The organism is Pseudomonas sp. JV245A, assembly GCF_032424515.1.
Classification (GTDB): Bacteria; Pseudomonadota; Gammaproteobacteria; order Pseudomonadales; family Pseudomonadaceae; genus Aquipseudomonas; species Aquipseudomonas protegens.
Genome location: NZ_VYKE01000042.1, coordinates 1 through 44,581, shown reverse-complemented (window position 1 = coordinate 44,581; position 44,581 = coordinate 1). Strand labels below are relative to the sequence as shown.

The 44,581-nt window shown below is 64.1% G+C and carries 42 protein-coding genes; 28 read left to right on the top strand and 14 right to left on the bottom strand.

Going from position 1 to position 44,581, the window contains the following annotated elements; translation table 11 throughout:
* Nucleotides 1-218: 218 nt before the first annotated feature.
* Complete coding sequence (locus F6S12_RS14365) at nucleotides 219-1,325, top strand: NADH:flavin oxidoreductase/NADH oxidase (protein WP_011059469.1); 1,107 nt, start codon at nucleotides 219-221, stop codon at nucleotides 1,323-1,325.
* Between the two features lie 159 nt (nucleotides 1,326-1,484).
* Here F6S12_RS14365 and F6S12_RS14360 read toward each other — a convergent pair whose 3' ends face one another.
* Complete coding sequence (locus tag F6S12_RS14360) at nucleotides 1,485-3,104, bottom strand: glucan biosynthesis protein D (RefSeq protein ID WP_011059470.1); 1,620 nt, start codon at nucleotides 3,102-3,104, stop codon at nucleotides 1,485-1,487.
* A gap of 200 nt (nucleotides 3,105-3,304) precedes the next feature.
* On the opposite strand from F6S12_RS14360, the gene F6S12_RS14355 reads away from it, so the two are divergent.
* Nucleotides 3,305-3,838, top strand: coding sequence for a GNAT family N-acetyltransferase (locus F6S12_RS14355; protein WP_041116160.1), 534 nt, complete (start codon nucleotides 3,305-3,307; stop codon nucleotides 3,836-3,838).
* Here F6S12_RS14355 and F6S12_RS14350 read toward each other — a convergent pair.
* The 4 genes from F6S12_RS14350 to F6S12_RS14335 form a co-directional block, all read right to left on the bottom strand.
* Nucleotides 3,835-5,028 (bottom strand): DUF418 domain-containing protein, encoded by a 1,194-nt coding sequence (locus F6S12_RS14350; RefSeq protein ID WP_053149219.1) that lies wholly within the window; start codon nucleotides 5,026-5,028, stop codon nucleotides 3,835-3,837. The genes F6S12_RS14355 and F6S12_RS14350 overlap by 4 nt on opposite strands.
* Before the next feature lie 147 nt (nucleotides 5,029-5,175).
* Nucleotides 5,176-6,198 (bottom strand): hypothetical protein, encoded by a 1,023-nt coding sequence (locus F6S12_RS14345; RefSeq protein ID WP_227454104.1) that lies wholly within the window; start codon nucleotides 6,196-6,198, stop codon nucleotides 5,176-5,178.
* A 50-nt stretch (nucleotides 6,199-6,248) separates the two neighbouring features.
* Nucleotides 6,249-6,692: a hypothetical protein gene (locus F6S12_RS14340; protein WP_315869012.1), complete on the bottom strand. Its 444-nt coding sequence runs from the start codon at nucleotides 6,690-6,692 to the stop codon at nucleotides 6,249-6,251.
* Nucleotides 6,682-7,092: a hypothetical protein gene (locus F6S12_RS14335; RefSeq protein ID WP_053149228.1), complete on the bottom strand. Its 411-nt coding sequence runs from the start codon at nucleotides 7,090-7,092 to the stop codon at nucleotides 6,682-6,684. Before F6S12_RS14335 ends, F6S12_RS14340 begins: the two co-directional genes overlap by 11 nt.
* Nucleotides 7,093-7,364: 272 nt before the next feature.
* On the opposite strand from F6S12_RS14335, the gene F6S12_RS14330 reads away from it, so the two are divergent.
* From F6S12_RS14330 to F6S12_RS14295, 8 genes are all read left to right on the top strand, one after another.
* Entirely contained in the window at nucleotides 7,365-8,090 is a 726-nt protein-coding gene (locus F6S12_RS14330; protein ID WP_011059476.1) for a tellurite resistance TerB family protein, read from the top strand.
* A 216-nt stretch (nucleotides 8,091-8,306) separates the two neighbouring features.
* Entirely contained in the window at nucleotides 8,307-9,929 is a 1,623-nt protein-coding gene (locus tag F6S12_RS14325) for a methyl-accepting chemotaxis protein (RefSeq protein ID WP_065364560.1), read from the top strand.
* A complete protein-coding gene (locus tag F6S12_RS14320) occupies nucleotides 9,929-10,465 on the top strand; it encodes a chemotaxis protein CheW (protein WP_161466247.1) in 537 nt (178 codons plus the stop codon). The genes F6S12_RS14325 and F6S12_RS14320 overlap by 1 nt, the downstream gene beginning before the upstream one ends.
* The gene (locus tag F6S12_RS14315) at nucleotides 10,462-11,736 is read left to right on the top strand and encodes a CheR family methyltransferase (protein WP_123430115.1); all 1,275 of its coding nucleotides are present in this window, start codon (nucleotides 10,462-10,464) and stop codon (nucleotides 11,734-11,736) included. Before F6S12_RS14320 ends, F6S12_RS14315 begins: the two co-directional genes overlap by 4 nt.
* Nucleotides 11,733-12,419, top strand: a complete 687-nt coding sequence (locus tag F6S12_RS14310) for a chemotaxis protein CheW (RefSeq protein WP_015634305.1) — start codon at nucleotides 11,733-11,735, stop codon at nucleotides 12,417-12,419. Before F6S12_RS14315 ends, F6S12_RS14310 begins: the two co-directional genes overlap by 4 nt.
* Entirely contained in the window at nucleotides 12,416-14,746 is a 2,331-nt protein-coding gene (locus tag F6S12_RS14305) for a hybrid sensor histidine kinase/response regulator (protein ID WP_161466248.1), read from the top strand. Before F6S12_RS14310 ends, F6S12_RS14305 begins: the two co-directional genes overlap by 4 nt.
* Nucleotides 14,743-15,753 carry a chemotaxis response regulator protein-glutamate methylesterase gene (locus tag F6S12_RS14300; RefSeq protein ID WP_011059482.1) on the top strand — a complete coding sequence of 337 codons (1,011 nt, stop codon included), beginning with the start codon at nucleotides 14,743-14,745 and terminating at the stop codon, nucleotides 15,751-15,753. The genes F6S12_RS14305 and F6S12_RS14300 overlap by 4 nt, the downstream gene beginning before the upstream one ends.
* Before the next feature lie 48 nt (nucleotides 15,754-15,801).
* On the top strand, nucleotides 15,802-16,803 hold the full coding sequence (locus tag F6S12_RS14295) for a PleD family two-component system response regulator (protein ID WP_161466249.1): 1,002 nt from the start codon (nucleotides 15,802-15,804) through the stop codon (nucleotides 16,801-16,803).
* A gap of 5 nt (nucleotides 16,804-16,808) precedes the next feature.
* Here the strand turns inward: F6S12_RS14295 and F6S12_RS14290 are convergent, their stop codons facing one another.
* Nucleotides 16,809-17,324 carry a hypothetical protein gene (locus tag F6S12_RS14290; protein WP_161466250.1) on the bottom strand — a complete coding sequence of 172 codons (516 nt, stop codon included), beginning with the start codon at nucleotides 17,322-17,324 and terminating at the stop codon, nucleotides 16,809-16,811.
* 188 nt (nucleotides 17,325-17,512) lie between these two features.
* Between F6S12_RS14290 and prfB the strand changes: the two genes are divergently transcribed.
* From prfB to F6S12_RS14255, 7 genes are all read left to right on the top strand, one after another.
* A protein-coding gene (prfB, locus tag F6S12_RS14285) for a peptide chain release factor 2 (RefSeq protein ID WP_100255254.1) occupies nucleotides 17,513-18,608 on the top strand; the annotation gives its coding sequence in 2 pieces (ribosomal slippage) (nucleotides 17,513-17,584 and nucleotides 17,586-18,608; 1,095 coding nt in all).
* Nucleotides 18,609-18,720: 112 nt separating this feature from the next.
* Nucleotides 18,721-20,223, top strand: coding sequence for a lysine--tRNA ligase (gene lysS / locus F6S12_RS14280; protein WP_011059486.1), 1,503 nt, complete (start codon nucleotides 18,721-18,723; stop codon nucleotides 20,221-20,223).
* Nucleotides 20,224-20,328: 105 nt separating this feature from the next.
* Nucleotides 20,329-21,045 (top strand): TetR/AcrR family transcriptional regulator, encoded by a 717-nt coding sequence (locus F6S12_RS14275; RefSeq protein WP_065364558.1) that lies wholly within the window; start codon nucleotides 20,329-20,331, stop codon nucleotides 21,043-21,045.
* An 88-nt stretch (nucleotides 21,046-21,133) separates the two neighbouring features.
* The gene (locus F6S12_RS14270; protein ID WP_011059488.1) at nucleotides 21,134-21,679 is read left to right on the top strand and encodes a hypothetical protein; all 546 of its coding nucleotides are present in this window, start codon (nucleotides 21,134-21,136) and stop codon (nucleotides 21,677-21,679) included.
* 35 nt (nucleotides 21,680-21,714) lie between these two features.
* Nucleotides 21,715-22,992, top strand: coding sequence for a flavohemoglobin expression-modulating QEGLA motif protein (locus tag F6S12_RS14265; protein WP_011059489.1), 1,278 nt, complete (start codon nucleotides 21,715-21,717; stop codon nucleotides 22,990-22,992).
* A gap of 117 nt (nucleotides 22,993-23,109) precedes the next feature.
* On the top strand, nucleotides 23,110-24,036 hold the full coding sequence (locus tag F6S12_RS14260) for an alpha/beta hydrolase (RefSeq protein WP_019093912.1): 927 nt from the start codon (nucleotides 23,110-23,112) through the stop codon (nucleotides 24,034-24,036).
* A complete protein-coding gene (locus tag F6S12_RS14255; protein WP_011059491.1) occupies nucleotides 24,033-24,359 on the top strand; it encodes a hypothetical protein in 327 nt (108 codons plus the stop codon). Before F6S12_RS14260 ends, F6S12_RS14255 begins: the two co-directional genes overlap by 4 nt.
* Nucleotides 24,360-24,471: 112 nt before the next feature.
* Here the strand turns inward: F6S12_RS14255 and F6S12_RS14250 are convergent, their stop codons facing one another.
* The 3 genes from F6S12_RS14250 to F6S12_RS14240 form a co-directional block, all read right to left on the bottom strand.
* Complete coding sequence (locus F6S12_RS14250) at nucleotides 24,472-25,260, bottom strand: OmpA family protein (protein WP_011059492.1); 789 nt, start codon at nucleotides 25,258-25,260, stop codon at nucleotides 24,472-24,474.
* A gap of 53 nt (nucleotides 25,261-25,313) precedes the next feature.
* Nucleotides 25,314-25,727 (bottom strand): DUF4398 domain-containing protein, encoded by a 414-nt coding sequence (locus F6S12_RS14245; RefSeq protein WP_011059493.1) that lies wholly within the window; start codon nucleotides 25,725-25,727, stop codon nucleotides 25,314-25,316.
* Nucleotides 25,728-26,015: 288 nt separating this feature from the next.
* Nucleotides 26,016-26,360: a hypothetical protein gene (locus F6S12_RS14240; protein WP_015634311.1), complete on the bottom strand. Its 345-nt coding sequence runs from the start codon at nucleotides 26,358-26,360 to the stop codon at nucleotides 26,016-26,018.
* A gap of 204 nt (nucleotides 26,361-26,564) precedes the next feature.
* Between F6S12_RS14240 and ppc the strand changes: the two genes are divergently transcribed.
* The 7 genes from ppc to F6S12_RS14205 all read left to right on the top strand — a co-directional run bounded on the left by ppc (nucleotide 26,565) and on the right by F6S12_RS14205 (nucleotide 33,819).
* Nucleotides 26,565-29,195 carry a phosphoenolpyruvate carboxylase gene (gene ppc / locus F6S12_RS14235; protein WP_011059495.1) on the top strand — a complete coding sequence of 877 codons (2,631 nt, stop codon included), beginning with the start codon at nucleotides 26,565-26,567 and terminating at the stop codon, nucleotides 29,193-29,195.
* Nucleotides 29,196-29,484: 289 nt separating this feature from the next.
* On the top strand, nucleotides 29,485-30,132 hold the full coding sequence (adk, locus tag F6S12_RS14230) for an adenylate kinase (protein ID WP_015634313.1): 648 nt from the start codon (nucleotides 29,485-29,487) through the stop codon (nucleotides 30,130-30,132).
* A gap of 90 nt (nucleotides 30,133-30,222) precedes the next feature.
* On the top strand, nucleotides 30,223-30,897 hold the full coding sequence (gene tsaB / locus F6S12_RS14225) for a tRNA (adenosine(37)-N6)-threonylcarbamoyltransferase complex dimerization subunit type 1 TsaB (RefSeq protein ID WP_152685980.1): 675 nt from the start codon (nucleotides 30,223-30,225) through the stop codon (nucleotides 30,895-30,897).
* Nucleotides 30,898-31,083: 186 nt separating this feature from the next.
* A complete protein-coding gene (locus F6S12_RS14220) occupies nucleotides 31,084-31,386 on the top strand; it encodes a hypothetical protein (RefSeq protein WP_015634315.1) in 303 nt (100 codons plus the stop codon).
* Nucleotides 31,383-32,243: a DUF72 domain-containing protein gene (locus F6S12_RS14215; RefSeq protein WP_026020060.1), complete on the top strand. Its 861-nt coding sequence runs from the start codon at nucleotides 31,383-31,385 to the stop codon at nucleotides 32,241-32,243. Before F6S12_RS14220 ends, F6S12_RS14215 begins: the two co-directional genes overlap by 4 nt.
* 33 nt (nucleotides 32,244-32,276) lie before the next feature.
* Nucleotides 32,277-33,107, top strand: coding sequence for an oxaloacetate decarboxylase (locus tag F6S12_RS14210; RefSeq protein ID WP_015634316.1), 831 nt, complete (start codon nucleotides 32,277-32,279; stop codon nucleotides 33,105-33,107).
* A gap of 13 nt (nucleotides 33,108-33,120) precedes the next feature.
* The gene (locus F6S12_RS14205; RefSeq protein WP_015634317.1) at nucleotides 33,121-33,819 is read left to right on the top strand and encodes an extensin family protein; all 699 of its coding nucleotides are present in this window, start codon (nucleotides 33,121-33,123) and stop codon (nucleotides 33,817-33,819) included.
* Between the two features lie 8 nt (nucleotides 33,820-33,827).
* Here F6S12_RS14205 and F6S12_RS14200 read toward each other — a convergent pair whose 3' ends face one another.
* Nucleotides 33,828-34,445 (bottom strand): energy transducer TonB, encoded by a 618-nt coding sequence (locus F6S12_RS14200; protein ID WP_169892728.1) that lies wholly within the window; start codon nucleotides 34,443-34,445, stop codon nucleotides 33,828-33,830.
* Nucleotides 34,446-34,539: 94 nt separating this feature from the next.
* Between F6S12_RS14200 and F6S12_RS14195 the strand changes: the two genes are divergently transcribed.
* Entirely contained in the window at nucleotides 34,540-35,322 is a 783-nt protein-coding gene (locus F6S12_RS14195; protein WP_011059503.1) for a class I SAM-dependent methyltransferase, read from the top strand.
* 98 nt (nucleotides 35,323-35,420) lie between these two features.
* Here the strand turns inward: F6S12_RS14195 and F6S12_RS14190 are convergent, their stop codons facing one another.
* Nucleotides 35,421-36,056, bottom strand: coding sequence for a TetR/AcrR family transcriptional regulator (locus F6S12_RS14190; protein ID WP_011059504.1), 636 nt, complete (start codon nucleotides 36,054-36,056; stop codon nucleotides 35,421-35,423).
* A gap of 94 nt (nucleotides 36,057-36,150) precedes the next feature.
* Here F6S12_RS14190 and F6S12_RS14185 point away from each other — a divergent pair, with 94 nt between their 5' ends.
* Both F6S12_RS14185 and F6S12_RS14180 read left to right on the top strand, forming a co-directional pair.
* Entirely contained in the window at nucleotides 36,151-37,239 is a 1,089-nt protein-coding gene (locus F6S12_RS14185) for an efflux RND transporter periplasmic adaptor subunit (RefSeq protein ID WP_011059505.1), read from the top strand.
* A gap of 6 nt (nucleotides 37,240-37,245) precedes the next feature.
* Entirely contained in the window at nucleotides 37,246-40,302 is a 3,057-nt protein-coding gene (locus tag F6S12_RS14180; RefSeq protein ID WP_011059506.1) for an efflux RND transporter permease subunit, read from the top strand.
* 122 nt (nucleotides 40,303-40,424) lie between these two features.
* Here F6S12_RS14180 and F6S12_RS14175 read toward each other — a convergent pair whose 3' ends face one another.
* From F6S12_RS14175 to plsB, 3 genes are read right to left on the bottom strand one after another with little or no spacing between them, the layout of a single operon-like run.
* Nucleotides 40,425-41,114 (bottom strand): DUF4197 domain-containing protein, encoded by a 690-nt coding sequence (locus F6S12_RS14175; protein WP_011059507.1) that lies wholly within the window; start codon nucleotides 41,112-41,114, stop codon nucleotides 40,425-40,427.
* Nucleotides 41,115-41,138: 24 nt separating this feature from the next.
* Nucleotides 41,139-41,537 (bottom strand): YbaY family lipoprotein, encoded by a 399-nt coding sequence (locus tag F6S12_RS14170; RefSeq protein WP_011059508.1) that lies wholly within the window; start codon nucleotides 41,535-41,537, stop codon nucleotides 41,139-41,141.
* A 51-nt stretch (nucleotides 41,538-41,588) separates the two neighbouring features.
* Entirely contained in the window at nucleotides 41,589-44,093 is a 2,505-nt protein-coding gene (plsB, locus tag F6S12_RS14165) for a glycerol-3-phosphate 1-O-acyltransferase PlsB (protein ID WP_011059509.1), read from the bottom strand.
* Nucleotides 44,094-44,340: 247 nt separating this feature from the next.
* Here plsB and F6S12_RS14160 point away from each other — a divergent pair, with 247 nt between their 5' ends.
* Nucleotides 44,341-44,550 carry a cold-shock protein gene (locus F6S12_RS14160; RefSeq protein WP_011059510.1) on the top strand — a complete coding sequence of 70 codons (210 nt, stop codon included), beginning with the start codon at nucleotides 44,341-44,343 and terminating at the stop codon, nucleotides 44,548-44,550.
* The last annotated feature ends 31 nt before the right edge of the window (nucleotides 44,551-44,581 follow it).

The window sequence follows — 44,581 nt, the reverse complement described above, 5'->3', positions numbered from 1 at the left end:
CGGCAGCGGCTACAAGGGGAGCAGCGCCTTTTTTGCCCGGGCACGCATCAGGAACCCTGCCGGCGACAGTGTTGTCGACTAGTCTCTAAGCACTGTCTGATTGGCCTTGTGACCTTTTGTCATTCTTCTACCCGCGGGGGCGGGCGCTTCACTTCGCAGTCACTCGTCGACCGTTCAAACAGAACCCTGGAGCCTGACCATTGACCGAGAGGTGCCCCATGAGTCTGCTGCTTGAACCCTATACCCTGCGTCAACTGACCCTTCTCAACCGCATCGCCGTGTCGCCCATGTGCCAGTACTCGTCGGTGGACGGGTTGGCCAACGACTGGCACCTGGTGCACCTGGGCAGCCGCGCCGTCGGCGGCGCCGGGTTGATCTTCACCGAGGCCACGGCGGTTACCGCCGAAGGCCGGATCACCGCCCAGGACCTGGGCCTGTGGAACGACGCGCAGATCGAACCCTTGCAGCGCATCACCCGTTTCATCACCGCCCAGGGCGCGGTGGCGGGTATCCAGCTGGCCCATGCCGGGCGTAAGGCCAGTACTCATCGGCCCTGGCTCGGCAAGTCCGGCAGCGTCAAGCCCGAGGACGGCGGCTGGGTGCCGGTGGGGCCCTCGCGGATTGCCTTCGACCCGCAGCACACACCGCCGACCCAGCTCGATGAAGGGCAGATCGGCGAAGTCATCCAGGCCTTCGTCGCGGCCGCCAAACGCGCGCTGGAGGCCGGTTTCAAGGTGGTGGAAGTGCATGCTGCCCATGGCTACCTGCTGCATCAGTTCCTCTCGCCCCTGAGCAACCAGCGGCAGGACCAATACGGCGGTTCGTTCGAGAACCGCATTCGCCTGGTGCTGCAGGTGACCGAAGCGGTACGCGCGGTGTGGCCCGAGGAGCTGCCGCTGTTCGTGCGGGTGTCGGCCACCGATTGGGTGGAAGACGGCTGGAACCCGGACGAGACCGTGGAGCTGGCGCGGCGCCTCAAGGACCTGGGGGTGGATTTGATCGATGTGTCGTCCGGAGGCACCGCGGCCAATGCCGAGATTCCTACCGGGCCGGGTTATCAGACGCGCTTTGCCGAGCGAGTGCGCAAGGAGTCGGGGATTGCCACCGGGACCGTGGGGATGATCACCGAACCGGCCCAGGCGGAGCATATTTTGCGCACCTGTCAGGCGGACATCATCTTCCTGGCCCGGGAGCTGTTGCGTGATCCTTACTGGCCGCTGCATGCCGATGACGACCTGGGCGGGCGCAAGGCGATCTGGCCGGCGCAGTACCAGCGGGCGACCCACAGGGACCAGCCTATTCATGAGTCGGATTTGCGCGATTAGGCTTTTGCCGATGTAAAAAACGGCCCGTGTGGGCCGTTTTTTTGTGCCTGGCTTCAGGCTGCCTTCGCTGGCAAGCCAGCTCCTACGGAGGCGGTGCGATCTGTAGGAGCCGGCTTGCCGGCGAAGAGGCCCGTAGGGCGGGCCGGGGCTGGCAGCGGGTCACGGGTATTTGCGTTTGTCCGGCGCCGGCGGGAAGTACTGGTACAGCCAGGTCTCGCTCAGGGTTCGGTCGTTGGTGCGGATGAACAGCCGCAGTTCCACCGGTTCGACGCTGTCGTTGGTGGGGAACCAGTCGAAGGTGATGCGGTAGCCCTTGATCTCGTCCAGCACCAGTACGTTGAAGTCCTTGACCTCGCCGTTAGACGCGGTGACCACCGGCTCGATGCCAGTGCCCGCTGGCAGGCGATCCAGGCCGCCGCCGGTGAAGTCCACGGCAAAGCGCCGCGCCCAGACTTCCGGGTAATGCTCGCCCGGGGCCCAGCCTTCGACGAAACCGCCCATGCCGGAGCGGGTGGCGTGTACTCGCGCCAGGGGCGTGCCCACGGGCGGCAGGGCGCTCCAGTAGAGTTTGTAGCCGTAGTTCAGCGAGTCCCCGGCGGCCACCGGTTTTTTCGGGGTCCAGAAGGCCACGATGTTGTCCAGGGTTTCGCCGGTGGTGGGGATTTCCAGCAGGTCGATGCTGCCTTCGCCCCAGGCAGTGGTGGGCTCGACCCACAGGCTCGGGCGGCGGCTGTACCAGTCCACGGTGTCCTGGTAGCTGGCGAACTCGTGGTCGGTCTGCACCAGGCCGAAGCCTTTCGGGTCCTTGTCGGCGAAAGCGTTGAATTGCAGGTTCGCCGGGTTGTTCAGCGGGCGGCAGATCCACTCGCCGTTGCCGCGCCACATGGCCAGGCGGTCGGAGTCGTGGATCTGTGGGTGGATGGTGTCGCACATGCGCCGCTCATGGGTGCCGCAGCTGAACATGCTGGTCATGGGTGCAATGCCCAGTTGCTCGATGGCGGTGCGGGCATTGATGTGGGCGTCGACGTCCATCACCACGCGTTCGGCCTGGCAGTCGATGTCGAAACGGTAGGCACCGGTAGCGCTCGGCGAGTCCAGCAGGGCGTAGACCACGAAGCGGGTGCTGTCCTTGTCCGGGGTCTCGAACCAGAACTGGGTGAAGTCGGGGAACTCCTCGCGGCGCTTGGCGTAGGTGTCGATGGCCAGGCCACGGGCCGAGAGGCCGTACTGGCCGGTGGCGTCCACTGCGCGGAAGTAGCTGGCACCAAGGAAGGACACCACGTCGTGCTTGTCCAGTTCCGGGGCCTTGAACAGCTTGAACCCGGCAAAGCCCAGGTCGCCCTTGAGCTGGGCGGTGTCGACGCTGGTGTTCTGGTAGTTGAACAGTGGCGGGCGGAAGTGCACCTCCCGCGCCTGGCGGGTCTTGGGGTCGACACTGTGCATGCGCACCGGCTGCTTGAAGCCCATCCCGACGTGGAAGAACTGCACGTCCAACTGCCCGTTCAACTCGTTCCACAGCGAGTGCTTGCTGTCGTACTGGATGGCGTTGAAGTTCTGCGGGGTCATCTTCGCCAGGGTGGGCGGCAACACCTGCTTGGTGTCCACGTACTGGCTGGCGGCAAGTTGCTTGGCCTGGGCCTTGAGCTGCTCGAAATCGAACGCCTGGGCCTGGCCATCAGCGGCGCCGGCCCAGGCGCGGGCGGCCAGCAGGCCGCTGGCCGAGAGGCCGGTATAGGCCGCCAGGGCCATGGAGGCTTTGAGGAGATTCCTGCGGTGCATGGTTGAACCTTGATCAGAGAAAGATCCCAAGCCGTTCCTGGCTGCGTGGGGGGATCGCGAGGGGTGGTTCGGTCATGCCATCGGCCAAACGCAACGGACTATAAACAGACGCCGGATAGAATAAACGGTTCGCCAGGGGCAGAAAAATGATTAGCTTGTGTCCATTGGTAACCGCCCGATCCCCTTCAGGAACTGCTTCCATGCTGCACCCGCGCTTGCTCGGCGAAGACGATATCCCCTTGCTCAAATGGATCGACCGCGCCGAGGTCATCGATGAGTTCTACCGCCTGTGCAATGGGCAATTGAGCTGCTACGCCCAGCATGAAGTGGTGCAGGGCTGGCCGGAGGGCGAGGCCGAGCATGATGCGCTGATCTTGCAGCAGTGTTACCGGCGTGGCGGTTGGCTGTACGGGGTCTTCGACGGCCCGGCGCTGGTGGCCGCGGTGGTGGTGGATTGCCTGCCGATCGCCTGTGCCGGGCTGGATCTGCGGCAATTGAAGTTCCTCCATGTGAGCCAGGCCTATCGCGGCCTTGGCCTGGGCCGGCAGTTGTTTGCGCTGGCCCGGGAGCAGGCCCTGGTCCTGGGGGGGCAGGGCTTGTATGTGTCGGCCACGCCGTCGCGGCATACGGTGGATTTCTACAGGAGCCTGGGCTGCGAACTGCTGGCCACGCCCGACCCGGAACTGCTGCGCATCGAGCCCGAGGACATCCACCTGTACCTGCGCCTGGCCTAGGCCGCCAGGCGCTTGCGCCAGCTTGGCCAGGCCGCGATGGTCACGGCCCGCAGCAGCCACTCGCAGGGGCCGTACTGGTGGCTGCGCAACCACAGGGTGCTGAGCTGCATCTGCAGCAGGTAGATGGCAACCACCAGCAGCACAATCCACAGCGGCGGCAACTGGTTGACCAGCCCCAGCCCGTAGCCGGTGAACAGCAGCCCCAGAATCAGCGATTGCAGCAGGTAGTTGCTCAGGGACATGCGCCCCAGAGGCGCCAGCCGTCGGCACAGGCGTTGGCCCGGGGCCGAGCCGAAGGCCTTGAGCAGCAGCATGGCGTAGCTGGCCGAGAGCAGTGGTGCGGTCAGTTGGCTGATGCCGTAGCCGAGCACTTCCAGGCCGCCGCCAGGCGCATAGGCCGCCCAGTAGCCGTAGAGCAGGGCGCCACCCAGGCCCAGCGGCAGGCTGATCCTCAGCAGCCGTGCCAGGTGCGGTTCGAAGGCGTAGGGCGCCACCAGCAGCTTGTTGCGCCCCGCCACATAGCCCAGCAGGAACATTGCCAGGGTGCAGGGGCCCTGCAGCAGCCACAGCGCCGAGGCAGTTTCCAGCAGGTGCGAGGCGTTGTAGGCCAGGGTTTGCAGGGCGCTGCCGCTCAGGGCCAGGTCCTTGAGTACCGGCCCGCCATCGGCGGCGCCGGTGTAGAGGCCGGCCTCCAGCAGGGTGATGCCGAACAGCAGGAACAGCGCCGCCGTGCCGCTGATCAACAGTGCGGCCAGGGCCGCCGCCCAGCGGACCGACAAGCCGCGCAGCATCAGCAGGACCAGCCCCAGCACGGCGTACAGCGAGAGAATTTCGCCATAGAACAGCAGGGCGCCGTGGATCAGGCCGATCACCAGCAAGGCCAGTTGCCGGCGCAACATGCGCGGTACGAAGCGCTCCCCCGAGCGTTCGGCGGAGGTCATCTGCAAGGTGAAGCTATAGCCGAACAGGAACGAGAACAGCAGGTAGAACTTGGTCTCGAAGAACACCGACACCAGCCAGCGAACCAGGTGGTCAAGGCTACTGGCGTAGCCCGGGTTGCTCACCGACGAGGCGTAGTACGGATCGGCGAAGGACCAGATATTCACCGCCAGGATGCCCAGCAGGGCGAAACCGCGCAGGGCGTCCACCTGCTCCAGGCGCGCTGCTTGCGTCGCTCCGGAGGCCGTCATCTGCGGGTTACCGGCAACAGCGGTGGTGAAAGCGGGATACAGCGCATGGAACGGACCTCCGGGGTTGATCGAGCCAGAGGCTCAATTAACCCGATCAGGCCGGGGCGCAGCTATGGGGATTTTGTTAAAAAGCGTCAAGATGCGGGCTCAGCTTCCCGCCTGGGCGGGCGCTGAAGGTTCCAGGCACTGGGCGCCGCCGGCCGGCATCTCATTCTTTTTGCTCCACCAGGTCAGCGGCCAGAGGCTATGCAGGTCACCGCGCTTGAGTGCTTCCTGGTGACAGGCCAGGGCCCTGGGTCTGTCGGTGACGCCCCACTGGCCATCGGCATAGCCACTGCCCAGGTAGTAGAAGGCGCTGCCTGAATCCAGTTCCCTGGCGGTGCGCAGCACCAGCTCTTCGGACTTGCGCGGCTGCTGGCATTGGGTGATCGAGCCATCGCCGACTGGGTCGCAGTAGTACATGGACAGCATCAGCGCCGCCTCGGCATCGGTCTTGGCGTAGGGCAGCAGCAGTTCTTCCGGCTCCCCCGGCTTGAGCGCCGGGGCCATGCCCGAGTAGCCGAGGCTGACCGCCTGCACCGCGGCCTTGGGTGAGCCGTGGCGGGCGGCATCGAGCAGGATGCGTTGCCCGAGCTCGAAGAAGTACGCGGTCAGCGGGTACTGCTCGCGTCCGCCGTAGCCCAGGAACAGGTCAGCCTTGCGCATCTGTCGCTGCAGGGCGCTTTCGCCTGCGGGGGCGTTGTGTGTGAGCAATTCGTCCATGGACCATTGCTCGACGCGCACCAGTTGCCAGCAGGCACCCTGTTCAAAGACGAAGGCTTGCACCACATCGCCCAGGGGATCGTTGACCACCAGGGTATTGCCCTCCCAGAAGGTCTGCAGGCCAGCTTCGGCCTGGGCCTTGGGGGCGAGCCGGGTCAGCAGGTGGTGGGTGTCGCCCGTGAGCTTGTAGCGCGCGGTGACTTCCCGGCCGCGCTCGTCAGTGATCGGCCGTTGCTCGACCAGTGGCACGGCAGTGAATGCCTGCTGCAGTTCCGGGCTGCTGGCAAAGGCCTGGGCAAAGACCTTCAGGTCGCTGGACGGGCAGGCAGGTGCGGCGGCGGCCTGGGCGGCGGCACCGAGCATCAGGCTCAGGGCGATCAGGTGCAAACAGCGACGGGGGGTGGGCATCGGCAGGGTCATCCGGGGGCGATACAGAACAGGCATGTGGGCAAGCAGGCTCATTGGCTTTGCGGGTCGCAATACAGCACCGAGCTGCCGGGAGTATGGCGGTCTTCGGTGAGCAGCGGGCGTTCCCGGCCATCACCGAAGAAGGCGGTTCCCAGGTGCTGGCGCACGCTGTCGACACTGTCCTTGAGATACAGGGCGTGGACCGAGAACGGCCCGCGATAGGGAATCATCACCGCGCTGACTGCCAGGCCGTGGTACTGGTCGTCGACGCAATAGCGGGCGGCTTCGTCCAGCCCGCAGGGCTGCAGTTGGCGTTCGCTGAAGTACGCGCCCCGGGGCTGGTGGTCGCTGGCGTCCAGGTAGACGTTTTCCATGGAGCAGTCGGCAAGCCCGGCGAACTGCTGCTCCAGGCTCATGGCCAGGCAGGGGCGGCCAATGATCAGCAGTACAAGCGCCAGCCAGAAGCGCGCAATTGGGGTGTTTCTACTGGGCATGCAACTGCTCCCTGGGCAGGCACAGCCGGCACAGACCCTGCGCCAGCCAGATCGCCAGCAATGGCGGCACGGTCATCAGGAAGCAATAGACGTAGCCGCGTATCGGATGGTCGGGAAACATTGCCCAGGCGGTGAACAGCGCCAGGGTGCCAATCAGGACCAGCTTGACCTTGAGCTGGGGCACCAGGACCAGCAGGAAACTGACGACGATCAGCAGTTGCAGCAGCAGTTCCACCATCATCCCCAGACCGAAGCCCTTGGCGAGAGCGCCGAAGTGGCTGCGGTACACCGGTATGCCCCAGACATGGGCGTAGTAGAACAGCAGCGGTGGCAGGCAATGGGGCACTAGGCCGGTGAGGATTCGCGTCACCTGATAACGGCTGGCAGCGTCCAGGCTCATGGGCGGCACTCGCAGACTGTGGTGGGGTTGTCACGGGGCATGGGAGCATCCTTGCTGCCGGAAGGTATGGGGTGAGCCCGGGCAGTGGCGCCGGTGCTTTTCAGGAGGCGGATAGTGCCGTAACTCGGGGCGCCAATCCAGTGGGGCGACGCCGGTGTTCCAGGCCGGGCAAAGCAACATTCAGAAGCACTATCGCCGCATCGACCCGGGCACTTCTCTCTAGGCTTACAGCCTTATGTGTCGACATGACACCTATTTTCCGGAGGCAGCAGATGAACACCCGTGGATTGCTCGATCAATTACTCAGGTCCGGCCAGGAAATGCTGCAGAACAAGGCAGGCGCAGCGCCGGCGGAGCACGGCAAGGGCTCGCAGGGCGGCCTCGGCGGCTTGCTCGGTGGCCAGTCCGGCGGCCTCGGTGGGCTGCTTTCCGGCGCCGGTGGCGGTGCCTTGGCAGCCGGGGCCATGGGCCTGCTGCTGGGCAACAAGAAGGCCCGCAAGTACGGCGGCAAGGCCCTGACCTACGGCGGTCTCGCGGCCCTCGGCGTGCTGGCCTACAAAGCCTACGGCAACTGGCAGGCGCAGCAGGGCGCCGCCCCGCGCAGCGAACCCCAGACCCTGGACCGCCTGCCGGCGCAGCAGGTGGAATTGCACAGCCAGGCGATCCTCAAGGCGCTGGTGGCGGCGGCCAAGGCCGACGGCCATGTGGACGAGCGCGAGCGGGCGCTGATCGAGGGCGAGTTCCGCAAACTGGACAACGACCCGCAATTGCAGCAGTGGCTGCACAGCGAGCTGAACAAGCCCCTGGACCCGGCGGACGTCGCCCGGGCCGCGAGCACGCCGGAAATGGCCGCGGAAATGTACCTGGCCAGCGTGATGCTGGTGGATGAAGAACACTTCATGGAAAAAGCCTACCTGGACGAGCTGGCGCGCCAGTTGCAACTGGCGCCGGGGCTCAAGGCCGAACTGGAGAACCAGGTGCGCCAGAACAACCTCTGAAGCGGTGTTGGGAGTGCCGTTCGCCACGGATGGCGGTTCTGCCGGGTGGATTTGCCGAATTGCCTTGGCTGGGGTGATAAAACCGCCGCTGAGCCGCCATCCAGAGCGGGTGCACAAATTTATCGAAAGTGCCAACCGTGGTGCTAAACCACCCATAAAACCTGCATCGTCCTCGGCTATACTCCCCACATTTTTGAATGGCCTCGAGGACTGACTGTGAAGAACTGGACGTTGCGCCAACGCATTTTGGCGAGCTTTGCGGTGATTATCGCCATCATGCTGTTGATGGTCGTCGTCTCGTACTCGCGGCTGTTGAAGATCGAATCCGGTGAAGAACGCATGCGCAATGACGCGGTGCCCGGGGTCTATTTCAGTTCGATGATCCGCAGCGCCTGGGTCGACACCTACCTGCAGACCCAGGAAATCATCGGCCTCAAGCAGAATCAGGACATCAGCGCCGAGGACAAGGCGGACTTCAAGGCCTTCGAAGAACGCCTGCAGACCCAGATGACCAATTACAAGCAGACTATCAACAGCCGCGAGGACCAGAGCGAGTTCGATGCCTTCGAGAAGGACCACCAGGAGTTCAACCGCATCCAGGCCGCCGTGCTCGATCTGCACCAGCGTCGCCAGGAAGCCGAGGCAATCCGCCTGTTCAATGAGCAACTGACCCCGGCCTGGACCGCCGGGCGGATGAAACTCAACGACATCATCAGCGAAAACAAGGCCGTGGCCGACTCCGCCACCGCCGCCATCGACGATGCAGTGGCCGCGGCCAAGGTCAGCATGGGCGTGTCGTTGCTGCTGGCGGTACTGGCTGCCGGGCTCTGCGGCCTGCTGCTGATGCGCGCAATCATGGCGCCGATGAACCGCATCGTGAGCATTCTGGAAATCATGCGCACCGGTGACCTGAGCGGCCGCCTGAACCTGGACCGCAAGGACGAGTTCGGCGCCGTGGAAACCGGCTTCAACGACATGATGACCGAGCTCACCGCCCTGGTGTCCCAGGCCCAGCGCTCCTCGGTGCAGGTCACCACCTCGGTGACCGAGATCGCCGCCACCTCCAAGCAGCAACAGGCCACCGCCACCGAGACGGCCGCCACCACCACGGAAATCGGCGCCACCTCGCGGGAGATCGCCGCGACCTCCCGGGACCTGGTGCGCACCATGACCGAAGTGTCCAGCGCCGCCGACCAGGCCTCGGTGCTTGCCGGCTCCGGCCAGCAGGGCCTGGCGCGCATGGAAGACACCATGCACTCGGTGATGGGCGCGGCAGACCTGGTGAACGCCAAGCTGGCGATCCTCAACGAGAAGGCCGGCAACATCAACCAGGTGGTGGTGACCATCGTCAAGGTCGCCGACCAGACCAACCTGCTGTCGCTCAACGCCGCCATCGAGGCCGAGAAGGCCGGCGAGTACGGCCGCGGTTTTGCCGTGGTCGCCACTGAGGTGCGGCGCCTGGCGGATCAGACCGCAGTGGCCACCTATGACATCGAGCAGATGGTCCGTGAGATCCAGTCGGCGGTGTCGGCGGGGGTCATGGGCATGGACAAGTTTTCCGAGGAAGTGCGCCGCGGCATGGCCGAGGTGCAGCAGGTGGGTGAACAGCTGTCGCAGATCATCCATCAGGTCCAGGCCTTGGCTCCGCGGGTGTTGATGGTCAATGAGGGCATGCAGGCCCAGGCCACGGGTGCCGAGCAGATCAACCATGCCCTGGTGCAACTGGGGGATGCCAGCAGCCAGACCGTCGAGTCCCTGCGCCAGGCCAGCTTTGCCATTGACGAGCTGAGCCAGGTGGCGGTGGGGCTGCGCAGCGGCGTTTCGCGTTTCAAAGTCTGATGGATGAGCTCGCGCACAAGCGCAACGGCGCAACTGGTGCCAGGAATGCTCTGTTCCTGGTGTTCCGCATCGGCCAGGAGCGCTATGCGCTGCAGGCCGTGGATGTGGTGGAGGTGTTGCCGCGCCTGCAGCTCAAGCCCATTGCCCAGGCGCCGTCCTGGGTGGCCGGGGTGTTTGCCTATCGCGGCGTGGTGGTGCCAGTCATCGACCTGTGCGAGCTGACCTTCGGCCGCCCGGCGCAGTTGCGCACCAGTACCCGGCTGGTGCTGGTGCACTACCGTGGCGATGTCGGGCAGCCGGCGCGGATTCTCGGGCTGTTGCTGGAGCAGGCCAACGACACCCTGCGCTGCGACCCGGCGCAGTTCCAGCCCTATGGCCTGGACAACCGCCAGGCGCCATACCTGGGGCCGGTGCGCGAAGACGCCCAGGGCCTGCTGCAATGGGTGCGGGTCGACGACCTGCTGCCCCTCAAGGTGCGTGAGCTGCTGTTTCCCGCCGTGCCCCTGGATCCGGCATCGCTTGAGGAGCCTCGATGAGCGAGGAGCAACGATTTTTCGATTTCCTCAAGGAACGTATCGGCCTGGATGTCGCCTCCGTGGGGCCGGCGATCATCGAGCGCGCGGTACGCCAGCGCTGCAATGCCCTGTATGCCCGCAGCAGCGATGAGTACTGGCAGAAACTGCAAGGCTCGCGGGATGAGCAGCAGGCCCTGATCGAAGCGGTGATCGTTCCTGAAACCTGGTTTTTCCGCTATCCGGAATCCTTCGCTACCCTGGTCAAGCTGGCCAAGGCGCGGCTGGCGCAGATCAAGGGCATGCGGGCCCTGCGCCTGTTGAGCCTGCCGTGCTCCACCGGCGAGGAGCCCTATTCCATCGCCATGGCCCTGCTCGATGGCGGCCTGGCGCCGCATCAGTTCAAGGTCGACGGCCTGGACGTCAGCCCGTTGTCGGTGGAGCGGGCCAAGGCTGCGCTGTACGGCAAGAATTCCTTTCGTGGCCAGCCCATCGAGTTTCGCGAGCGGCATTTCAACCCTGAAGAAGGCGAGCGTTATCGCCTGAGCGAGCGGGTTCGTGAGCAGGTGCGGTTGCAGGTGGGCAATGTCCTGGATCCGGGCTTGCTGGCCAGTGAACCGGCCTTCGATTTCGTGTTCTGCCGCAACCTGCTGATCTATTTTGATCAGCCGACCCAGCGCCAGGTGTTCGAGGTGCTCAAGCGCCTGACCCATGAAGAGGGCGTGCTGTTCATCGGCCCCGCCGAAGGCAGCCTCCTGGGCCGCCTGGGCATGCGCTCCATCGGCATCCCGCAGTCCTTCGCCTTCAGCCGCCACCATGAGCCCGAGCCGGCCCCGGTGGTGGTGCCGCAACCCTTGCCGCTGCCGGTTCCCGTGCGCAGCGTGGTGCCCCCGGCGCCGCGCCCACGGCCGTTCGCCAGGCGCCCGGTAGCGGCGCCGTTGAGCGACGGCGCGCTGATGGAAAGCGATGCCGCCAGCCTGCTGGCCACCATTGCCGCCCTGGCCAACGAGGGCAAGAGCGCCGAGGCGCGTGCCGCCTGCGAGCGTTATTTGCAGCAGCACGAGCCGGTGGCCCAGGTGTTCTACTGGCTGGGCCTGCTCAGCGATGTGGCCGGCAACGCCATGGAAGCCCAGGGTTACTACCGCAAGGCCCTGTACCTGGCGCCCCAGCACCCCGAAGCCCTGGCGCACTTGGGCGCGCTGCTGGCTTCCCAGGGTGATGTGGCCGGGGCCCAACGATTGCAGGAGCGCGCGGCCCGCAGCGTTCGCTCTGCCGACAGTGAGTTGAAACGATGAGCCATCCCTATTCATTGGACGTCACCCGTGAAGATGCGCAGGCCATTGATGATTGCTGGAACCGCATCGGTATCCATGGCGACAAGTCCTGCCCGTTGCTGGCCGAGCACATTCATTGCCGCAACTGCTCGGTGTATTCGGCCGCCGCCACCCGCCTGCTGGACCGCTATTCGTTGCGCCAGGAGGACCGCGAGCATTCGGTGGTGCTGGAGGCCGACAGCGATGTGGTCACTCGCTCGCTGCTGATGTTCCGCCTCGGCGAAGAGTGGCTGGGCCTGCCGACCCGCTGCCTGCTGGAAGTGGCACCGCAGCAGGCGATTCATTCCTTGCCGCACCAGCGTTCGCGCGCCCTGCTGGGGGTGGCCAATGTCCGCGGGGCGCTGGTGGCCTGCCTGTCGCTGACCGAGCTTCTGGGGCTGGATCCTTCCCCGGCCGCGCCGGCGGGAGGACGGGTGATGCCGCGCATGCTGATCATCGGCGCCGCCGGAGGCCCGGTGGTGGTGCCGGTGGACGAAGTGCACGGCATCCACGCCATCGACGAGCGCATCCTCAACGGCGCCTCGGCCTCCGGCGAGCAGGCCAATGCCAAGTACACCCGTGGCGTGTTGCAATGGCAGGGGCGCAGCCTGCGCCTGCTGGACGAAGAGCAATTGCTCGCGGCCGTGACCCGGAGCCTGACATGACCCCCGATCAGATGCGCGACGCCTCGCTGCTGGAGCTGTTCAGCCTGGAAGCCGAAGCCCAGACCCAGGTGCTCAGCACCGGGCTGCTGGCCCTGGAGCGCAACCCGACCCAGGCCGACCAGTTGGAAGCCTGCATGCGCGCAGCCCATTCCCTCAAGGGCGCGGCGCGGATTGTCGGGGTCGATGCCGGGGTCAGCGTTGCCCACGTGATGGAAGACTGCCTGGTGAGCGCCCAGGAAGGGCGGCTGTACCTGCAGCCCGAGCATATCGACGCCCTGCTGCAGGGCACCGACCTGCTGATGCGCATCGCCACCCCGGGCGGTGCGGAGCTGGTCGCCGCGGACATCCCGTTGTACGTGGCCCTCATGGAGCGCCTGTTGAACCCAGGGGCCGCGATGCCGGCGGCGCAAGTGCCGGAACCGCCAGTGCCGGAGTTGCCAATCGCACAACCGCAAGCCCCGGTGCAAGCCCATGGAGCGTTCCTGGGCGAGCCCGAGGCCGAGGCCGAGCCCGTGCTGCTGGCTGCCAGCGAACCCGCCCATGAGCCCGCTCGCCCGGGCAAGCGCATGACCGAAGGCGGCGAGCGGGTGCTGCGGGTCACGGCCGAACGTCTCAACAGCCTGCTGGACCTGTCGAGCAAATCCCTGGTGGAAACCCAGCGGCTCAAGCCCTACCTGGCCACCTTGCAGCGCCTGCGGCGGATCCAGAGCAACAGCCTGACCGCCCTGGAAAACCTCAACCTGCACCTCAAGGAACATGCCTTGAGCCTGGAGGCTCAGGAGGCCCTGGCGGATGCGCGGCGCCTGCTGGCCGAATCCCAGCAGTTGCTGGCGGAGAAAACCGCCGAGCTCGACGAATTTGGCTGGCAGGCCAGCCAGCGTGCCCAGGTGCTCTACGACACCGCGCTGGCCTGCCGCATGCGGCCCTTTGCCGACGTACTTACCGGCCAGGTGCGCATGGTTCGCGACCTGGGTCGCAGCCTGGGCAAGCAGGTACGCCTGGAGATCGAGGGGGAGAAGACCCAGGTCGACCGCGATGTGCTGGAAAAACTCGAAGCGCCGCTGACCCACTTGCTGCGCAACGCCGTCGATCACGGCATCGAACTGCCGGAGCAGCGCCTGCTGGCGGGCAAGCCGGCGGAAGGGGTGATTCGCCTGCGGGCATCCCACCAGGCCGGTCTGCTGGTGCTGGAACTCAGTGACGACGGCAATGGGGTCGATCTGGAGCGTTTGCGCCAGAGCATTGTCGAGCGCCAGTTGTCGCCGGCGCAGACCGCGGCCCAGCTCAGTGAGGAAGAGTTGCTGACCTTCCTGTTCCTGCCGGGCTTCAGCCTGCGGGACAAGGTCACCGAGGTCTCCGGTCGCGGCGTCGGCCTGGATGCGGTGCAGCACATGGTGCGTCAGCTGCGCGGGGCGGTGGTGCTGGAACAGGACACTGGCCAGGGCAGCCGTTTCCACCTGGAGGTGCCGCTGACCCTGTCGGTGGTACGCAGCCTGGTGGTGGAGGTCGGCGACGAGGCCTACGCCTTCCCGCTGGCCCATATCGAACGCATGTGCGACCTGGAGCCCGAGGCCATCGTCCAGGTGGAAGGGCGCCAGCATTTCTGGCACGAAGGCCGGCATGTCGGCCTGGTCGCCGCCAGCCAGTTGCTGCAGCGGCCGGCAACCCAGGAAAGCGCGCCAACTCTGAAAGTGGTGGTGATCCGCGAGCGCGATGCGGTGTACGGGATCGCCGTGGAGCGTTTCATCGGCGAGCGCACCCTGGTAGTGCTGCCGCTGGACGACCGCCTGGGCAAGATTCAGGACATCTCCGCCGGAGCCCTGCTCGATGACGGCCGGGTGGCGCTGATCGTGGATGTCGAGGACATGCTGCGCTCGGTGGACAAACTGCTCAATACCGGGCGTCTGGAGCGCATTGCGCGCAACCATCAGCAGCACGCACAGGCCGCGCGCAAGCGTATTCTGGTGGTGGACGATTCGCTGACGGTGCGTGAATTGCAACGCAAGCTGCTGATCAACCGCGGTTACGACGTGGCGGTGGCAGTGGATGGCATGGATGGCTGGAATGCCTTGCGTTCGGAAAGCTTCGACCTGTTGATCACCGACATCGACATGCCGCGAATGGATGGAATTGAATTGGTCACACTCTTGCGTCGTGACAATCGCCTGCAGTCCCTGCCGGTGATGGTGGTGTCCTACAAGGACCGTGAGGAAGACCGGCGCCGTGGACTGGATGCCGGTGCCGACTATTATCTAGCCAAAGCCAGTTTCCATGACGACGCCCTGCTGGATGCAGTGGTGGAACTGATTGGAGGAGCGCGGGCATGAAGATAGCGATAGTCAATGACATGCCCATGGCCGTGGAGGCCCTGCGCCGTGCGCTGGCCTTCGACCCCAGCCACGAGGTGGTGTGGGTCGCCACCAATGGTGCGGAAGCGGTGAAGTACTGTGCCGAACTGACCCCGGACCTGATTCTCATGGACCTGATCATGCCGGTGATGGATGGCGTCGAGGCCACGCGGCGGATCATGGCCGAGTCGCCGTGCGCCATCGTGATCGTCACCGTCGATCGCCAGCAGAATGTGCACCGGGTGTTCGAAGCCATGGGCCACGGCGCGCTGGATGTGGTGGACACTCCGGCCCTGGGCGCGGGCAATGCCCAGGAAGCGGCGGCGCCACTGTTGCGCAAGATCCTCAATATCGGTTGGCTGATCGGCCAGCGCGGCAGCCGGGTGCGTTCCGCGCCCCAGCCACTGCGCAGCGGTGCGCCACGCCAGAGCCTGGTGGCCATTGGCTCCTCCGCGGGTGGGCCGGCGGCTCTGGAAGTGTTGCTCAAGGGCTTGCCAAAGGACTTTGCCGCCGCCATCGTGCTGGTCCAGCACGTTGATCAGGTGTTTGCCGCAGGCATGGCCGAATGGCTCAGCAGTGCCTCCGGCCTGGAGGTGCGCCTGGCCCGGGAAGGCGAGCCGCCGCAAAGCGGCAAGGTCCTGCTGGCGGGCACCAACCATCATATCCGTCTGTTGAAGAACGGCACCCTGGCCTATACCGCCGAGCCGGTGAACGAGATCTACCGGCCCTCCATCGATGTGTTTTTCGAGAGCGTTGCCAGTTTCTGGAATGGCGATGCGGTGGGGGTGCTGCTGACCGGCATGGGCCGTGACGGCGCCCAGGGCTTGAAGCTGATGCGTGATCAGGGTTATCTGACCATCGCCCAGGACCAGAACAGCAGTGCGGTGTATGGCATGCCCAAGGCGGCCGCTGCCATCGGCGCCGCCTCAGAGATTCGCCCGCTGGACAAGATCGCTCCACGTTTGCTGGAGATATTTGCCAAATGACTGATAAACGCAGCTGTCCTGGCCAGGTAGCAATTCAGGTGACAACCCATGAATGATTTACAGCTCGACGAATTCAAGACCGACGAAAATGCCGCCATGGTGTTGCTGGTGGACGACCAGGCCATGATCGGCGAAGCGGTGCGGCGTGGGTTGGCGAACGAGGAAAACATCGATTTCCACTTCTGCGCCGATCCGCACCAGGCCATTGCCCAGGCGATCCGCATCAAGCCCACGGTGATTCTCCAGGACCTGGTGATGCCGGGCCTGGACGGCCTGACCCTGGTGCGCGAGTACCGCAACCACCCGGCGACCCAGAACATCCCGATCATCGTTCTCTCCACCAAGGAAGACCCGCTGATCAAGAGCGCGGCCTTTGCCGCCGGGGCCAACGACTACCTGGTCAAGCTGCCGGACAACATCGAGCTGGTGGCGCGCATTCGCTATCACTCCCGTTCCTACATGACCCTGTTGCAGCGTGATGCGGCCTACCGCGCCCTGCGGGTCAGCCAGCAGCAACTGCTGGACACCAACCTGGTGCTGCAACGGCTGATGAACTCCGACGGCCTGACCGGGCTGTCCAACCGCCGGCATTTCGATGAGTACCTGGAGCTGGAGTGGCGGCGGGCGATGCGTGAACAGGGCCAGCTGTCGCTGTTGATGATCGACGTCGACTACTTCAAGACCTACAACGACACCTTCGGCCACCTGGAGGGCGACGAAGCCCTGCGCAAGGTGGCCACGGCGATTCGCGAGGCCAGCAGCCGGCCTTCCGACCTGCCGGCCCGCTACGGCGGCGAAGAGTTCGTGCTGGTGCTGCCCAATACCTCGCCGGGCGGGGCGCGACTGGTGGCCGAGAAGCTGCGCCAGACGGTGGAAGCCTTGAAAATCCCCCATATCGCGCCGGTGGAGGGCGCGAGCCTGACCATCAGCATCGGTCTTTCCACCGTAACGCCGCAGCCCAACAGCCATTGCCGGCAGTTGATTTCGGCGGCGGACAAGGGGCTGTACCTGGCCAAGAACAACGGTCGCAACCAGGTCGGGATCGAGTAACCGCCTCAGCTTCCAGGCTGCTCGTCGGTCGCCGGGGCCCGAGGGACGGGCACCAGGGTGTCGCCGAACAGGTAGTAGCTGTGGCTTGCGGTTCGCGAGCAGGTGAGAAGGGCGGCTTCGACCCTGTATCGGGTGTGCAGGTCGAGCCTTTTCTCGTTGAAGAGGTTGTTCAGCCGGCAGCAGGCGGCGATGGGGTAGTCACCGAAGCTGTAGCTGAAGTGGCCATTTCTGTGGCTGGAGACCCAGGTGGCGCTGAATTGACCTTGCAGCCACTGGGTCCGGGCTGCCACCTCGCTTTGCTGGCCTTTCAGGCGATGCAAGACCCACCACCACAGGAAGATCGCCCACGGCACCAGCAGGGCGCAGGCCAGCTGTGGGGAGATCAACAGCCAGACCCCTTGCAGCAGGATCAGCACGAACAGGCTCAGGAACAGCCATATGAATGCCTGTGCTCCCCTGAGATTGCGACGCTCGCGGGCCTTGATGTAGCGGATTTGCGAGTCGCTGAGGGTTCTCTCCATGGCGGGCTGTTTCCTGGTTCTGCTGGCAATCGAGTGCGAGAAGTAGCATTCACGCTCGGATTGTATAGGTCCTGGCGCTTAAATTAGCGGGTCTAATTGCGCTTAAAGCCGCTAAGCGGGCTGCCGTGAATCAGTGATTCCGTTATAATCTCCGGCTTTCAAAAGTTCGCCAACGAGTGCCGCCCCCCATGGAAATCAACCCGATCCTGAACACCATCAAGGACCTGTCCGAGCGCTCCGAAACTATTCGGGGGTATCTTTGACTACGATCAAAAGCATGAGCGTCTGACCGAGGTCAATCGCGAGCTTGAAGATCCGAGTGTCTGGAACAAACCCGAATACGCCCAGGAACTGGGCCGCGAGCGCGCAGCGCTGGCACAGATCGTCGAGACCCTGGACGAACTGAACGGCGGCCTGGCCGATTGCCGCGATCTGCTGGACATGGCGGTCGAGGAAGAGGACGAAGGCGCGGTAGGCGATGTCGTCGCCGAGCTGGCCCGTCTCGAGGAAAACCTCGCCAAGCTCGAATTCCGCCGCATGTTCAGCCACGAAATGGACCCGAACAACGCCTACCTGGACATCCAGGCCGGCTCCGGCGGCACCGAGGCCCAGGACTGGGCCAACATCCTGCTGCGCATGTACCTGCGCTGGGCCGACAAACGCGGTTTCGACGCGACCATCATGGAACTGTCGGCCGGTGAAGTCGCCGGTATCAAAGGTGCGACCGTGCACATCAAGGGCGAATACGCCTTTGGCTGGCTGCGCACCGAGATCGGCGTGCACCGTCTGGTGCGCAAGAGCCCGTTCGACTCCGGCAACCGTCGCCACACCTCGTTTTCCGCCGTTTTCGTCTCGCCCGAGATCGACGACAAGGTGGAAATCGAAATCAACCCGGCAGACCTGCGGATCGACACCTATCGTTCCTCCGGTGCCGGTGGTCAGCACGTAAACACCACCGACTCGGCCGTACGTATCACCCACGTACCGACCAACACCGTGGTCAGCTGCCAGAACGAACGTTCCCAGCACGCCAACAAGGACACCGCCATGAAAATGCTGCGGGCCAAGTTGTACGAGCAGGAAATGCAGAAGCGCAACGCCGCGTCGCAAGCGCTGGAAGACACCAAGTCGGACATCGGCTGGGGTCACCAGATCCGCTCCTACGTGCTCGATGCGTCGCGGATCAAGGATCTGCGCACCAACATCGAACGCAGCGACTGCGACAAGGTACTCGACGGCGACATCGACGAATACCTGGAAGCCAGCCTGAAATCGGGCTTGTAATACTGCAATACGGGATCGGCTGACACGGTGCGATCCCGTAGGAGCCGGCTTGCCGGCGATCTCCAGGCCGAAGGCCTGGGGGCAATGAACCTGTGATGGAATTTCAAAAGACATGAGCGACCAACAACTCGACCCGCAAGCCCTGCAACAGGAAGAAAACTCCCTGATCGCCCTGCGCAAGGAAAAGCTTGCTGCCGAGCGCGCCAAGGGCAATGCCTTCCCGAACGACTTCCGCCGCGAAAACTACTGCGAAGATCTGCAGAAGAAATACGCGGACAAGACCAAGGAAGAGCTCGCAGAGGCTGCAATCCCGGTCAAGGTTGCCGGTCGCATCATGCTCAACCGTGGCTCGTTCATGGTGATCCAGGACATGACCGGTCGCATTCAGGTCTACGTCAACCGTAAAACCCTGTCCGAAGAAACCCTGGCCTCCGTCAAGACCTGGGACATGGGCGACATCATCGCTGCCGAAGGCACTCTGGCCCGTTCCGGCAAGGGTGACCTGTACGTTGAAATGACCAATGTGCGCCTGCTGACCAAGTCGCTGCGCCCGCTGCCGGACAAGCACCACGGCCTGACCGACACCGAGCAGCGCTACCGTCAGCGCTACGTCGACCTGATCGTCAACGAAGAAGTACGCCAGACTTTCCGCGTGCGTTCGCAAGTGATCGCCCACATCCGCAGCTTCCTGATGAAGCGCGACTTCCTCGAAGTCGAAACGCCGATGCTGCAGACCATCCCTGGCGGCGCGGCGGCCAAGCCGTTCGAAACCCACCACAACGCGCTGGACATGGAAATGTTCCTGCGTATCGCCCCTGAGCTGTATCTGAAGCGCCTGGTGGTTGGCGGTTTCGAGAAAGTGTTCGAGATCAACCGCAACTTCCGTAACGAAGGCGTTTCGACCCGTCACAACCCTGAATTCACCATGTTGGAGTTCTACCAGGCTTACGCCGACTACGAAGACAACATGGACCTGACCGAAGAACTGTTCCGCGAACTGGCGCAGCTTGTGTTGGGATCTACCGACGTGCCGTACGGCGACAAGGTGTTCCACTTCGGCGAGCCGTTCGCGCGCCTGTCGGTGTTCGACTCGATCCTCAAGTACAACCCCGAGCTGACCGCTGATGACCTGAACGACATCGACAAGGCTCGCGCCATCGCCAAGAAGGCCGGTGCCAAGGTGCTGGGCTTCGAAGGCCTGGGCAAGTTGCAGGTGATGATTTTCGAGGAACTGGTGGAGCACAAGCTGGAGCAGCCGCACTTCATTACCCAGTACCCGTTCGAAGTGTCGCCGCTGGCCCGTCGCAACGACGATAACCCCAACGTCACCGACCGTTTCGAGCTGTTCATTGGTGGTCGCGAAATCGCCAACGCCTACTCCGAGTTGAACGACGCGGAAGACCAGGCAGAGCGCTTCATGGCACAGGTGGCGGACAAGGACGCCGGTGATGACGAAGCCATGCACTACGACGCCGACTTCGTCCGTGCCCTGGAATACGGCATGCCGCCCACCGCCGGCGAGGGCATCGGTATCGACCGCCTGGTGATGTTGCTGACCAACTCGCCGTCGATTCGCGACGTGATCCTGTTCCCGCACATGCGGCCGCAAGCTTAAGTGCTCTGAATAATCAGCCGCCTTCATCAGGCGGCTTTTTATTGTCTGGTTGGAACTGACGTACCGCTTCTAATTCTGTGTGATTTTTAAGAGGGAATACCTGTCGTGAACCGCGCAATTGCTCAAGAAGGTGCAGCTGGCATCGCCACTGCGGTGGCTGAAAGTGTTCAGTACCAGGGCCGCAAGGCCAGCCGCCAAGGCAGTGAGCAGCGTAGACAGGACATTCTCGATGCCGCCATGCGCATTGTCGTGCGTGACGGCGTGCGGGCCGTGCGCCATCGTGCGGTGGCCGCCGAAGCCGGTGTGCCCTTGTCGGCCACCACCTATTACTTCAAGGATATCGATGACCTGCTCACCGATACCTTCGCCCAGTACGTGGAGCGCAGCGCGGCGTTCATGGCCAAGCTGTGGGCCAGCAACGAGGGGCTGCTGCGGGAAATGGTCGCCTATGGCGACGGCAGCGCCGCCTCGCGCTCGCAACTGGCCGACGATATCGCGCGTATGACCGCCGATTACGTACGGCGCCAGTTGAATACCCGTCGTGAACACTTGATGGCCGAACAGGCCTTCCGCCAGGAAGCCTTGCTCAACCCGCGCCTGGCGCAGCTGGTGCGCTCGCACCAGCAGATCCTGCTGCACGGCACTTGCCAGTTTTTCCAGGTCTTGGGCTCGCGGGAGCCGCAGCAGGATGCCAAGGTATTGACGTCGATAATCGGCCGGATGGAATATCAGGGCCTGCTCAACGGCGCCGAGCCGCTGGTGGAAGAAGAGATGCTCGGCATCCTCACGCGCTACATGCATCTGGTTCTGGCTTCGGTCTGAGCCGCCCGGCCTGGCTTGCCGGCTGCGGCCTGGCGGTCGTGGCCCGCGCCAGCGGCTACAGTGATTCTGGTGTTCATGGGAGAGTTGCATGCAAGCCTGGCGCGTCCTGATTGCCCTGTCGTTCCTGCTGCTCAGCGGTTGCCTGGTGGCCTTCAAGGAGCCGCTGCCGGCTGCGCAGGCGGCGCCTGCCCAATTGCTGGGCAAGTGGGCCAGCAAGAATGCCTGGGGCGAGCCGCTGAACATCCAGCTCAGCCAGATCGGCGCCAACCGCTACCGTGCCTCGAGTTACCCAGGCGGCACGGCGCGTCCGCGGGACACCTATGATTTCACCGTCTCCCGGCATGGCAACCGCTGGTACCTGTCGGCGGCGGTGCCCCAGGCCTTTGGCGGGCACTACAGCATTGCCGGCTTCGAGTTGACGGCAAGGCACGAACTGGTGCTTTACACCCTGGACCTGGAACAGATTCGCCAGGCCCTGGGTCAAAAGGCCTTGAGCGGTGAGCCCATGGCCACGGCCGAAGGCGATGGCGTGCTGATCAGCAGCCCCTTGCCCGAGGTCTTCGCCTACCTTGACGACCCCGCCAATTCCGACTTGTTCGTCGAGGCGGCGCGCTTCAAGCGCGTGGGCAAGTGACCCCGCGCTACAGACCCATTCAATAGGAGCTTTTGGTGGACGATTACCAGCAGACGATACGCACCTTGTCCGATCGCATAGTGCTGGCCCAGACACCGATCCGCGTGCTGGATGCGGTGAAGTGGGACGAGAACGTCCGCAAAGGCTTTCTCAAGGCCAAGGGCAAGGAAATGCCGGCGGTGGACCGCGCCTATTACGAGGGGCGGCCACTGTCTTTCGATTCTGGCGCGGTGAAGCTGGAATTCCAGAACATCGAGCGCGACATCACCCGCCAACTGGGCCAGTTCAACCCGGTAGGGCAGATCATGCGCCGCATGTGCAAGGAATACCGCATGGTGGTGCGCATGCTCGAAGCACGGGGTACCGGCGACTTCGGCCTGATCTCGCAGGAGCTGTACGGCGCCGCATCCGATGCCTTCCATGCCGGCGACCCGACCCTGGCGGACCTGGGGCTGATGATGTCCGATTACCTGAACAACATCGACGGTCGGGGCGATCTCAAGGACGAACCCAAGACCCTGAGTGCCAAGGATGCCGTGAGCCTGCTGCAGAGCCGCCTGAACAAGGTGTTCGGCGAGGCGGAGGAAACCATCCGGGTGTTCGAGTCCGACGGTATCGTCGCCGACGCCGCGGCGGGCGCCGACTACATCAAGATCCGCAGCGATGCGATGTTCAACAACCGTGACGTGCGGGCCCTGGAAGTCCATGAGGGGCTGGTGCACGTGGGCACCACCCTGAACGGCCTCAACCAGCCGATCTGCACCTTCCTGGCCAAGGGGCCGCCCTCGTCCACGGTGACCCAGGAGGGGCTGGCGATCCTGATGGAGATCATCACCTTTGCCTCTTACCCCAGCCGCTTGCGCAAGCTGACCAACCGCACCCGGGCCATCCATATGGTGGAGGAGGGCGCGGACTTCCTGCAGGTGTTCGAGTTCTTCCGCGAGCAGGGCTTCGAGATGGCCGAGAGCTACGGCAATGCCAGCCGGGTGTTCCGCGGGTCGGTGCCCACGGGGCTGCCGTTTACCAAAGACTTGTCCTACCTCAAGGGCTTCATCATGGTTTACAACTACATTCAGCTGGCTGTGCGCAAGGGCAAGCTGGAGCAGGTGCCGCTGCTGTTCTGCGGCAAGACCACCCTCGAGGACATGCGCACCCTGCGCCAGCTGGTGGACGAAGGGCTGGTGGTGGCACCCAAGTACCTGCCCGAACAGTTTCGCGACATGAACGCGCTGTCGGCCTGGATGTGTTTCTCCAACTTCCTCAACCACCTGAGCCTGGACCGGATCGAGGCGGACTACTCCAACATTCTTTGACTTTTGCCGGGGGGCGCACATGGACGTATCCACAGACAGCTGTAGCCACTGGCACAGGCTGCGACAAGGCCCGCAGGGCCTTCAGCGCCCATCCGAGTGCACGCCAGGGGGCTGCGGATGAGCCGGCTGCTGAAGTGTTGCGCGGTATTTGCCCTGCTGCTGGGCCTGCAGGGCTGCAGTTCGTTGCTGTTCTATCCCGAACCCGGGCTGCCTTTCACCCCTGAGCGGGCCAGGCTCGAATACCGTGACGTGACCCTGACCACCGCCGATGGCCTCAAGCTGCACGGCTGGTGGCTGCCGGCCAAACCCGGAGTGGCGGTCAAGGGCACGGTGCTGCACCTGCATGGCAACGGCGGCAATCTGGCCTGGCACCTGGGGGGTAGTTGGTGGCTGCCGGAGCAGGGCTATCAGGTGCTGCTGGTGGACTATCGCGGTTATGGCCTGTCCGAAGGTGCACCGAGCCTGCCGGCGATCTATCAGGATCTGGATGCCGCGTTCAAGTGGCTGGACCAGGCCCCCGAAGTGCAGGGCAAGCCATTGATCGTGCTGGGGCAAAGCCTGGGCGGCGCCCTGGCCATCCACTACCTGGTACAGCACCCCGAACGTCAGGCCCAGCTCAAGGCCATCGTCCTCGATGGCGTACCGGCCAGTTATCGCGATGTCGGGCGCTATGCCCTGAGCACTTCCTGGCTGACCTGGCCGTTGCAGGTGCCGTTGTCGTGGCTGGTGCCGGACACCGACAGCGCGATTCACTCGATGCCGCGCCTGACCGGGGTGCCGAAACTGATCTACCACAGCATCGACGATCCCATCGTGCCCCTTTCCAATGGCATCCGTGTGTATCAAGCTGCGCCCCCGCCCAGGGTCCTGCAGCTGACCCGCGGCGGCCATGTGCAAACCTTTGCCGATCCGACCTGGCGCCGCGTGATGCTGCGCTACCTCGATGATCCGCAGCATTTCGACGGGTTGCGCCGCCTGGGGGAGATCCCCAATTACCCGACGCCCCCGAATTCAGCAGTTGAACCTCCAGAGAGTCCGCAATGAGTGAAGAACGCAACGCCATTCCCATGATCATCACCGGTATCTGCAGCATCATCGTCACCGTGGGCAGCCTGTGGTACTACGGCTACCTGCACTTCGCCAAACCGGAGGATGCATTGCTGCTCAGCGACTTCACCATGCTCAAGACCGTGCCCGGCGAGGACTACAAGATCTCCCTGCAACCGGCCGATGAAGTGGCCCAATGCATCGACGGTGTACTGGTGCTGTTCGACACCCAGCAGAAAGGCCTGACCGGGGTGCTGGTGAACAAGAAGAAGCAGGCCGTGCGCTGCATGGGGCAGGAAACCCCGCAACTGGAGCAGTGATCTGTTCGCCGGCAAGCCGGCTCCTACATGGATAACGGCATAAAAAAACGCCGCCGACCTGAAGAGGTCGGCGGCGTTTTGTCTTACCTGCCTATATAGGCAGGGTGCCCGATCAGTTGCGGCTGACCGACGAACGTGGTGCTACCGGCTGGTTGTCGTTGGAGATGGTGACTTCCACGCGACGGTTCATGGCGCGGCCGGAAACACTGCCGTTATCGGCCACCGGATATTCCTTGCCATAACCCTGGCTGACGATGCGCGCCGGGTCGATACCCATGCGGATCAGAGCCATCTGCACCGAGCCGGCACGGCGCTCGGACAGTGACTGGTTGTAGGAATCGCTGCCGGTGCTGTCGGTGTAGCCTTCGACGATCACCTTGCGATCGGGGTTCTGCTGGAGGAATTGCGCCAGTTTGTTGATGTTCACCAGGCCGCTGGATTTCAGGTCGGACTTGTTGGTGGCGAACAGCACGTCACCGAAGGTCACCAGGGTGCCGCGGTCGGTCTGCTTGGCGTTGAGGCTGTCCTGCAACTGCTTGATCTGCGCGTCGCGGGCATCGAGGATGGCGCGGGCGCGCTGGTCGCCGGCGTCCTTGAGCTTGGCTTCGGCGGTGCGCAGGGCAATGGTTTCCTTGGCCACTTCAACCCGCTGGTTGGTCAGGTAGGCCAGTTGGTCGACCTTCTTCTCGTCGTCCTTGTTCAGGTAGGCCTTGTCGGCCTTGTCCATCCAGTCGGCGGCGTCCTTGGTTTCCAGGGCGGCGACCTTGCTGGCCTGCGGGTTGGCCTGCAGGGCGGAGAAGTTGGTGCGGGCGTTTTCCAGGTTGGCGTTAGGCGGGGTGGAGCAGGCCGCCAGGGCTACGCTCATGGCCAACAGGGCTGGGATCATCAATTGTTTGCGCATAATGGTTCGTCCTTTCAATCAAATACGAGTACGTGGGAATCGGCGGCGGCTTCTTATTGCACGCTACGCATGCCTTCCTGACGCAGTTCCTGAACGCCTTTCTGCGAGTCTTTGAGCGCCTGCTCGGCCTTGGCGGCCTGGGCCTTGCGCTCTGCTACGCGGGCGTCCCACTCGGCTTGTTCAGCCAGGCGACGGGCTTCGTCGTACTTCTTGTCGTGCATGGCAATCTCGGCTTGCTTGAGCTTGTCCTGCGCCGACTTCATTTCCACGGCAGCAAATTCGGTACCGCCTGCGCTCACTGCGCTATTGACCGCAGATTGCGTGACCGCGTACTGCTCGGTGGGCGGGTTCCCGGCACAACCGGCCAGAACCATGCTGCTACCGAGGGCCAGCGCGGCCAGCTTCAGCCCGCGCAGAGAGGTGAACGAGGATTTGGCAGTGCTGATCTTCATGGTCTTCAACTCCATTGGGTAACTCCTGGAAAACATCAAAATCCATCCTGGTTCTGGCGCCGTGACGCTTCAGTGACGACGAGCGCTGATGGCAAAATTTGAAACGGCCGTTCCAGTGATGGCTAATGGGTGTGACCCGAGGCTTTTTTGAATAGTTCAGAGAAAGATGGCGATTGGCCGGAAAAAAATCTGACGCATCGGACAGGGCTCTAGATCGGGAACTTTTGCCGTGCGCAGGGGTATCCCCGACCCTTTGCAGGGCCGGGAAGGATGATTGTCAGGTGACCGCGGGAGTGTGGAAGTTCAGTGCTTGGGCTTGTCGGACTGGCTCGCCAGCAGGTGCAGATGCTGGCGCGACAATGCCAGGAAACGAGGGGTGGGACCCACATCCTCGTACAGTGGATCGCCCTCTTCATCGGTGGCCACGACGTGCTGGCCTTGGATGTAGGGGAAGCTCGCCTCCAGCTCTTCCAGGGCGGCGCCGATCAGTTCGCCGAGCAGTTCTTCGGTCTGGCGTTTGGGGTACATCTCGGAAAGGGCGGCCAGGCGTGCGGCGGCTTCCACATCCAGGTGAATCCGGTAGCCGGTCCGGGTCAGACGACCCTTGGCGTTTTCTTCCCAGTGTTGCGCAAGTTCACGGATTTTCATGATGACCTCAATGAACACCTGCTCGTGGCAGGCTGGGTTGAGTGGACCGGCCGGGGCCGGTAGGCGGCCCTCGTGCGGCCTATGCTTGAGACTAGCTGCATCGCCGAAGGTTTGGTGCGCTTTGCCCCACGCTTGCTAAGCGAGGTGTGCAGGCGGCACTCTTGAGCCTTCCGTGCCGCCTTGAGTCCGCTGGAGAACACCTCGATGACCGATATTGATGCGCGCTTGCGCGAAGACGTTCACCTCTTGGGGGAACTGCTGGGCAATACCATCCGCGACCAGTACGGGGAGGCTTTCCTCGACAAGATCGAGCAGATTCGCAAAGGCGCCAAGGCCGATCGCCGGGGCTCGCCGGGGGCCGAGCTGAGCGCCAGCCTCGACCAGTTGAGCGAGGACGAACTGCTGCCGGTGGCCAGGGCCTTCAACCAGTTCCTCAACCTGGCGAACATCGCCGAGCAGTATCAGTTGATCCACCGCCGCGACGAGTCGCAGCCGGCACCCTTCGAGGCTCGGGTGCTGCCGGAGCTGCTGGCTCGCCTGCGGGCCGAAGGGCACAGCGCCGATGCTCTGGCCCGGCAACTGGGGCGCCTGGAAATCGAGCTGGTGCTGACCGCTCACCCCACCGAAGTGGCGCGCCGCACCCTGATCCAGAAATACGATGCGATTGCCGGGCAACTGGCGGCCCAGGACCACCGTGACCTCACCAGCGCCGAGCGCGGGCAGATCCAGGAGCGCCTGCAACGCTTGATCGCCGAGGCCTGGCACACCGAGGAAATCCGTCGGACCCGACCCACTCCGGTGGATGAAGCCAAGTGGGGCTTCGCGGTGATCGAGCATTCGCTGTGGCAGGCGATCCCCAATTACCTGCGCAAGGCCGACAAGGCATTGTTCGAGGCCACCGGGCTGCACCTGCCGCTGGAGTCGGCGCCGATCCGCTTCGCGTCGTGGATGGGCGGCGACCGTGATGGCAACCCCAATGTCACCGCTGCGGTAACCCGCGAAGTACTGCTGCTGGCGCGCTGGATGGCCGCCGACCTGTACCTGCGGGACATCGACCACCTGGCGGCCGAGCTGTCCATGCAGCAGGCCAGCCCGGCGCTCCTGGCCAGGGCCGGAGATAGCGCCGAGCCTTATCGGGCGCTGCTCAAGCAATTGCGCGAACGCCTGCGGGCCACCCGCAACTGGGCCCACGCGGCGCTCAGCGCGGCGGTGCCGGCGGGCGCCGAGGTGTTGCACAACAACCGTGACCTGCTGGAGCCGCTGCAGCTGTGCTACCAGTCGTTGCACGAGTGCGGCATGGGAGTGATTGCCGACGGGCCGCTGCTCGACTGTCTGCGCCGGGCAGTGACCTTCGGTCTGTTCCTGGTGCGCCTGGATGTACGCCAGGATTCCAGCCGGCATACCTCGGCCATGACCGAAATCACCGATTACCTGGGCCTGGGGCGTTACGAGGACTGGAGCGAGGAGGATCGCATCACCTTCCTGATGCGCGAACTGAGCAGCCGTCGGCCGTTGTTGCCAGGCTATTTCAAGCCCTCGGCGGACACCGCCGAAGTGCTCGCCACCTGCCGCGAAATTGCTGGTGCGCCAGCGGCGTCCCTGGGTTCCTATGTGATTTCCATGGCCGGCGCGGCCTCCGATGTGCTGGCGGTGCAGTTGCTGCTCAAGGAATCCGGTGTGCTGCGACCGATGCGCGTGGTGCCTCTGTTCGAGACCCTGGCGGACCTGGACAACGCCGGCCCGGTGATGGAAAAACTGCTGCACATGCCGGGCTATCGTTCGCGCCTGCAAGGGCCGCAGGAAGTGATGATCGGCTACTCCGACTCGGCCAAGGATGCCGGCACCACGGCTGCGGCCTGGGCCCAGTACCGGGCCCAGGAGCGGCTGGTGGACATCTGCCGCGAGCAACAGGTGGAACTGCTGCTGTTCCACGGCCGCGGTGGCACCGTGGGGCGTGGCGGCGGCCCGGCCCACGCGGCCATTCTGTCGCAGCCGCCGGGTTCGGTGGCGGGGCGTTTCCGCACCACCGAGCAAGGGGAAATGATCCGCTTCAAATTCGGCCTGCCGGACATCGCCGAGCAGAACCTCAACCTCTATCTGGCCGCGGTACTGGAGGCGACCCTGTTGCCGCCGCCGCCACCGCAGCCGGCCTGGCGTCACCTGATGGACGAGCTGGCCAGCGATGGCGTCCGGGCCTACCGCGAGGTGGTGCGGGACAATCCGCAGTTCGTCGAGTACTTCCGCCAGTCCACTCCGGAACAGGAGCTGGGCCGCCTGCCGCTGGGCAGCCGCCCGGCCAAGCGCCGTGCCGGGGGCATCGAGAGCCTGCGGGCGATCCCCTGGATCTTCGGCTGGACCCAGACCCGCCTGATGTTGCCCGCCTGGCTCGGCTGGGAAGCGGCCTTGAGCAAGGCCCTGGCCCGTGGCGAGGGTGACCTGCTGGGGCAGATGCGTGAGCAATGGCCGTTTTTCCGCACCCGCATCGACATGCTGGAGATGGTGCTGGCCAAGGCCGACGCGGATATCGCCCGCTCCTATGACGAGCGCCTGGTGGAGGCCGAACTGTTGCCGTTGGGCGAGCATTTACGCGACCTATTGTCGCAGGCTTGCGCGGTGGTCCTGGGCCTGACCGGGCAGTCGCAACTGCTGGCGCACAGCCCCGATACCCTGGAGTTCATCCGCCTGCGCAACACCTACCTCGACCCGCTGCATCTGTTGCAGGCCGAGCTGCTGGCGCGCTCGCGCAAGCAGCAGGCGCCGCAAGGAAGCCCCGTGGAACAGGCGTTGCTGGTCTCCGTGGCCGGTATCGCCGCTGGCTTGCGCAATACCGGCTGAGGTGCGAGAGGGCTGCCGGCCAGCTGCGCGGCAGCCCCGATCAAGGCAATTGCGAGGTGTCGTTCTGGTTCATCTGGCGACACTTTGTTGTCGGGTTGCGACTTGTTCTACCCGGCCAATGGGGCACAAAAGGGCCGGGTTCCTCCGACTTTCGACTGCTTGTGTGCGCTGTGTCGGCTGTGTATCTTGATCAGCCTTTGGCCGTTTGGGCGGCCACACCCCCATTTTTGAGATTGGCCCCACGAGGCGAATCCGAGCGTTTCTAAATAAAAAATTGAGGAGCACATCGATGCGCGTAATTCTGCTGGGAGCTCCCGGGGCCGGTAAAGGTACTCAGGCAAAGTTCATCACCGAAAAGTTCGGTATTCCACAGATCTCCACCGGTGACATGCTGCGTGCTGCGGTCAAGGCCGGCACCGAGCTGGGCCTGAAGGCCAAGAGCGTGATGGACAGCGGTGGCCTGGTGTCCGATGACCTGATCATCAACCTGGTCAAGGAACGCATCAGCCAGGCCGACTGCGCCAATGGCTTCCTGTTCGACGGCTTCCCGCGCACCATTCCCCAGGCCGAAGCGCTGGTGAAGGCCGGTGTCGAGCTGGACAACGTGGTGGAAATCGCCGTCGACGACGAAGAGATCGTCCAGCGCATCGCCGGTCGCCGTGTGCACGAAGCTTCGGGCCGGGTCTACCACACCGTCTACAACCCGCCGAAGATCGCCGGCAAGGATGACATCACCGGTGAAGACCTGGTGCAGCGCAAGGACGACACCGAGGAAACCGTGCGTCATCGCCTGTCGGTCTACCACTCGCAGACCAAGCCGCTGGTGGAGTTCTACCAGCAACTGGCTGCCACCCAGGGCAAGCCTAAGTACAGCCATATCCCTGGCGTCGGTTCGGTGGAAGTGATCACCGGCAAGGTACTCGAAGCCCTGAGCTGAGTTGCCTGAGCGTTTGATCGTTGAACGGCCCGCTTGCGGGCCGTTGCTGTTTATAATGCGTCACTTTTTTCAATGCCTATGGAACCCCGAATGAGCACCTTGCTGGCCCTGGACACCGCGACTGAAGCTTGCTCCGTTGCTTTGCTGCATGACGGCAAGGTCACGAGCCATTACGAGGTGATCCCGCGCCTGCATGCGCAGAAGCTGTTGCCGATGATCCAGGAGCTGCTGGCCAATGCCGGGGTGACCTTGCAACAGGTCGAGGCCATTGCCTTTGGCCGTGGCCCGGGCGCCTTCACCGGGGTGCGCATCGCCATCGGCGTGGTGCAGGGCCTGGCCTTTGCCCTGGAGCGCCCGGTGCTGCCGGTATCCAACCTGGCGGTGCTGGCCCAGCGGGCTCTGCGCGAGCATGGCGCGACCCAGGTGGCTTCGGCCATCGATGCGCGCATGGATGAAGTCTATTGGGGCTGCTACCAGGAAGTTGCCGGCGAGATGCGCCTGGTGGGCGCGGAAGCGGTATTGCCGCCGGAAGTCGCGGCCCTGCCCGCAGGCTCCAGCGGCGACTGGTTCGGTGCGGGCACCGGTTGGGGATATGGCGAGCGCATTGCCGTCGAACTCAGCGGCCAGGACGCCGGCATGCTGCCGCATGCGGTCGACCTGCTGACCCTGGCGCAATTTGCCTGGGAGCGCGGCGAGGCGATCGTTGCCGACCAGGCCCAACCTGTCTATCTGCGGGACAAGGTCGCTACTCCCAAGGCCCGTTGAACCTAGAACAAATGTGCGCGGTTATGCGGATAACTCCTGCATACGCCCGCCAATCGTCCGTTTTTTCAGCCTGAATCTGCCCGGTTTTAAACCTTTTGGCTTTTCTGTGTTCTAGTTATCACTTGGGCATTTGCTAAGTCGAAGCGGTGCCGCTAAATTGCCATCATCGACCCCGGGCTTTTCTGTATGCGTATAGACGGCATCTCCTCTCAGTCCTACCCCATCAAGCGCAAGCCTCGCAAAGGCCGTGCGCTGGTAGACGAGTCCCTGGACGATGCCGACGCGATTGAAGTGCAGCCCGAGCCTTCGGCCCAGAGCCGTTCCCAGGCTTCTTCCCCACGCACCGGCAATCTTCCCGCCCGCCCCCAGGACATGATCTTCCAGCGGGCGATGAAAAAGAGCGTGGCCAACGCCCTGGCCAGCTACCTGACCACCGCCGGCTTTGTCGATTGGGATATGGAAGTGGTGGGTCTCGACCTGCATATCTGATGCTGCCTTATTTCCTCGGTTGTCCTTCCTGGAGCGAAAACGCCTGGCGTGAGTACCTGTACCCGGAAGACGCCCGGCCCAATGATTTCCTCGGCCTGTATTGCCAGGTCTTCAACGCCGTCGAAGGCAATACCACCTTCTATGCACGGCCGGCGCCCGGAACCGTGCAGCGCTGGGCCGAGATCATGCCCGAGCACTTTCGCTTTACCGCCAAGTTCCCCGGTGACATCAGTCACGGCGGCGACCTGCGCGAGCAGTTGAGCGCCGCTGAGTCCTTTATCCAGCTGCTCAGCCCCCTGGGTGAGCGGGTGTCGCCGCTGTGGCTGCAGTTGCCGGCCAGCTTCGCGCCCCAGCGTCTGGCGGAACTGGCCGGGTTCATCGATGGCCTGGAGCGGCCGCTGGCGGTGGAAGTGCGGCACCCGGAGTTCTTCACCAAGGGCGATGCCGAGCGCATGCTCAACCGGCTGCTGCGCGAGCGTGGCGTGGAACGCATCTGCCTCGACCCGCGGGCCCTGTTCAGTTGCACGTCGACCGCTCCTGCGGTGCTGCATGCGCAGTCGAAAAAGCCCAAGGTGCCACCGCGCCCCGCAGCCTTCACCCAGTTTCCCCAGGTGCGCTTCATCGGTCATCCGGAGCTTGAGGCCAACGATCCTTTCCTTGAGCCCTGGATCGACAAGGTCGCCGGCTGGATCGAAGAGGGGCGTACGCCCTACGTGTTCCTGCACACTTCGGACAACCGTCTGGCGGCCGAACTGGCGCGGCGTTTTCACGCCCGGCTGATGCAACGTTTGCCTGGCTTGCCCGCATTGCCTGAGTTATACAGAGAGCCCGCTGCGGAGCAACTCGGCTTGCTCTGAAGCGCCTTCACGGCCTTCTTCAGGAGCGAGCCAATGGACGCGCAAACCCTTCGAGCCACTGCCTTCAGGGCCCTGCATGAACGTGCCGGAGCCTTCGTCATTCCCAACCCCTGGGATGCCGGTTCGGCGAAGATGCTCGCCAGCCTCGGCTTCGAGGCCCTGGCCACCACCAGCGCCGGCTATGCCTTTTCCCTGGGGCGCCCGGATGCCGAAGGTGCACTCAGCCTGGAGGACACGCTGGACAACGTGCGCAGCATCGTCGGCGCCAGCAGCCTGCCGGTGGCGGCGGACCTGGAAAACGGGTTTTCCGACAGCCCCGAAGGCTGTGCCCAGGCGCTGCTTCTTGCGGCGGCCAGCGGTGTGGTCGGTGCTTCGATCGAGGACGCCACGGGCCATGCCGAGCAGCCGATCTACGATTTCCAGCTGGCGGTGGAACGCATCGAGGCCTGCGTGGCGGCCGTTCGCAGTCTGCCCTTTCCCTTTACCCTGACCGCCCGGGCGGAAAACCTGCTGCACGGGCGTGATGATCTGGCAGACACCATTCGCCGCTTGCAGGCCTTTGCCGAGGCCGGTGCCGATGTGCTCTATGCCCCGGCCCTGGGCAGTGCCGAGGATATCCAGCAGGTGGTGCGAGCGGTGGCGCCCAAGCCAGTGAACGTGCTGATGTCGGGAGGCCTCAACCTCAGCGTGGCGCAACTGGCGGAACTGGGCGTCAAGCGCATCAGTGTCGGTTCGGCCCTGGCGCGGGCCGCTTACGGAGCCTTCTACCGGGCTGCGCTAGATATCCATAGCCACGGGCGTTTCGATTTTGCCGACCGGGCGATGCCGTTCGGGCAGATCAATCAAATGTTCAAGCAGCCGTGAAACGGGAGTGTCTGTGCGGGTAGTGAAAGTCCTGGGCGCCTTGTTGTTGCTGGGCGCCCTGTTGTTGATCGGTGTTCGCCTGGGCTGGTTGCCCGTCGCGGACAGTTGGAATCCCTGGGCGCCGCTGGACGTGCGGGCCAAGCCCAACCTGTTGACCCGTTTCAAGCTGGCGCGGCTGCGGGATGACCCGCAACTGTGCGACCAGGTGCTGGCGGGCTCGGGTTTGCGTACCAGCCGCCAGCTCGACAGCCGCACGGACGTCGCTTGCCCATTGAGCAATACCCTGCGTGTACAGGGTGGCGACGTGGCCCTGAGCAGCAGCTTTCTTGCCAGTTGCCCGCTGGCGGTGGCCTTTGCCCTGTATGAGCGCCACGGCCTGCAGTCGGCCGCGCAGGCGGTGTACGGCCAGCGGGTGGCGCGAGTCGATCACCTGGGCAGTTTCGCCTGCCGCAACATGTACAGCCGCGAGAGCGGTGCCCGCAGCCAGCATGCCAGTGCCAATGCCCTGGACATCGCCGGCTTTCGCCTGGGGGATGGGCGCAGCATCAGCGTGCTCCGGGATTGGCCCAAGGACAGCAATGAAGGCCGATTTCTGCGCCTGGCCCGGGATGGCGCCTGTGACGCGTTCAACGTGGTGCTGGGGCCGGACTACAACAATGCCCATCGCAACCACTTTCATCTGGATGTAGGGCCTTGGTGGGTGTGTCGCTGAGGCTGGGCTCAGGCGGCGATGCGCAGGTTCTGTAGGATCAGCGGGCGGGCCCAGCCGATATCGAAGTCCATCGCCCGCTGTTGCTCGATGAGTTCCTGAGGCGGGAACGGCTCCGCGGGTTTGTCCAGCAGGTCCAGTTCGAATTCGGCGATCGGCAGATGCAGTGGGCGGGGCTCCGGCGCAGGGCCTGGAGCAGGAGTCGGCTGGCCGGCGTTGAGCACGATCGGGCGTACCCAGCCACTTTCGAAATCCTGCTGGCGCTGTTGGGCCACGATCTCTTCTGGCGGGAAGGGTGGGGCGGGTTTATCCAGCAGGTCCATTTCAAACTCGGCGATAGGCAGGAACAGCGGCTCCGGCGGGCGGACCTCGGTGTCTTGCACGTCGCAATGACGCTGATTGACGATCTGCGCCAGCACATCGCTGCCGCCAGCCGGTTCAACCGGGCCATCGATGGCCACCGCCGGTACCGATTCAACGCTCGCACCTTCACCCCGTTGCTCGGCCAGGGCCTGGGCAAAGAAGTCCTGCCACAGATGGCTGACGCCGCTCAGTGCCTGGGAGTTGCGCAGGCCATAGTCGCCGTGGGGCGAGATATAACCTATCGATGTGCGTTGAATGTCTGACATTGCTCTCGGTCGACGCTTGAGCTCTGGCAAAATGGCCGATAGTCCTGTTATCGGCAGTTTTTGCCGATCATTAATTTTTTGAGTGTGTTTTCAGATGAATGAGCAACCCGCAGCCTGCCGCATCAAAGTCGAAGCCCTGGGCGCCGGATTCGCCCCAGCGGCCGAGCAATGGGCCGAGCGCCTGGGGCTGGCGCTGCAGGTCGATGAGGCCGAGTTCGCCTTGCAAGTGGGGGAGCAGGGCCTGCAGTTGCAGCAATTGGGGCCGGACGCGCCCGGGCCGGTACGGGTGGATTTCGTCGAGGGTGGTGCAGCCCATCGGCGGCTGTACGGCGGCGGCAGCGGGCAGATGATCGCCAAGGCGGTGGGCGTGGCCCAGGGCGTGCGACCACGGGTGCTGGATGCCACGGCCGGTCTGGGCAAGGATGGCTTCGTGCTGGCGACCCTGGGTTGCGAGATGAGCCTGATCGAGCGCCAGCCATTGATTGGTGCGCTATTAGAAGACGGCCTGGCCCGCGCTGCGCAGGACGCCGAGGTAGGGCCTATCGTGGCCCGCATGCACCTGCTCAAGGGCAATTCCATCGAGCTGATGCGCAACTGGCAGGGTGAACCGCCCCAGGTGATCTACCTCGACCCGATGTTTCCCCATCGGGAGAAAAGTGCCCTGGTGAAGAAGGAAATGCGCTTGTTCCGGCCACTGGTGGGCGATGACAACGACGCCCCGGCCCTGCTCGCCGCGGCCCTGGCCCTGGCCAGCCACCGGGTGGTGGTCAAGCGTCCGCGCAAGGCGCCGTGCATCGAAGGGCCCAAGCCCAGCCATGGACTGGAGGGCAAATCCAGCCGCTACGACATCTACCCGAAGAAGGCCCTCAAGGCCTGAGCCCCCTGTAGCAGCCAGCTTGCCGGCGAAGGCGGTCTTCAGTCCGCTTCGCTGGCAAGCCCGCTCCTACATCAGCCAGCGCTTGCACCTGCCGGTTTCTACGGCCGGTAGGCGCGGATGAACAGCGCCACCACTTCCTGCACATGCTCCTCTGCGGCGGCGCCCCTCAAGGGTTCGCCGCAGCCGTAGAGCAGGCGGAAATTCGCCCCGCCCTTGAGCATGCAGAAAAAGTGCTCGGCGGCGTTGCGCGGCTTGTCGATGCGCAGGGTGCCCAGCTGATTGATCTTCGCCAGCAGCCGCTCCATGCCCTGCAGCACCCGTTCGGGACCGGCCTCGATGAAGATCTGCGAGAGCTTGGGGTCCTGGCTGCCCAGCGTCATGATCAGGCGGTGCAGGTTCACCGACTCGTCGCTGTTGATCAGATGGTGAAAGCCCCGGGCGATGTTCAGCAGGACATTCTCCACCGGCGTTTCGGGGGTCAGTTCGTAGATCAGCGTGGGCAGCTGTTCTTCGCACTTGGCCACCACAGCGGCGGTGAACAAGGTCTCCTTGTCATTGAAATGGCTGTAGACCGTGAGCTTTGAAACCCCGGCCTCAGCGGCGACCGCATCCATGCTGGTACTGGCGTAGCCATTGCTCAAGAACAGGACTTTGGCTGCTTCGAGAATGGCCTGGCGCTTGGCCAGATCCTTGGGCCTGCCTGGCCCAACGTTTGCGGAAATATTGTCGGACATTTTTTCGCTGTTAATACTGGACTGGTGAGTTTGCTATTAATAACATACCGGCCAGTATAAATATTCCAAGCACCATTAGCGAAAGGTCGCCGCCATGTTCCGCTATGCCTTGCCAGTCAGCCTGGCTTTTTTTCTGTCTGCTTGTGGGCACGAAGAGCCCGTTCAAATTGGCATCCGGCCGGCCATGGTGGTCCAGCCAGAGCCCTCGGCAAGAGCTTCGGACAGCTACCCGGGCGAGGTGCGCGCCCGCTATGAGCCGGACCTGGCATTCCGTATCGGCGGCAAGGTCAGCCGACGGCTGGTGGAAGAGGGCGAGCGGGTCAAGGCCAACCAGCCCCTGGCGGAGCTCGACCCGCAGGACGTGCGCCTGCAACTTGAAGCCACCCGGGCCCAGGTCACTGCAGCCAGCGCCAACCTCAACCTGGTGCGCGCCGAGCGTGATCGCTACAAGACCCTGCTGGAGCGGCAGATGGTCAGCCATTCCCAATACGACAACGCCGAGAACCTCTACCGTTCCGGCGAAGCGCGCCTGAAGCAGATCAAGGCCGAGTTCGATGTGGCCAACAACCAGGCCGGCTACGCGGTGCTGCGCGCGCCGCAGGACGGCGTGGTGGCCAAGCGTGCGGTGGAAGTGGGGCAGGTGGTGGCGGCCGGGCAGACGGTCTTCACCCTGGCCACCGATGGCGAGCGTGAGGTGCTGATCAGCTTCCCCGAGCAGAACTACGGCCGCTTCAAGGTCGGCCAACCGGTATCGGTGGAGCTCTGGACCCAGCCGGGCCAGCGTTTCGACGGGCGCATCCGCGAGCTGTCGCCTGCTGCCGATCCCAAGTCCCGGACCTTCGCCGCGCGTATTGCCTTCACTGCCGGCAAGGTTCCCGCCGAGCTGGGCCAGAGTGCCCGGGTGTTCATCCAGAGCGGCGATGCGGTGCCGCTGTCGGTGCCGCTGTCGGCGTTGTCCGCGGAAGGCGGGGCGACTTATGTCTGGCGGGTGGATGCCAACAATACCCTGCACAAGACCCCGGTGCGGGTCGGCGCCTTCGGCGAGAAGAGCGTGCCGGTGCTGGAAGGGCTGAGCGCCAGCGATTGGGTGGTGGCCGCGGGGGTGCATGTGCTCCATGAGGGCTTGCAGGTGCGCCCGGTGGATCGCTCCAACCGCGTGGTCAATCTGGCGGCCAAGGAGTAATCCCCGATGGGTTTCAACCTTTCCGCCTGGGCGTTGCGCAATCGCCAGATCGTTCTGTTCCTGATGCTGCTGCTGGCCATTGTCGGTGCGCTGTCCTACACCAAGCTGGGGCAGAGCGAGGATCCGCCTTTCACCTTCAAGGCCATGGTGATCCGCACCAACTGGCCCGGGGCCACGGCCCAGGAAGTCTCGCGCCAGGTCACCGAGCGCATTGAAAAGAAGCTGATGGAGACTGGCGAGTACGACCGCATCGTGTCCTTCTCGCGGCCGGGGGAGTCCCAGGTGACCTTCATCGCCCGGGACTCGATGCACTCCAACGAGGTTCCCGAGCTGTGGTACCAGGTACGCAAGAAGATCAGCGATATCCGGCAGACCCTGCCGCCCGGTATCCAGGGGCCGTTCTTCAACGATGAGTTCGGCACCACCTTCGGCAATATCTATGCGTTGACCGGGCAGGGCTTCGACTACGCGGTACTCAAGGACTACGCCGACCGCATCCAGATCCAGCTGCAACGGGTCAAGGACGTGGGCAAGGTCGACCTGCTGGGCCTGCAGGACGAGAAAATCTGGATCGAGCTGTCCAACGTCAAGCTGGCGACCCTGGGCCTGCCCCTGGCGGCGGTGCAGCAGGCCCTGGAAGAACAGAACGCAGTGTCCACCGCCGGGTTCTTCGAGACTCCGAGCGAGCGGGTGCAACTGCGGGTGTCGGGCAATTTCCAGACCGTGGAGCAGATCCGCAATTTCCCGATCCGCGTCGCCGGTCGTACCTTCCGCATCGGTGATGTGGCGGACGTGCGTCGTGGTTTCAACGATCCGCCCGCGCCGCGCATGCGCTTCATGGGTGAAGACGCCATCGGCCTGGCTGTGGCGATGAAGGAGGGGGGTGACATCCTGGTGCTGGGCAAGGCCCTGGAAGGCGAGTTCTCGCGCCTGCAGAAAAGCCTGCCGGCGGGGATGGAACTGCGCAAGGTGTCCGACCAGCCGGCGGCGGTGAAGACTGGGGTGGGCGAGTTCGTCCGGGTGCTGGCCGAGGCCCTGATCATCGTGCTGCTGGTGAGTTTCTTCTCCCTGGGAGTGCGGACCGGGATGGTGGTGGCCCTGGCGATTCCCCTGGTGCTGGCGATGACCTTCGCCACCATGTACTACCTGGGGATCGGCCTGCACAAGATTTCCCTGGGGGCGCTGGTGCTGGCCCTGGGCTTGCTGGTGGACGACGCGATCATTGCGGTAGAGATGATGGCGATCAAGATGGAGCAGGGCTTCGACCGGATCAAGGCCGCCAGCTTCGCCTGGACCAGTACCGCCTTCCCCATGCTCACCGGCACCCTGATCACTGCGGCGGGCTTCCTGCCGATCGCCACGGCCCAGTCCGGCACGGGCGAATACACCCGTTCGATCTTCCAGGTGGTGACCATTGCCCTGGTAGCCTCGTGGATTGCAGCCGTGGTGTTCGTGCCGTACCTGGGGGAAAAACTGCTGCCGGACCTGGCGAAGATCCACGCCGCCAAGCACGGCGCCGAATCCAATCCCCACGGTACACCCTTCTACCAGCGGGTCCGGCGGGTAGTGGGCTGGTGCGTGGAGCGGCGCAAGACGGTGATCGTCCTGACCATCCTGCTGTTCGTCGGCTCGGTGATGCTGTTCCGTTTCGTTCCCCAGCAGTTCTTCCCGGCCTCGGGTCGCCTGGAACTGATGGTCGACCTGAAGCTGGCGGAAGGCGCGTCCCTGAGCAACACCGCCGATGAGGTCAAGCGCCTGGAAGCCCTGCTCAAGGAGCATGCGGGCATCGACAACTACGTGGCCTATGTGGGCACCGGTTCGCCGCGGTTCTACCTGCCGCTGGACCAGCAACTGCCCGCCACCAGCTTTGCCCAGTTCGTGGTGCTGGCCAAGAGCATCGAGGAGCGTGAAGAGCTGCGCGGCTGGTTGATCGAAACCCTCAACGAGCAGTTCCCGGCGCTGCGCTCGCGGGTCACGCGCCTGGAGAACGGGCCGCCCGTGGGCTACCCGGTGCAGTTCCGGGTCACCGGCGAGCACATCGAGGAAGTCCGCGCCCTGGCGCGCAAGGTAGCGGCCAAGGTGCGAGAGAACCCCCATGTGGTCAACGTGCACCTGGATTGGGAAGAGCCCAGCAAGGTGGTCTACCTGAACATCGACCAGGACCGGGCCCGGGCCTTGGGAGTGAGCACCGCCAACCTGTCGAAATTCCTCCAGAGTTCGCTGATCGGTTCCACCGTCAGCCAGTACCGGGAAGACAACGAGCTGATCGAGATCCTGCTGCGGGGCACCCGCGAGGAACGCACCGAGCTGTCGTTGCTGCCGAGCCTGGCGGTGCCTACCGAGAATGGCCAGAGCGTGTCCCTGTCCCAGGTGGCAACCCTGGAGTACGGCTTCGAGGAAGGGGTGATCTGGCACCGCAACCGCCTGCCCAACGTCACCGTGCGCGCCGACATCTACGGCAAGGAGCAGCCGGCGACCCTGGTGCAGCAGATCCTGCCGACCCTGGAGCCGGTTCGCGCGGAGCTGCCCGATGGTTACCTGCTGGAAGTGGGTGGCACGGTCGAGGACTCGACCCGGGGCCAGAACTCGGTGAAGGCCGGCGTGCCGCTGTTCATCGTGGTGGTGCTGACCTTGCTGATGATCCAGCTGCGCAGTTTCTCGCGCACGGCCATGGTGTTCCTCACGGCGCCCCTGGGATTGATCGGGGTCACCTTGTTCCTGCTGGTGTTCCGCCAGCCCTTCGGCTTCGTGGCCATGCTCGGCACCATTGCCCTGTCGGGGATGATCATGCGCAACTCGGTGATCCTGGTGGACCAGATCGAGCAGGACATCAAGGCGGGGCACAAGCCCTGGGATGCGATCATCGAAGCCACGGTGCGGCGTTTCCGGCCCATCGTGCTGACCGCCCTGGCGGCGGTGCTGGCGATGATCCCGCTGTCGCGCAGTGTGTTCTTCGGGCCGATGGCAGTGGCCATCATGGGTGGGCTGATCGTGGCGACGGCGCTGACCCTGTTGTTCCTGCCGGCGCTGTATGCGGCCTGGTTCAGGGTCAAGAAAACCTAGGAACCGGTATGCGGGAATACATCCTGTAGGAGCCGGCTTGCCGGCGAAGAGGCCCTTGGGGCAGGCGCTTGTCCTGGCGACGTCTTCGCCAGCAAGCTGGCTCCTACAGGTAGCGGGGAGGCTTACAGGGTGCCGAAGACTTTCTTGGCCAGGCTGGTGGCGGCTGCCGCCGGGTTCTGGCGAATGGTTTCTTCCTGCTTGCCGATCATTTCGAACAGGCCATTGAGGGCTTGTTCGGTCACGTAACTCTCGATGTTGGCGCTCTTGGCATCCAGCACGCCGAGCGTCGCAGCCTGGCCGGCGAAGGAGTTGTACTGCTTGGCCAGGCCGACCTGGTCAGTGGCCTGCTTGACGATCGGCAGGAACTTGGCGCGGATCTGCTCGCGGCTGCTCTTGTCCAGGTATTGGGTGGCGGAGTCCTTGCCGCCGGCAAGAATGCCCTTGGCGTCAGCCACGGTCATCTTCTTCACGGCATCCACCAACAGGGCCTGGGCTTGCGGGACAGCGGCCTCGGCAGCCTTGTTCATGCTGGTTTCAAGCTGATCGACCTGGTCGCCCATGCCGAACTGTTTCATTTTTTTCGCGACCTTGCCCAGGTTGCCTGGCAGCTCGATGCGCACCTCGGGGTTGTTGCTGAAACCACCTGGGGTGCCCAGCTGTTTGACGGCGATCTGCGCACCCTGGGTCAGGGCATCTTTCAGGCCACCGCTGGCGTCACCCTGGGACAGGTCGCTCAGGGACAGGGCCAGGGCGCTGGCGGAGATCAACAGACCAGCGCACAGGCTGGTGAAACGAAGCGAAGTACGGAGCATGGCGGCTTCCTTGTGCAATAAGAATTAACGAACAGCGTCGACCCGCAGCTTCAAGGGCTGCGGGTCGCTGCCGTCGAGTTTAACGGCGTTGTTTTCGGTGGTGATGAAGACCAGCTGGCCAGCCACTTCAATCCGCGCGCTGACCGAATAGCGGTGGCCGGGCTTGACCTGGGCCGGGTCGTAGCTGAGGTGAAAGGGCAGCGGCACCTGGCCCTTGACCGGACCGCTCTGCTCGGCCAGGACCACGGCAGGGGCGTCGGCCAGTGACACGTCCTGCAGGCTCACGCTCAGGGTGGCGGCCGGAGGCAGGGCGATGCGCTGCAAGTAGAAGACTTCGCCGTCGAGGCTGGCCTTGGCAGCGGGATTCATGGACTGGCAAGCGCCGAGCAGCGCGGTGGCGGCCAGCAGGCTGAGCTTTTTCATCGCGGATCTCCGTATCGAGGGCGCCGCAGCTGCTCCGGCGCCCGTAAGAATCTAGTCGTTTTGCGCAGGTGCCGCGAGCTGGTCGGCGGCGTCTTCGCTGCGGTGCAGGGCGACCTGGCGGATCGACAGGCGAATTTCTGCCGGCAGCACGCGCTTGGCGGCACCTTCGGCCAGTTCCCCCAGCGCTTCGTGGTAGCTCAGCTTGCCGGCTTCGTCGCGGCGCAGCACACCCTGGTCCAGCAGGGTCTGGATAAAGTGGCGGAACAGGCTCTTGTCGAAGAACTCCGGGGCATTGAGGCCATGCAGGATCGACAGGCGCTGGGCCATGACCGTGCACAGGTCTTCCAGCTCCTCGGCGCTGATGCTGTTCTGGCCGCTGTTGAGCAACAGGGAAATAGCCATGTAGAAGCGTTGCAGGGTCTGGGCAATGCTCTTGGACAGCAAGGTCAGCAGGACGAAATGCCGCGAGCTTGGGGCCGGACGCTGGTACAGGTCCTTCTCGAAGCGCAGCAGGCCCTGTTCGACAAAGGCCTCCAGCCACTGGTCCACCACCGCGTCCAGCTCATCCAGCGGCCAGCGGATGAACAGCTCCGATTGCAGGTAGGGATAGAGCGCGCGGGTATAACGCAGGATCTGTTCGCGGCTCATGCGCGACGAGCTCTGGAAGAAGCTCGCCAGCAACGCCGGCAGGGCGAAGATGTGCAGCACGTTGTTGCGGTAGTAGGTCATCAGGACGGCGTTCTGCTCGTCCAGGTAGAGGATCTTGCCCAGGGCGTCGCTCTGTTCGGCCAGCAGGTCCATGTCCTTGACGTGCTGGATCAGAGCCCGGCCGTCGCCTTCGGGCAAGGTGGTGTGGGGCGAGTAGGGCACGCGACGCAGTAGCGCCAGGTACAGGTCCAGGACCCGCGCCATGGCGCGGTCGTCCAGGGCCAGGCGGGTGGTGGAGAGCAGGGCCAGGGCCACCAGGTTCACCGGGTTGATCGCCGCGGCTTCGTTGAGGTGCTGGGCCACCCGCTCGCCGAGACGGTTGGTGGTTTCATTGAGCCAGGCCGGGCGGTACTGCGGGCCCAGCTCCTGGGTCCGCCAGTCCGGCTGTTCCTGGTCGAGGAATTCCGCCAGCTTGATCGGTTCGCCGAAGTTCACTGCCACCTGGCCGAAGCGCTGCTTGAGGGCGCCGATGACCTTGAAGATGTCGAAGATCGATTCCTTCTTCTTGCTCGCGCCGCGCAGCTCGCCCAGGTAGGTCCGGCCTTCCAGCACCCTTTCATAGCCGATGTACACCGGTACGAAGACGATGGGCATGCGCGAGGAGCGCAGGAAGCTGCGCAGGGTGATTGCCAGCATCCCGGTCTTGGGTTGCAGCATGCGCCCGGTGCGCGAACGGCCGCCCTCGACGAAGTACTCCACCGGGAAACCCTTGGTGAACAAGGTGTGCAGGTATTCGTTGAACACCGAGGTGTAGAGCGGGTTGCCCTTGAAGGTGCGGCGCATGAAGAAGGCCCCGCCGCGACGCAGCAGGCCGCCGATCACCGGCATGTTGAGGTTGATCCCGGCGGCGATGTGCGGCGGGGTCAGGCCGTTGCGAAACAGCAGGTAGGACAGCAGCAGGTAGTCGATATGGCTGCGGTGGCAGGGCACGTAGATCACTTCGTGGCCCTGGGCGATCTTCTGCACGCCTTCGAGGTGGTTGACCTTGATCCCGTCGTAGATCTTGTTCCAGAACCAGCTCAGCACCACTTCCAGGAAGCGGATCGCGGTGTAGGTGTAGTCCGAGGCGATCTCGTTGCCGTAGCGCAGGGCCTGGGCCTTGGCTTTTTCCGGGGAAATCTTTTCGCGCTCGGCCTCGTCGAGGATCGCCTGTTTCACCAGGGGCTGGTTCAGCAGGCCCTTGACCAGGTTGCGCCGGTGGGAAATGTCCGGGCCGATGACCGCAGCCTTGAGGTTGCGAAAGTGCACCCGCAGGATGCGCTGGGCCATGCGCACGGTGCGCTCGTGGCCCTTGTTGTGCTCGATCAGCTCGCGCAGGTTGATCGGTGCGGAGAACTGCACCCGGGTCTTGCGTCCCAGGATCATGATGCTCAGCAGCCGGCGCAGGCGCCCGGTGACCGCCCAGCTGTCGGCGAACAGCAGCTTCCACGGGCTCGATTCGCTGTCCGGCGACTGGCCCCAGAACACGCTGACCGGAATGATCTGTGCATCTTCGGCGGCATTCTGGGTCAGGGCGCTGACCAGCCGGGTCAGGGTCGGTGGCGCCCCGCGCTTGTCCTGGCGACCAAGCCAGTCGGGCTCCGGGGTCAGGTAGAAGAAGGCCGCCGGTTCCAGCAGGTTGCCCACCGACACCGGCAGTACCGGACGTGGCAGCCCAGCCTTGGTGCATTCGGTATCGACCACGGCGAGATCGGTCAGGGACGGGTTTTGCAGGACGTAGAACACCGGTCGGCTGCGGTCGAGGTCGAGGGTGAAGGACGACTGGTTGATGGTTTCCGAGCGGACCCAGAGGTACAGCAGTCGGCGCAAGGTGCCAAACACAAGACGGCGGATCGGGGAGCGGGTCATACGGCTTCTGCGTGAGTGAGTAGAAAACCGAGCAACTGCTCGGGGCCGGTAGTGTGCCGGATTCGCCGAAAATCGGCAAAAAAGCGCCGAAACAAGATTGAGTTGAGAGTTTTTACGCCTGTCATATACTCGGCCGACTCTCCCGCGGTCGTATCGCTTTCACTCATAGAGAGGCAGGCTGGGGGAAAGTTCTCAGGGTTTGGTTGCAGTGCGCCAATCCAATAATAAAAAAATGAGGTATGGATTCATGACTACTCGTGAGACAGGCAACGTGAAGTGGTTCAACGACGCCAAGGGCTACGGTTTTATCCAGCGTGAAGGCGGGGCGGACGTATTTGTCCACTACCGGGCGATCCGTGGCGAAGGCCACCGCTCCCTGACCGAAGGCCAGCAGGTGGAATACGCTGTGGTCGAAGGCCAGAAAGGTCTGCAAGCCGAAGACGTCGTCGGCCTGTAACCCACCCTGTAGGAGCTGGCTTGCCAGCGAA

Coding starts and splice junctions, on each gene's coding strand:
- F6S12_RS14365 (WP_011059469.1), top strand. CDS start 219: ATGAGTCTGCTGCTTGAACCCTATACCCTGCGTCAACTGACCCTTCTC.
- F6S12_RS14360 (WP_011059470.1), bottom strand. CDS start 3,104: ATGCACCGCAGGAATCTCCTCAAAGCCTCCATGGCCCTGGCGGCCTAT.
- F6S12_RS14355 (WP_041116160.1), top strand. CDS start 3,305: ATGCTGCACCCGCGCTTGCTCGGCGAAGACGATATCCCCTTGCTCAAA.
- F6S12_RS14350 (WP_053149219.1), bottom strand. CDS start 5,028: ATGACGGCCTCCGGAGCGACGCAAGCAGCGCGCCTGGAGCAGGTGGAC.
- F6S12_RS14345 (WP_227454104.1), bottom strand. CDS start 6,198: ATGCCCACCCCCCGTCGCTGTTTGCACCTGATCGCCCTGAGCCTGATG.
- F6S12_RS14340 (WP_315869012.1), bottom strand. CDS start 6,692: ATGCCCAGTAGAAACACCCCAATTGCGCGCTTCTGGCTGGCGCTTGTA.
- F6S12_RS14335 (WP_053149228.1), bottom strand. CDS start 7,092: ATGAGCCTGGACGCTGCCAGCCGTTATCAGGTGACGCGAATCCTCACC.
- F6S12_RS14330 (WP_011059476.1), top strand. CDS start 7,365: ATGAACACCCGTGGATTGCTCGATCAATTACTCAGGTCCGGCCAGGAA.
- F6S12_RS14320 (WP_161466247.1), top strand. CDS start 9,929: ATGGATGAGCTCGCGCACAAGCGCAACGGCGCAACTGGTGCCAGGAAT.
- F6S12_RS14315 (WP_123430115.1), top strand. CDS start 10,462: ATGAGCGAGGAGCAACGATTTTTCGATTTCCTCAAGGAACGTATCGGC.
- F6S12_RS14310 (WP_015634305.1), top strand. CDS start 11,733: ATGAGCCATCCCTATTCATTGGACGTCACCCGTGAAGATGCGCAGGCC.
- F6S12_RS14305 (WP_161466248.1), top strand. CDS start 12,416: ATGACCCCCGATCAGATGCGCGACGCCTCGCTGCTGGAGCTGTTCAGC.
- F6S12_RS14300 (WP_011059482.1), top strand. CDS start 14,743: ATGAAGATAGCGATAGTCAATGACATGCCCATGGCCGTGGAGGCCCTG.
- F6S12_RS14295 (WP_161466249.1), top strand. CDS start 15,802: ATGAATGATTTACAGCTCGACGAATTCAAGACCGACGAAAATGCCGCC.
- F6S12_RS14290 (WP_161466250.1), bottom strand. CDS start 17,324: ATGGAGAGAACCCTCAGCGACTCGCAAATCCGCTACATCAAGGCCCGC.
- lysS (WP_011059486.1), top strand. CDS start 18,721: ATGAGCGACCAACAACTCGACCCGCAAGCCCTGCAACAGGAAGAAAAC.
- F6S12_RS14270 (WP_011059488.1), top strand. CDS start 21,134: ATGCAAGCCTGGCGCGTCCTGATTGCCCTGTCGTTCCTGCTGCTCAGC.
- F6S12_RS14260 (WP_019093912.1), top strand. CDS start 23,110: ATGAGCCGGCTGCTGAAGTGTTGCGCGGTATTTGCCCTGCTGCTGGGC.
- F6S12_RS14255 (WP_011059491.1), top strand. CDS start 24,033: ATGAGTGAAGAACGCAACGCCATTCCCATGATCATCACCGGTATCTGC.
- F6S12_RS14250 (WP_011059492.1), bottom strand. CDS start 25,260: ATGCGCAAACAATTGATGATCCCAGCCCTGTTGGCCATGAGCGTAGCC.
- F6S12_RS14245 (WP_011059493.1), bottom strand. CDS start 25,727: ATGGAGTTGAAGACCATGAAGATCAGCACTGCCAAATCCTCGTTCACC.
- F6S12_RS14240 (WP_015634311.1), bottom strand. CDS start 26,360: ATGAAAATCCGTGAACTTGCGCAACACTGGGAAGAAAACGCCAAGGGT.
- ppc (WP_011059495.1), top strand. CDS start 26,565: ATGACCGATATTGATGCGCGCTTGCGCGAAGACGTTCACCTCTTGGGG.
- adk (WP_015634313.1), top strand. CDS start 29,485: ATGCGCGTAATTCTGCTGGGAGCTCCCGGGGCCGGTAAAGGTACTCAG.
- tsaB (WP_152685980.1), top strand. CDS start 30,223: ATGAGCACCTTGCTGGCCCTGGACACCGCGACTGAAGCTTGCTCCGTT.
- F6S12_RS14220 (WP_015634315.1), top strand. CDS start 31,084: ATGCGTATAGACGGCATCTCCTCTCAGTCCTACCCCATCAAGCGCAAG.
- F6S12_RS14210 (WP_015634316.1), top strand. CDS start 32,277: ATGGACGCGCAAACCCTTCGAGCCACTGCCTTCAGGGCCCTGCATGAA.
- F6S12_RS14200 (WP_169892728.1), bottom strand. CDS start 34,445: ATGTCAGACATTCAACGCACATCGATAGGTTATATCTCGCCCCACGGC.
- F6S12_RS14195 (WP_011059503.1), top strand. CDS start 34,540: ATGAATGAGCAACCCGCAGCCTGCCGCATCAAAGTCGAAGCCCTGGGC.
- F6S12_RS14190 (WP_011059504.1), bottom strand. CDS start 36,056: ATGTCCGACAATATTTCCGCAAACGTTGGGCCAGGCAGGCCCAAGGAT.
- F6S12_RS14185 (WP_011059505.1), top strand. CDS start 36,151: ATGTTCCGCTATGCCTTGCCAGTCAGCCTGGCTTTTTTTCTGTCTGCT.
- F6S12_RS14180 (WP_011059506.1), top strand. CDS start 37,246: ATGGGTTTCAACCTTTCCGCCTGGGCGTTGCGCAATCGCCAGATCGTT.
- F6S12_RS14175 (WP_011059507.1), bottom strand. CDS start 41,114: ATGCTCCGTACTTCGCTTCGTTTCACCAGCCTGTGCGCTGGTCTGTTG.
- F6S12_RS14170 (WP_011059508.1), bottom strand. CDS start 41,537: ATGAAAAAGCTCAGCCTGCTGGCCGCCACCGCGCTGCTCGGCGCTTGC.
- plsB (WP_011059509.1), bottom strand. CDS start 44,093: ATGACCCGCTCCCCGATCCGCCGTCTTGTGTTTGGCACCTTGCGCCGA.
- F6S12_RS14160 (WP_011059510.1), top strand. CDS start 44,341: ATGACTACTCGTGAGACAGGCAACGTGAAGTGGTTCAACGACGCCAAG.